Raw genomic sequence first — 51,500 nt, forward strand, 5'->3', positions numbered from 1 at the left:
CGAAAGCGGTGGCTCAGCCGAAATGGATAGTGGCTGACACACCGTCTTCGCGAGCAAGCCCGCTCCCACAGGGGGGCTGTGTTTCAGGCAAAAAAAGGGGCGCATTAGATGCGCCCTTTTTCATTGCTTCAGTCGATCAGAACGCCGGCACTACCGCGCCTTTGTACTTCTCGAGAATGAAGGCTTTCACTTCCGGGCTGTGCAGGGCAGCTACCAGTTTCTTCATCGCTTCGCTGTCCTTGTCATCCGGGCGAGCCACCAGGATGTTCACGTACGGCGAGTCGCTGCCTTCGATGAACAGTGCGTCTTTGGCCGGATCAAGCTTGGCTTCCAGCGCGTAGTTGGTGTTGATCAGCGCCAGGTCGACCTGGGTCAGCACGCGCGGGATGGTCGCGGCTTCCAGTTCACGGATTTTCAGGTCCTTGGTGTTCTCGGTGATGTCCTTGACGGTCGACAGGATGTTGTTCGAATCCTTCAGCTTGATCAGCCCGGCCTTGGCCATCAGCAACAGCGCACGGCCGCCGTTGGTGGCGTCGTTCGGGATCACCACGTTGGCACCGCCAGGCAGTTCAGCGAGGGTCTTGTACTTGCTGGAGTAAGCGCCCAGGGGTTCCAGGTGTACGCCGGCCACGGAAACCAGGTTGGTGCCCTTGGCCTTGTTGAACTCATCCAGGTACGGCTGGTGCTGGAAGAAGTTGGCGTCCAGGCGCTTTTCCGCGACCTGCACGTTCGGCTGGATGTAGTCGGTGAAGACCTTGACCTTCAGGTCCACGCCTTCTTTGGCCAGGGTCGGCTTCACGAATTCGAGGATCTCGGCGTGCGGAACCGGGGTGGCCGCGACGGTCAGGGTGTCGGCCGCGTGGGCCGAGAATGCGGCAACAGCAGCGAAGGCGACGAGTAGTTTTTTCATTCAGCTAACTCCTTGTGAGGCGCCCGTTTGGCGCCTGCCAGCGAATGGCCGGCTCATGTCTTACTTACGGGAAAAGTGGACGACCAGTTTGTCGCCAACGGTTTGCAGCACCTGGACCAGTACCAGCAGCAACACCACGGTCACCACCATCACATCGGTCTGGAAGCGCTGGTAACCGAAACGGATCGCCAGGTCACCGAGACCACCGGCGCCCACCACACCGGCCATCGCCGTGTAGGACACCAGTGTAATGGCTGTCACCGTAATCGCTGCGAAGATGCCCGGACGAGCCTCCGGCAGCAAGGCATTGGTGATGATCTGTCGCGTGGTCGCGCCCATGGCCTGGGTCGCTTCGATGATGCCGCGATCGACTTCACGCAGGGCGGTTTCCACCAGGCGGGCGAAGAATGGCGTGGCACCCACCACCAGTGGCGGGATCGCACCGGCGACACCGAGGGACGTGCCGGTGATCAATACGGTGAACGGAATCATTACGATCAACAGGATGATGAACGGCAGCGAACGCAGAATGTTCACCACCAGCGACAACATCGCGTAGACGCCTTTGGCTTCCAGCAACTGGCGCGGGCTGCACAGGAACAGCAGCACGCCCAGCGGCAGGCCGAGCAGTACGGTGAACAACAGCGAACCGCCGAGCATCAGCAGGGTGTCGCCGGTGGCCAGCCAGATTTCGAACCAGTCGATGTTGGCGAAGAAACTTGTCAGGGCTTCCATTAGCGCAGCACCTCCATGTGGACGTCGGCTGCGGTGAAGCGGGCAAAGGCCGCTTCCATGTCACCACCGGTCACGGCCAGGGTCAGTTGCCCGTAAGGGATGTCTTTGATGCGGTCGATACGACCGGCCAGGATGCTGTAGTCCACACCGGTTTCGCGGGCGACAGTGCCCAGCAGAGGCGCGTAGGTCGCTTCGCCCTGGAAGGTCAGGCGCACAATGCGCCCTGGTACGTGAGCGAAGTCGTCACGCTGTTCGCTTTCGTCGATCTGCTCGTCTTCCTGCACGAAGCGTTTGGTGGTCGGGTGTTTCGGATGCAGGAACACCTCGGCCACCGAGCCTTGCTCGACGATCACGCCGGCGTCCATCACGGCGACCTGATCGCAGACCCGGCGGATCACGTCCATCTCGTGGGTGATCAACACGATGGTCAGTTTCAGCTCGCGGTTGATCTCGGCCAGCAATTGCAGCACCGATGCGGTGGTTTGCGGGTCGAGGGCGCTGGTGGCTTCATCACACAGCAGGATTTTCGGTTTGGTCGCCAGGGCGCGGGCAATGCCGACACGCTGCTTTTGCCCGCCGGACAGTTGCGCCGGGTACTTTTTCGCGTGGTCGGACAAGCCGACCCGCGCCAGCAATTCGGCCACGCGCGAGTCGATCTCGCTGCGCGACAGCTCGCCGGCCAGAGTCAGTGGCAGTGCAACGTTGTCGGCGACAGTCTTGGAGGCCAGCAGGTTGAAGTGCTGGAAAATCATCCCGACCTGCTGACGGAAGCGGCGCAGGCCATTGGCGTCGAGCGCGGTGACTTCTTCACCGTCGACGGTGATCTTGCCGCCACTGGCGTTTTCCAGGCGATTGATCAGACGCAGCAGGGTACTTTTTCCTGCGCCGGAATGACCGATCAAGCCGAAAACCTGCCCGTTCTCAATCGTCAGACTGGTCGGATGCAGGGCGGGGATTTCCTTACCGGCGACGCGGTAGGTTTTGTGGACGTTTTGAAACTCGATCACGTAGCGAACCTTGTGGGCGCGTTAGAAAAGGGTCAGCGGTTAGCCGGGCGCGCATTTTAGCCTGTCCGTATAGAGGTTCTTAGCATTTATTTCGCATTTGTCCTGTCATTTGGCAATAACGCGATCAAAGGTCAGAAAAAAGGAACGGCTGTAGAAGCTCGCCAGTCACTACTTAGGTCACTGGAATACGCCCAAGGAGTTCACGCCTGATGAGTACCAAGAAGCCTGCCGCCACCCAGAGCGCCCTGGCCGGGACCGCCACCCCGGACCGCCACAACACCAACGCCAAGCTCGAGAGCCTGGAAACATTTCGTAGCGATGCCACTGATCAGGCCTTGCGCACCAATCAGGGTGTAAAGGTGGCGGACAACCAGAACACCCTGAAGGCCGGAGCCCGTGGGCCGTCGTTGCTGGAAGATTTCATCATGCGTGAAAAGATCACGCATTTTGACCACGAGCGTATTCCCGAGCGCATCGTCCATGCTCGCGGGACTGGCGCCCATGGTTTTTTCCAGAGCTATGAAAATCACTCGGTGCTGACCAAGGCCGGTTTCCTGCAGGATCCAGCGAAGAAAACCCCGGTGTTCGTGCGTTTTTCCACGGTGCAGGGGCCGCGTGGGTCAGGCGATACCGTGCGCGACGTACGAGGGTTCGCCGTGAAGTTCTTCACCGACGAAGGCAATTTCGACCTGGTGGGCAACAACATGCCGGTGTTCTTCATCCAGGACGCCATCAAGTTTCCTGACTTCGTGCACGCGGTCAAACCCGAGCCGCATAACGAGATCCCTACCGGTGGCTCGGCCCATGACACCTTCTGGGACTTCGTCTCGCTGGTGCCGGAGTCGGCGCACATGGTGATGTGGGCGATGTCCGACCGGGCGATCCCGAAAAGCCTGCGCAGCATGCAAGGCTTCGGCGTGCACACCTTTCGGCTGATCAACGCCGAAGGAAAGTCGCGCTTCGTCAAATTCCACTGGCGGCCAACCGCCGGCACTTGCTCGCTGGTGTGGGATGAAGCGCAGAAGCTTGCGGGAAAAGATGCCGACTTCCACCGTCGTGATCTGTGGGAGTCGATTGAGATCGGCGATTACCCGGAGTGGGAGTTGGGGGTGCAGGTGATCGAAGAAGAAAACGAACATGCCTTTGATTTCGACATCCTTGACCCGACCAAGCTCATTCCAGAGGAGCTGGTACCCATCACGCCGCTGGGCAAAATGGTGCTGAATCGCAACCCGGACAACTTCTTCGCCGAAACCGAGCAGGTTGCCTTCTGCCCCGGGCATATCGTCCCCGGGATCGACTTCTCCAACGACCCCCTGCTGCAAGGTCGATTGTTTTCCTACACCGACACGCAAATCAGCCGACTCGGCGGGCCGAACTTTCACGAGATCCCGATCAACCGGCCGGTGTCACCGTTCCATAACGGTCAGCGGGATGCGCAGCACCGAACCGCTATCGACAAGGGGCGTGCGTCTTACGAGCCGAATTCCATCGATGGCGGCTGGCCACAGGAAACGCCGGCCTCTGCTCGGGATGGTGGTTTCGAGAGCTATCCGGAGCGCATCGACGCCAACAAGATTCGCCAGCGCAGCGAATCGTTCGCTGACCACTTCTCCCAGGCGCGTTTGTTTTTCCACAGCATGAGTGAGCATGAACGGGAGCACATTATCTCGGCCTACAGTTTTGAGCTGGGCAAGGTTGAACGCGAGGCGATCCGCGTCCGGGAAGTGAACGAAATACTCGCCAATATCGATCTGGAACTGGCCAGGCGTGTTGCGCAGAACCTCGGATTACCGGCGCCAGCTAGAGGAACCGTCGAGGTGCGCAAAACCTCGCCCGATCATTCGCCTGCGCTGAGCCAGGCGAATTTATTGCCGGAGAACATCAAGACGCGAAAAGTGGCGATATTGGTGGCAAACGGTGTCGATAAAGCCTCGATCGATGCCATGAAGAAAGCACTGAAAGCCGAGGGTGTCCACGCGAAGCTGTTAGGGCCTACTTCGGCGCCAGTGAAAACCGCCGATGGCAAAACCCTGGCGGTCGATGCTTCGATGGAAGGCTCGCCGTCTGTGGCCTTCGATGCGCTGTTCGTGCCCGGCGGGGCTGCGTCGGTCAAGGCGCTGAGCACTGACGGGGTGGCGCTGCACTACCTGCTGGAGGCGTACAAGCATCTGAAGGCCATCGCGTTGCAGGGCGAGGCGAAGCAGTTACTGGATGTGTTGAAGCTGGAGGTTGATGCGGGGCTGGTCGTGGGGGCGGATGCGAAGTTGATCAAGCCGTTTTTGCTGGCGATCGGGCAGCATCGGGTTTGGGCCAGGGAGGCGAAGGCCAGGGCGATTCCGGCTTGAGAGCAGGTATTGCCAGTGAGGACGCCTTCGCGAGCAAGCCCGCTCCCACATTGGATCGGTGACTGTCGCAAGCCCCCTGTGGGAGCGGGCTTGCTCGCGAAGCTTTTTAAGGTTTACGCGGACTCAAAACCATCTGCGCCGGAACACTGCGCAAAATCTGCCGATCAAGCTTCAGGTCAAACTCAGGATCGAGCTTCTTGACTCGTTTGGTCAGCAAGTTCGCCAGCCAAGGGTAATCATCGGTACGCGGAGCCTGAATGCTTACATCGCACTGAAAATTCACCACATCGGCGGCGATGGCATCCAGTTGGCGACGCAATTTGCCCATATCGTTGATGTTCAGTGCGACCGTGGTGCTTTCAGCCGTTAGATCGATGACCTTGGCTTTTGGCTTGGCTTCGGCAGCCTTGAGGGCGGCTTCGGCTTTTTCCAGCTCGGCCTTGCGCGCCTGGGCGATCGAGCCGTTGACGCCGCCGGTCAGTGCCGGAGCCTTGGGCATCAATGCGCGGGCACGACTGAGGGCGGTCGCGGCGGCATCCACGTCACCCTTTTGCAGCACGATCTGGCTGCGGCGCAGATAGGCTTCGGCCAGTTGCCGCTGGTATTGCTCAAGGGATGCATCGTTGGGCGATTCGGCTTGCAAGGCGGCCAATTGGTCTTCGGCCGTGGCCAGTTCATCGCTGGCGATGTTTTGTTCCAGTTGTACGATGGCCGTGGCCCGCGCATCGGCGGCCTCTGTGGCCGCCGGTGGCGTGCTTTGGCAGGCGCCCAGCAGCAAAGAAAATGCGACAAGGAGCAGATAACGGGAGGCGAACGACTTCATTCCTGCGACTCTCTATTTGCGCAAAAAACGAGCAAGTCTACACCCCTCGACGGGGCAGAACAAAACTCAGCAGAAACAGCGCGGCGGCTGTGACCACAATCGATGGGCCGGCGGGGGTGTCCTTGAACCAGGACAGTGCCAGCCCGCCACACACGGCGAGTATGCCCAGCAGGCTTGCGCCCAGTGCCATCTGCTCCGGCGAGCGGGCGTGACGTTGTGCCGCAGCGGCCGGGATGATCAGCAACGAAGTGATCAGCAACACACCGACGATTTTCATCGCCACGGCAATCACCACCGCGATCAACAGCATCAAGGCCAGGCGCAATCCCGCCACGGGCAGGCCTTCGACCCTGGCCAGTTCTTCATGCACCGTGATCGCCAGCAATGGGCGCCACAACGCAACCAGCAAGACCAGTACCGCAGTGCTTCCGCCAAGGATCCAGGCCAGATCGGTCGGGCTGATCGCCAGCAGGTCACCGAACAGATAGGCCATCAGGTCGATCCGCACTTCGTGCATGAAGCTTAGTACCACCAGGCCCAGAGAGAGCGTGCTGGGTGCGAGAATTCCCAAAAGCGTGTCGGATGCCAATGGCTGACGTTGTTGCAAGGTCACCAGCATCACTGCCAACAGCAAGCAGCCAACGGTGACGGCAACGGTCGGGCTGACATCCAGCAGAAAGCCCAGGGCCACGCCGAGCAATGCCGCGTGGGACAGGGTGTCGCCGAAATAGGCCATGCGCCGCCAGACCACGAAAGATCCCAGCGGGCCTGCGACAATGGCCAGGGCCAGGCCTGCAAGCAGGGCGTAGAGCAGAAAATCAGCCATGCTTGCAGCTATCTCCGTGAACATGGGGTTGGCCCGACGCGGGCGCCTTGACCACCGAGCCATGCAAGTCGTGGGCGTGGTCGTGATGGTGGTGATAAATCGCCAGGCTTTGTGCGTTCTTTCCGAACAACTCGACGAATGCCGGATCGCCGCTGACCTGCTCGGGATGGCCGGAGCAGCAGACGTGACGATTGAGGCAAACCACCTGGTCCGTGGTGCTCATCACCAGATGCAAATCGTGGGAGACCATCAGCACGCCGCAACCATGACGGTCGCGCAGGCGGGTGATCAGGCTGTACAGCTCGGCCTGGCCGGCCACGTCGACACCCTGTACCGGCTCGTCGAGCACCAGCAGCTCCGGTTCGCGCAGCAAGGCCCGGGCCAGCAACACGCGTTGCATTTCGCCGCCGGAAACACTTTGCACCGGGCTGTCGATCACCTGTTCGGCGCCGACTTCCTTGAGTGCCGACAAGGCCATCGCACGGTCCACGCCCGGCACCAGGCGCAGGAATCGCAGGACCGACAACGGCAGGGTTGGATCGACGTGGAGTTTTTGCGGCATGTAGCCGACCCGCAGTTTCGGCTTGCGCCAGACGCTGCCGCTGTCCGGTTTCAACAGGCCGAGCACGGCACGCACCAGGGTTGTCTTGCCGGCGCCGTTGGGGCCGATCAGGGTAACGATCTGCCCCGGCTCGACGCTCAGCTCGATGTTGTCCAGCACCGGTTGCCCGGCGAACGTGACGGCAACCTGCTCAAGACGGATCAGCGCATTGCTCATCAAGCCCCCTGGCAACCCGAGCAGAGACCGACCACTTCGACGGTCTGGCCTTCGACGACAAACCCGACATCCCTGGCGCTGGCGATGATCGCGTCGCTGATGGATTTTTGCTCAAGTTCAATCGCGGCGTGGCACACACGGCAGATCAGGAACTGACCCTGGTGAGCATGTTCCGGGTGATTGCAGCCGATGAAGGCGTTGAGCGAGGAGATTCGATGGACCAGGCCGTTTTCCAGCAGGAAATCCAGCGCGCGGTACACCGTCGGCGGCGCAGCGCGGCGACCGTCCTGCTCGCTGAGGACCGCGAGAATGTCGTAGGCACCCAGGGGCTTGTGGCTTTGCCACACCAGTTCCAGCACTCGCCGGCGCAATGCGGTCAGGCGCAGGCCTTGACGCGCGCACAGGGCATCGGCCTCGGACAAAGCGCTGTGAACGCAATGCGAGTGGTCGTGGGGGCGGCTGGCAATCGGTGTTTTTAGCATGAGCGGCGACGAGTTTTGTGAGAGACGTTATTATGTTACCCGTTCTCGCCTCTTCGAGTGGTCATCGTGTCCCGACTTTTTTCTATCTTTGTTGCATTTATCGCAACTTTTCTGCTGATCGGTCCGGCGCAGGCCGAAGTCAAAGTCCTTACCAGCATCAAGCCACTGCAGTTGATCGCCGCGGCGGTGCAGGATGGCGTGGCGATTCCCGAGGTCTTGCTGCCGCCGGGTGCCTCGCCACATAACTATGCGCTGCGCCCTTCCGACGTACGCAAGGTGCAATCGGTGGACCTGTTGTACTGGATTGGCCCGGACATGGAAGGTTTCCTGCCGCGCGTGCTCAATGGTCGTGCGTTGCCCAGCGTCGCCGTGCAGGATTTGCCAGGGATGAAACTGCGCCGTTTCGCCGAAGATAGCCACTCTCACGCCGAAGAAGCCGACGACCACGACCACGATCACCGTCCGGGCAGCCTGGATGCGCACCTGTGGCTGTCGCCGATCAACGCCCGGGTCATCGCCACGAAAATCGCGGCTGACCTGAGTGCCGCCGATCCTGACAATGCCACGCGCTACCAGAGCAACCTGAAAGCCTTCGACGAGCGGCTGGATGCATTGGATGCGCGCCTGAAGAAGCGCCTTGCCGATGTTCAGGGCAAGCCTTACTTCGTGTTCCACGAAGCTTTCGACTACTTCGAAGACGCCTACGGCCTCAAGCACGTGGGTGTGTTCAGCGTCGCGGCCGAAGTACAACCCGGTGCCCAGCATGTCGCGGCGATGCGTGCGCGCTTGCAGGAAGTCGGCAAGACTTGCGTGTTCAGCGAGCCACCGCTGCGTCCACGCCTGGCGGAAACCCTGGTGGCGGGTTTGCCGGTAAAACTGGCTGAGCTGGATGCGCTGGGCGGGTACACACCGGCGACTGCTCAGGGCTATGAGCAGGTGCTGGAGAAGCTGGGGAATGATCTGGCAGGGTGCCTGGAGTCTTTGTAATTGCCGCGCACGGTATTTGTAGGAGCTGGCTTGCCAGCGATGGCGTCCTGAAGAGCGTCATCGCCGGCAAGCCGGCTCCTACAAATGTGCTGCACAATTTAGAGTTAAAGGGCGAAAGGCAGCAGAGTGCTGACTGTCTGCCGCTGCGCCAGGCGCAGCTGGAACTCCATCGGATCGTGAATCAACACGTCCTGCCCGGCGAACGACTCCGCCGCGATCAAGCGTGACAACCAGAACCGTACGCAAGCCACCCGCAGCATGGTCGGCCACAACTCGGCTTCGGCGGCGGTGAACGGTCGCAAGGCCGCATAAGCGCCCAGCAAGGCCCGCGCTCGCGGTCCATCGATCACGCCATCGTCGTCCGAGCACCAGTCGTTCAAGGCAATCGCCACGTCGTAGAGCATCGGCCCGGAGCAGGCGTTGTAGAAGTCGATCAGCCCGGTCAGGTGCGTGCCTTCGAACATCGCGTTGTCGCGGAACAGATCGGCGTGAATATTCGCTCGTGGCAGTGCCAGGATTTTTTCTTTCTGCCGGGTGATTTCTTCCAGCGCCCGTTGCAGCAGGTCTTTCTGTTCGGCACCGAGGTGCGACAAAAACTGCGTGCCCTCTTCCAGCATCCAGTCCAGGCCGCGATCGGTTTTGCGCTTGATCATGTTGGCCTGGGTCGCCAGGTGCAGGTGGCCGAGCAACTCACCGACCTGCGCGCAATGTTGCGCGTTGGCTTGCTTGATGTGCTTGCCGGCCAGACGCGGTTGCAGCAACGCAGGTTTGCCCGCGAGTTCGCGCAGGGCCACGCCGTCGGTGGTGCGAATGGCGTAAGGCACCGGCAGGTCGGCGCCGTGCAGCACGTCGAGCAGTTCGATGAAGAACGGCATTTCCTGAACCGGACCGCGCTCGACCAGGGTCAGGACAAACTCGCCCTGTTCCAGGCTGATAAAGAAATTGGTGTTTTCGCTACCGGCGGCAATCCCCTGGAAATCAAGCAGGCGGCCGAGGCCATAAGGGGCAAGAAAAGCTTCCAGCTCGGGCCGAGCCAGGGGGGTGAACACAGACATGTTTAAACTGCCAATACGGGCGCCGCTGTTGAGCCAGCGCCGATTAAAGTTAGGGACGACTTACCACTTAAAAATTTCCCACGCCGGAATCAGCATATCCGGGTAGTCGGAGCGGATGAAGTTTCCCTCCGAGCCATCCGCGCGCACCAGAAAATACGGCTTGCCGCCTTTGGGCGTGACTTTGATCGCATACAGGAAGCCGTTTTGGCGGTATTCCTGAATGACCTTGTCCCCTTCCGTGTGGATCGTGACTTCCGGCTCGGGTGTCGGCGCATCGTCCGCCGCCATGACGGCCAGTGGTGTGATTGCAAACAAGCCAGCCAGCAACAGGCGATTTAGTGTGCGCATGATAACCTTGTCCCTTTGTCGTCAACGGTCCCGCTATTCTAGCGCCGGACCCGCCGAAAAGGTTGATCCTGCTCATGAGCCAAGCCCCCCTCGTCCTGGTGGACGGTTCTTCTTACCTGTATCGCGCCTTTCACGCGCTGCCGCCGCTGACCACGTCCAAAGGCCTGCCGACCGGTGCGGTCAAGGGCGTATTGAACATGCTCAAGAGCCTGCGCAAGCAATATCCGCATAGTCCGTTCGCCGTGGTGTTCGACGCCAAGGGTGGGACTTTTCGCGATGACATGTACGCCGAATACAAAGCCAACCGACCGAGCATGCCTGACGACATGCGCGTGCAGATCGAGCCGCTGCACCAGAGCGTGATCGCCCTGGGCTTCCCGCTGCTGTGCGTCGAAGGTGTCGAGGCCGATGACGTGATCGGCACCCTGGCCCGCAGCAGCGCGGCAGCGGATCGTCCGGTGATCATCTCCACCGGCGACAAGGACATGGCGCAACTGGTCGACGGTCACATTACCTTGGTCAATACCATGACCGGTAGCAGCATGGACGTGGAGGGCGTGAAGGAGAAATTCGGCGTCGCTCCGGAGCAGATCATCGATTATCTGGCGCTCATGGGCGATTCTTCCGACAACATTCCGGGCGTTCCGGGTATCGGCCCGAAGACAGCTTCTGGCCTGCTGGTCGGTGTGAACGGCGGCCTGACCGAGCTCTATGCACAGCTCGACATCGTGCCGACTTTGCCGATCCGCGGCGCCAAGACCCTGCCGGCCAAGCTCGAAGAGCACAAGGAAATGGCTTTCCTTTCCTATCAACTGGCGACCATCAAGGTCGACGTGCCGCTGGACGTTGGGCTCGACGACTTGCAAATGGGTCCTGAGGACCCGGCCAAACTCTACGAGCTGTACACCCTGCTGGAATTCAAGAGCTGGCTGAACGACCTTGATCGCGACGCCAAGCGCCTGGAACTGAGCGCTGCCGCCGAGCCTGCACCGGCCGCCGATCTGTTCAGCGAACCAGAGCCTGAAGTACCGGCCGTCGCTGCTGAAGCCGCCTATGAAACCATCCTCGATCAGGCGCGGTTCGATGCCTGGCTGGAAAAACTGAACAACGCCAAGCTGTTTGCCTTCGACACTGAAACCACCGGCATCGACGCGCAGCAAGCGCAACTGGTGGGCTTGTCATTCGCGGTTCAGGCCAATGAGGCGGCCTACATCCCATTGACCCATTCCTACATCGGCGTGCCGCAGCAACTGGATCGCGACACGGTTCTGCGTGCGCTCAAGCCAATTCTGGAAGACCCAAACAAGCTCAAGGTCGGCCAGCACGCCAAGTTCGACATGAACATCCTGGCCAACTGTGCCATCGGTGGCGATCAGGCCAACGGCATCACCGTGCGCGGCATTGCCTTCGACACCATGCTCGAGTCCTACGTGCTCAACTCCACGGCCACGCGCCATGACATGGACAGCCTGGCACAGAAGTATCTGGATCACACCACGGTGAGCTTCCAGGACATCGCCGGCAAAGGCGTGAAACAGCTGACGTTCGACCAGATCGCCCTGGAGCAGGCCGGGCCTTATGCCGCCGAAGATGCGGATATCACCTTGCGCCTGCACCAGACCCTGTTCGAAAAGCTCTCGGCTATTCCGAGCCTGGCCAGCGTGCTGACCGACATTGAAATCCCGTTGGTGCCGGTATTGGCGCGTATCGAGCGCCAGGGCGCCTTCGTCGATGCCGCCTTGCTGGGCGTGCAAAGCATCGAACTGGGCGACAAGATGGTGGCGCTGGAGCGTGAAGCCTTCGAGATTGCCGGCGAGGAGTTCAACCTCGGTTCGCCCAAGCAACTGGGCGTGATTCTTTACGAGAAGCTCGGCCTGCCGGTATTGAAGAAAACCGCCAAGGGTCAGCCATCCACCGCCGAAGAAGTGCTGGCCAAGCTGGCGGAAGACGATTATCGACTGCCGAAAGTGCTCATGGAATACCGCTCCATGAGCAAGCTGAAAAGCACCTACACCGACCGTCTGCCGGAGCAGATCAACCCGCGTACCGGGCGGATCCATACCTCGTATCACCAGGCGGTAGCGTCCACCGGGCGGCTGTCCTCCAGCGATCCGAACCTACAGAACATTCCGGTGCGCACCGCCGAAGGGCGTCGCATCCGCCAGGCCTTCGTGGCCCCGGCCGGTTACAAATTGCTGGCGGCGGACTACTCGCAGATCGAACTGCGGATCATGGCGCACCTGTCCCGGGATGAAGGGCTGATGAACGCCTTCCGCCACAATCTGGACGTACACACCGCGACCGCCGCCGAAGTGTTCAAGGTCGAACTGGCCGACGTGACCTCCAACCAGCGCCGCAGCGCCAAGGCGATCAACTTCGGCTTGATCTACGGCATGGGCGCGCAGAAGCTCGGCAAGGACATCGGCGTCGACACCAAGACTGCCAAGGCCTATATCGATACCTACTTCGCCCGATACCCCGGCGTTCGCCAGTACATGGACCGCACGCGTGCCCAGGCCGCCGAGCAAGGTTATGTCGAGACGTTCTTCGGTCGTCGCCTTTACCTGCCGGACATCAACTCCAACAAGCCGCAAGAGCGCGCCGCCGCCGAGCGAACGGCAATCAACGCGCCGATGCAAGGCACTGCTGCGGACATCATCAAGAAAGCCATGGTTGCGGTGGATAACTGGTTGACCGCCTCTGGCCTGGACGCCAAAGTCATCTTGCAGGTGCACGATGAACTGGTGCTTGAGGTGCGTGAAGATCTGGTCGACAAGGTTCGCGATGAAATTCGCGTGCACATGAGCGAGGCGGCGAAACTGGATGTTCCGTTACTGGTCGAAGTGGGTGTTGGAAATAACTGGGATGAGGCTCACTGAGCCTTCTTGTGGGAGCGAGCTTGCTCGCGATGGAGTGTCAGATACATCGATTTCGACTGATATTCCATCGCGAGCAAGCTCGCTTCTACAGAAAATTGTCGTGTTCTGCTGCGGCATAGTGCCGCGGCGGAAGGGCGCAAACAGCTTAGTCCGGAAGGCTATTATATTTATTCCAAAGCGATTTGAAAAAAATCTGAACTAATCTTGCAGCCACCACTCAGAGTAACTGAATGGCTGGTGAAGCCCTTCGATGCTCCTATGTTGTGTTAAGTGTTGGCAGATATCTGGACCCCGCCCTAGCGGTCTAGAACTTGAACCCCGGAACTTCTCCCTCCCCATATGAAGTCCGGGGTTTTTTTTGCCCGCAGAAAGCTGCCCGGGGCGTCCCAGGCAGCTTTCGCTGCTTACTGGGCTGCTACCTCGGCACCCTTGTCCGCCAGCTCCATCCAGCCTGCCAGCACGGTGTAGGCGTCTTCCAGGCCCATGCGCTTGGGGGCCGAGAACAGCTGGATCGACACGCTATCGCCCCAGCCCTTGCGGATTTCTGCCTGAACCTTGAGCAGCGTGTTCTTGGCTGCGCCATAGGTCAGCTTGTCCGCCTTGGTCAGCAGAATGTGCATCGGCATGCCGGCAGCCACGGCCCAGTCGAGCATCAGCAGGTCGAAATCGGTCATCGGATGGCGGATGTCCATCATCAGGATCAGACCTTTCAAACTCTCGCGTCCACCCAGGTACGCCTCGAGGTGACGCTGCCAGTGTTGCTTGAGCGGGATCGGTACTTTTGCATAACCGTAGCCCGGAAGGTCGACCAGACGGCGTTCATCGTCTAGCTTGAAGAAATTCAACAGTTGCGTGCGACCCGGGGTTTTCGAGGTTCGCGCCAGGCTGGCGTGGGTCAGGGTGTTCAAAGCACTCGACTTGCCGGCGTTGGAACGCCCGGCGAAGGCAACTTCGAAGCCCTCGTCATCCGGACATTGGTCGACTTTGGCGGCGCTGAGCATGAAGGTGGACTGTTGGCACAGACCGAGGATGGGATTCTTGAGTTGCATGGGATTTCCGATGTGGGCGGCGCCAGGAATGGGTGTGGCAAGCAGTGTCGCTTCCGTTTCAGTGACGCCAGTATATAATGCCGCAGATTTTGTGTGCGCTTTGTCCCAGCGTAGGATGAAGTTCACGAGAGCGACAGACCTTGATTGCGCACTAGAACGCAGCACGCTCTCAACCCTGAAAAGGTCGTTTTATGACGAAATGGCTGCTAGCTGCCGGTGTCTTGATGCCGCTTTACAGCGCTCAGGCTACACAGGATCCGGAAGCTGTGTACAACCGTGTTTGTGGTGCCTGTCATTCTGGCCAACTCCCAACGGCGCCGAAAAAGGGCGATCAGGAAGCTTGGACGCCGAGGTTGGCGAAAGGTATGGAGACGCTGGTGCAACACGTGACCCAGGGTTTCAAGGCGATGCCGCCGCGTGGTTTGTGCATGGACTGCAGTGCCGAGGATTACCAAGTCATCATCCTTTGGATGAGCGAGTAAGCCCGGTCCATAACTCTTAACCCTTAGCCGTAGTTGGATTAGCTGATGAAGAAATTGATCGTGAGTCTGCTGTTGACCGTGGGCATCTCCGGCATGGCCCATGCTGCAGGTGAGGCAGTACAACCGGGTGATGCAAAGGCCGGCCAGGCCAAAGCCGCCGTCTGTGGCGCCTGCCACGGCCCGGATGGCAACAGCATGGCGCCAAACTTTCCAAAACTGGCGGGTCAGGGTGAACGCTACCTGACCAAGCAATTGCACGACATCAAGTCGGGCAAGCGCACCGTTCTGGAAATGACCGGCCTGCTGACCAACCTGAGCGATCAGGACCTGGCGGACATCGCCGCCTACTTCGCCAGCCAGAAAGGCAGCGTCGGCGCCGCCGATCCGAAAATCGTCGCTCGCGGTGAAGCCCTGTTCCGTGGCGGTGACCTGGCCAAGGGCCTGCCATCCTGCACCGGTTGCCACTCGCCGAACGGCGCCGGCAACGCAGCCGCCGGTTTCCCGCACCTCGGGGGCCAGCACGCTCAATACGTCGCCAAGCAACTGACCGACTTCCGCAAGGAAGAAGGTGGCCGCACCAACGATGGCGATGCCAAGACTATGCAAACCATCGCCAAACGACTGAGCGACGAAGATATCGCCGCAGTGTCCAGCTACATTCAAGGGCTGCACTAAGGCCGGCGGATCGGGCGTTGAATGGGGGGCTTGTCGCCTGCAACGTTAACGCTCGATTAATCCGTTGCAACCAGTATAAAAAGGGTGGCTTTGGCCGCCCTTTTTTGTGGCCGCTGCCGTTACACTACAGAACTCAAGCCCGCCAGGACCTGTCTGATAACAGGTCGCGCGAGGCGAAAAAATTTGTCCAGGAGTGAAGCATGCGTAATCTGATCATCAGCGCCGTTTTTGCCGCTGCCAGCCTGTTCGGCATGACTGCCCAGGCCGCCGAAGCCCCAGCCGCCCCTTACGTCGAACTGAGCAACCCGGTTCCGGTCGCCGTGCCTGGCAAGATCGAAGTGGTGGAGCTGTTCTGGTACGGCTGCCCGCATTGCTATGCCTTCGAGCCAGTGATCAATCCGTGGGTCGAGAAGCTGCCTTCGGACGTGAACTTCGTGCGCATTCCAGCCATGTTCGGCGGCCCGTGGGATGCTCACGGCCAGATGTTCCTGACGCTTGAAGCCATGGGTGTCGAGCACAACGTTCACGCCGCAGTGTTCAATGCGATTCAAAAAGAACACAAGAAACTGACCGACAAGAACGACATGGCCGACTTCCTCGCTACCCAAGGCGTGGACAAGGACAAATTCCTCGCGACTTTCGACTCTTTCGCTATCAAGGGTCAGATCGTCAAGGCTCGTGAACTGGCCAAGAAGTATGAAATCTCCGGCGTTCCAACCATGATCGTCAACGGCAAATACCGCTTTGACGTGGGCTCTGCTGGCGGTGCCGAACAGGCCCTGCAACTGGCCGACAAACTGATCGACAAAGAGCGAGCGGCTAACAAGGCTGCCGCCAACTAAGGGCAGTCACTGCCATGCGCCGATGGGGTACTGAACGCATCGTTGGCCTGCATGACCCGCGGGTCAACGAGCATCATCTGGAGTCCACGGGCCTGCCCGCAGACAGTCGTCTGCGCTTGCTCAGTTTCAATATCCAGGTCGGCATCAGTACCGAGCGCTATCGGCATTACCTGACCCGGGGCTGGCAGCATCTGCTGCCGCACACCGGGCGTGCCGACAATCTGCAGAAAATCGGCAACCTGCTCGGCGACTTCGATCTGGTTGCCCTGCAGGAAGCCGATGGCGGCAGCCTGCGCTCAGGCTACGTCAATCAGGTCGAACACCTGGCCCAGCTCGGCGCCTTTCCCTACTGGTATCAACAACTCAACCGCAATCTTGGTCGCCTGGCCCAGCACAGCAATGGCGTGCTCAGCCGATTGCGTCCGTGGGCCATTGAAGATCATCCGTTGCCGGGGCCAAAGGGGCGCGGGGCCATCTTGGTACGGTTCGGCGAAGGCCCGGAAGCGTTGGTGGTGGTCATGATGCACCTGGCGCTGGGCGCTCGGGCGCGCAGCCTGCAACTGGCTTACATCCGCGAGTTGATTGGCGGTTACAAACATCAGGTGCTGATGGGCGACATGAACACCCATGCCAGTGACCTGCTGCAACACTCCCCGTTGCGTGACCTCGGCCTGCTTGCGCCGCAACTGGAAGCAACGTTCCCCAGCTGGCGCCCACAGCGCTGCCTGGACCATATCCTGCTGAGCCCGAGCCTGACCCTGGAAAAGGTCGAGGTGCTGGCGCAGCCCATTTCCGATCACCTGCCGGTCGCGGTGGAGATTCGTCTGCCGGGTTCGCTCACGGCCGATGCATTGCCCGCGTTGAGTCCTGCCCCTCGCGGATCCCATGAATGAGCGACGAAGTACAGCGCTGGAAAGAAAAATACCTCAAAAGCATTGAACAACAGGAAAAGCTCGAACGTCGCTGGGACGCGCGGCTCGACTTGCTGCGCCGTGGGCTGGTGCGCAGCACCCTGGCGGCGGAAGGGACTGACCGCGCCGTTGACCAATGCATGAAGGAAATGCGCGAGGTCGTGCGTACCGACGACATGGACGCCGGCCTGGCCGCGCTGATTCCACGCCTGGAAAAAGCCGTGCTCGACTCCGAGCAACGTCGGGAAACCCGGGTCAACCAGACCAGTGCCGCCCTATCTGCACTGGTCACTCAACTGCAAACATTGCCGCTGCCACGGGATGTGAGCCGGCCCCTCAAGAATTTCGCCAAGCAACTGGATGCGCGGGTCAGCCAGGCGCGTGAGATACCGTTGTTGCTCAGCGAGCTGAGTGGTTTGCAAGGCAAGGCCCTGAGCCAGCTGGAGACTCCGGCGGAGCCCGGTCGGCCAGGCTTGCTCCAGCGATTGTTTGGCGCTCGCGAAGCAGAGGAGGCGCTGGCAGCAACGGCTACTACCCCCGCGCCGGCTGCCCCTGTAGCCGAGAGCCGGGCGGCGATTATCGAGCCGGCCCAGGTCGTGGTTGAGCCGGTAGTCTGCGAGGCGCCTACAGTTGAGCGAGTTGAAGACAAGTCCGAGCCTGCCGTCGCATCGCCTGCTCCGGCAGTCGTGGCATTCGCACCTGCGGCTGCGGAGCCCCAACCAGCCAATGCAGCCGCCGCAGAAATCGAATCGACCGACAAGCCGGCCCTGGACACCATCGAAGCGCCTCTTGAGTCGCAAGCAAACCCCGACGAGCTGACCGCGCAAGCATCGCCGGATAGCTTGCCTGCGACTCCGACGGAGGACGTGGCCGTCGTCGACCAGCCGCAACCCGAACACGACATTCTCTATGCACTCCCGGATTCCCCCGAGCCCTCCTACAGCTCGGTGGCCAGCCACATCGAAGACACACTGCTGGGGCTGCTCGAAGACCTGACATTGCCCGAGCGTCATCGCCCGCAAGCCGAATCGATGCGCGATCGTCTGAAAAACGGTCTGAATTGGTACGAATTGCTGCCGATTCTCGACGACTTCGCCACCTTGATGCTGGCTATCACCGACAGTGGTCAGCATGAGTTCGAAGCCTATCTGCAACGACTGAACGAGCGCCTCGAATCATTCCAGAGCAACTTGCAGGCCGCTACCGCAGGGCACGCCGACAACCGCTCGGCTGCGCGGCAGATGGACACGCAGATCCGCGAACAGGTCGATGGTCTGCAAAGCAGCATGCAGGAAGCCGCGGACCTGGAAGATCTCAAGCACGTTCTGGAAAACCATCTCGAAGGTTTGCTGGGCACCATGGACCAGCACCAGAAACAGCGCGATGAGCGCGAGCAAGAGGTCGCTGCGCGCCTTTACAGCCTGGCCGAACGGGTCGCCCATATGGAGCAGGAGGCCCAGGGCTATCGCGAGCACCTTGAAGAGCAACGGCAGAAGGCATTGGTCGACCCGTTGACCGGCCTGCCCAACCGCGCGGCCTGGAGCGAGCGCCTGGATCATGAAGTCAAACAATGGCAGCAACATGGCAATACGCTGCTGCTGGCCATGCTCGACCTCGATCATTTCAAGCGCATCAACGATAACTACGGGCACCTGGCCGGCGACAAAGTGCTGAAGATCATTGCCAGCGTATTGCGCAAGCGTCTGCGCGGAACGGATTTCATTGCCCGGTTTGGCGGTGAAGAGTTTGTGCTGTTAATGCCATCCACGGTGCCGTCGGCGGGGCTGAAATTGCTGGAAAGCTTGCGTGCCTCCATTGAGGCCTGTCCGTTTCACTTCAAGGGAGAACCGGTGACCATCACCGTGTCGATCGGAATGTCTGCGTTCAGGCCGGGTGAGCACGGCGATCAAGTGCTTAAAAGAGCCGATCAGGCGTTGTACCGCGCAAAAAATGCCGGACGCAACCGGGTCGAACCGGGCTGATCGTCAATTGTTCCATTTTGTTTGAATGCAGCCAGCCCGCCAGGCATTACGTTACACTGTTGCATTACTGTCTTATGCGTACTGCTTTCGCTATGAAATATTTTGCCCTGATCGTGTCACTGATCCTGCTGGCCGGCTGCGCCAGCGGTCCGCGTTTTGACACCAGCCATCCTTCAGCCAATTACGACAGCCGTGTGCAGTTCGTGGTGGTGCATTACACCAATGCTTCGCTGGAGCGTTCGTTGCAACTGCTGACCCGCGGCGAAGTCAGCAGCCATTACCTGATCGGTGATGACAAGGGCGCCACCATCTACAAGCTGATGGATGAAAACCAGCGGGCCTGGCACGCCGGAGAGAGCGAATGGAATGGCCGGACCTGGCTGAACTCCAGTTCCATCGGTATCGAAATCGTCAACCCTGGTTTCAAGGACACTCCAGCCGGGCGCGTGTGGTATCCCTACAGCGAAGATCAGGTCCAGTCCTTGATCGTCCTGCTCAAGGACATCAGCAAGCGTCAGGGCATCAAGCCTCGCGACATCATCGGTCATAGCGATATTGCGCCGTTGCGCAAGCTGGACCCGGGGCCGCTGTTCCCCTGGAAGCGCCTGGCTGCCGAAGGCCTGGGTATCTGGCCGAACGAACAGGCGGTGGCGCGACAGCAGGTGCAGTTCGCCGAACAGTTGCCGAGCATCAGCTGGTTTCAGGCGCAATTGGCCCATCTGGGTTATGCCTCGCCACAAACCGGCGAGCTCGATGTCGCGACACGCCATGTGATAGCGGCATTCCAGATGCATTTCCGCCCGGCGCGCTTCGATGGCACTCCGGATGCACAAACTGCAGCGCTGCTTCTGGTGTTGAACCAGACAAAATAATGACGGCCGCCCGACGGTCAGGGCTTTTTTCCAATCAGCAGCTATAACTCATTGGTAATCCTTCGGATATTACGCAATGAATGCTGCTCGAGAGACCTTCCACAGTTGGTTCCATCGCCCCTGGTTCTTGGGGCTGCTGGCTGCTGTCTTGAGCGCTACGTTGTTGATGACCGGAAGTCTGTTCGTCGCCGTACACCAGGTCGAACAAAACGAAAGCGAAGAAATGAATGCCCAGGGTGAACGCTTCCTCGCCCGCCTGGAACAGCTCTTCGGGCAACTGCGTGAAAGCCTCGACGACCTTGAAGCACAACCATTGCGCGGCTGCGATGCTGAAATGATCGCAACCTTGCAACAGGTCACGTTCAATTATCGTTTCGTCTACGAAGCCGCCTACATGGATTCCTCGCGAATCTGCTCCAATCGCCCTCGCCAGGAAGGGCTGTCGCTGAGTCGATCGCCAGACATCAAAGGCCCGACTTACAGCTATTGGCTCAACACCACCACCGAACCCGATGAAAACCGCGCCGCGTTGATGCTCGGGCGCGGGAATTTCCGGGTCGCGACCTCTCGCGGGCATTTGACCGACATGGTCGACCTGTCGCCGGGCAGCAGCCTTTTGGTAGTCCTTGATCATGGTACGCGCGCGATTCCGGTGCTGGGTGCTTCTCAGATATGGCCGCCGGTCGAAGCCTGGCCACAGAGCAGCCGTGATGAGCTACAGATCACCCAGACACGCCTGATATACCGCATGCCCACCGATAACCCGGAATATCAATTGGTGTTGATCAGCCCGCGTACCGGCATGCATATCCCGGTGGTGTGGTGGTGGCTGGTGCCGGCCAGCCTCGCGCTGGGTATATGCGTTGGGTTCCTGGTGTATCTGCTGGTGTGCCAGCGGCAGTCACTGGACGCCGAATTGACCGGCGCAATTAGCCGTGGCGAGTTGCAGGTGCTGTATCAACCGATCTTCGACCTCGATAGCCGCAACTGTGTCGGGGCTGAAGCGCTGCTGCGATGGCGCAGGCCGGACGGTACCCTGACCAGTCCCGACCTGTTCATTCCGATGGCGGAGAACACCGGGCAGATTCGCCAGATGACGGACTTTGTCCTGCAACGCCTGCTCGAGCAACTCGGCCAGTTGCTGCGTGCCAACCCGCAACTGTACATCTCGGTCAATCTCGCGGCGTGCGATGTGACGGTGCCGCGAATCGGCCAGGTGATGGCGCGGCTGCTGACCCTGCACCGCGTCGCTGCGCGGCAAATTGCCTTTGAGGTCACCGAGCGCGGGCTGGTCGATGTGGTGGTGGCCAGGGAAAACCTGCAATCGCTGCGAGATGTCGGGCACCAGGTGTTGATCGATGACTTTGGCACCGGCTATTGCAGCCTCGCCTATTTGCAGACCCTGCCAGTGGATTGCCTGAAAATCGACAAGGCGTTCATTGATGCATTGGGCCATGACGCCGCCAGCAGCGGTGTGGCCCCACACATCATTCACATGGCCCAGTCGCTGCACCTGAAGGTGATTGCCGAGGGCATTGAACATGAAGCCCAGGCCGAATTCCTGAGCAGTGAAGGCGTGAAGTTCGGCCAGGGCTGGCTGTTCGCCCATGCATTGAGCGCGGTTCAGTTCATCGAATTGATAACCCGCGGGCGACGCCTGGCCGGCCGGCGCCTGGATGACGAGGCGTGAGCGCGAGCTAAACGGTCAGCGCCATGTAGAACTGAGTACCCTGCCCCGGCCGTGAATAGACGCCCATCCGCCCGCCATGTAATTGCACGATTTCCTTGCACAAGGCCAGACCGAGTCCGGCTCCGCCCTTCTTGCGTCCGACCTGGACGAACGGCTCGAAGATCCGCCCCTGCTGGCCGTAGGCAATGCCTTCGCCATTGTCCTCGACACTGATGATGACCCGATCGCCGTGGCGCCGGGCGTGCAGGCGTATCCGCCCGCCTGAACCGGTGTGACGCAAGGCGTTGTCGAGCAAGTTATCGAGTACCCGGTCCAGTTGTGGCTGGTCGGCCTGCAATCGCGGCAAAGGCCCCTGCACTTCCACCAGCAGACTGATTTCCTTCTCTTCGGCCGATGTGGCAAAGCGTGACTGAGCCTGTTCCAGCAACGCCTCGATGGAACACGGCGCCAGGGTGAGTTTCTGCAAACCGTTCTGGTAGCGCGAGAAATTCAGCAGGTCATTGATCAACTGCATCAGTCGCTGCATCTCTTCATTCACGGTATCGAGCAGGTCGGCTTCCCGGGAGTCCGGGGCGAAGTGCGCACGCTCGCGGAACAATCCGAACGCCATGTGCATGCCGGTGACTGGCGTGCGCAATTCATGGGAGGCGCGTAATACAAACTCACTGCGTACCCGTTCGAAGGCACGCTGTTCCGTGACGTCATGCAGCACCATCACGGCACCGAGGATATGGCCCTGGGTATGGCTGACCGGGGTCAGGCTATAAGTCAGCAGTCGCGACTCGCCGTCGATTTCGATGCTCAAGTCTTCCGGCGCCCGCTCCAGCGTGCCGCCGCGCAGCACCAGTTGCAGCTGCTCATCGAGTTCGGGGCGCTCCAGTGCCGTGCCCAGGCCTTGGCCCAGCCGATCGGACTCCCAGCCCAACTGACGCTGGGCCACAGGGTTAAGGTGTTCCAGTTGGCCCTGGCGGTCGATCATCAGCAGTCCGTCGTCGATGCTGTCGAGCACGGCCTGCAATCGTTGCTGGCCGGCCAGCAACTCATCGACGTTGGTGGCCTGATGTTCACGCAGCGCCTGGGCCATGATGCCGAAACGCCGGGTCAGCTGGTTCAGCTCCACCGCCGAAGAGATCGGCAGGGTGACATCGAAGTTGCCTTGGCCAATGTTGTCCGCCGCCTTGGCCAAGGCCTCGATGGGCTCGCCGAACCGCCGGGCAATGGCCTGTGCGGTCACGAAGCCGATGATCAGCACCGCCAGCCCAACCAGGCCAAGTAACCCGGCAATCAACAGGGCGCGCTCCCGGGCTTGGCGCTCGGTATCGTTGATGTTGTCCAGTGCTCGTTTGTGCTCGGCAATCAGGCCATTGCGCAGCGAATTGAATTTTTCCGTCAGGTTGTCGTTGCTGCTGAGTACCTTCGACGGGTCCGGGGACGTTTCATAAGCCTGGATAAAGCGCTCGTAGTCGGCCTTGGCTTTTCTGAAACCGTATTCGCTACCCGTTTCCGCCGGTTCCTGGGCAATGCCTTGTTCGAGCAATTCGAAGTAATGCTGCTTGGAGGCAGCGAAAGCGGCGGAGTCAGGCTTCTCACTGAGCATGATGATCAGTTGATCACCCAGGGTCTGACGCAGCTTGAGACCAAGGTCCAGAGTGACGAAGTTGCTGCGGATGAGTATTTCCTGGCTGCCGGCCATCTGCATCACGCTGACCAGCCCGAGCAAGAGCCCGAGCAATGCGACGGTGATCAGTGCGGAGATGCTCAGGAAAAGCCGGGTCCGCAGATTCATCGCCAGTTTCATCGGCCATTGCTCACAAGTTGTACTGCTTGCGCTTGCGGTACAGCGTCGAGGCGTCGATGCCCAGGGTTTTGGCCGCTTGGTCCAGCGTGTCGGCAGTGGCGAGGACCGCGCCGATATGGGCTTTTTCAAGTTCATCCAGGCTCAATGCCGCGCCGATACGCGGTGCATTGTTGACCGGGGTTTCGGCCATCCCCAGATGACTGATCTCGACCCGCTCCTGCGGACAGATGATGCTCGCGCGCTCGATCACGTTGCGCAGCTCGCGGATGTTGCCTGGCCAGCGATAGCACAGCAGCGCTTCCCGGGCTTCGTCACTGAAAGCGCGTGCCGGACGGGCGTATTCCTTGACGAAGCGCGCCAGGAAGCGATCGGCGAGGTTGAGAATATCTTCGCGGCGTTCGCGTAGCGGTGGCAGGTGCAAGGTAATGACGTTCAGGCGATAGAGCAGGTCTTCACGGAAACGACCGTCGCGGACCATGTCCTCAAGGTTGAGGTTGGTGGCCGCGAGGATGCGCACATCGGCGCGGCGGGTCACCGCATCACCGACGCGCTCATATTCCTTGTCCTGAATGAAACGCAGCAACTTCGGCTGCAAAGTCAGGGGAAAGTCGCCGATCTCGTCGAGAAATAGCGTGCCGCCATCAGCCTGGTTGACCCGCCCCAGGGTACTTTCGCTGGCACCGGTGAAGGCGCCGCGGCTGTGGCCGAAAAGCTCGCTTTCCATGAGTTCGGCGGTCAGCGACGGGCAGTTGATTGTGACGCAGGATTTTTTGGCGCGCTTGCTCCAGCCGTGGATGGCCTGGGACAGCTCGCCCTTGCCGGTACCGGACTCACCAAGAATCAGGATGTTGGCATCAGTCGTGGCAACCTGGCGGGCGGTTTCGAGTACCACTTTCATGGCCGGGCTGTGGGAGTCCAGGCCATCCTTGGGCTTGCGCACTTCACCTTCCAGGGCTTCCAGTCGCGCCGACAGTTGTCGCACTTCCAGTTGCTTGGCGGTTGCCAGGCGCAATTGATCGGGGCTGCACGGTTTGACCAGATAGTCGGCGGCACCGGCCTGAATCGCATCAACCGCCGTGTCGACAGCAGAATGCGCCGTGACGATCACCACCCGCATCCAGGGTGCCTGGATGCGCATCTGGGCCAGCACATCGAGGCCGTTGTCTTCGCCCAGGCGCAAATCGAGGAAGCACAGGTCGAAGACCTGCCGCTGCAATAGGGCTTCTGCCTGCGCGGCACTGGTGGCGGTGGCCACGCTGTAGCCTTCGTCTTCAAGGCAGTATCGGAAAGTACGCAGGATGGCTGACTCATCGTCCACCAGCAGAATGCGGCCTTGATGCTCAGTGGCTGATTCCATTTTCCTACGCTCCTTAATGAATAATCTTTATTTAGTCCCGGAGAAATCGGGCAAGTTGCATGATTGATTCTGAGCCATTCCTGTCATGGCAGGGTAGCTTTCATCCTATGTATCGGTTAGCCACCTGATTTAGCCGGCCTTTTAATAGATGGCCGGGTTCCGACAGCGGCTAGCGTGTATTTCTGACATCCGCGTCCTCCTCTCAATTCAAAAAATTTACGTCTTCCTTCAAATCAATCGTGCAATACGCACGATCGCACAAGAGGCATCGTGCAGGATGCGTGCGAAGTGATTCTTTTGATGATCATAAGTCATTGATATTCAAGTTTATTAATTCGAATAAAAGCTGGCATGCAGGCTGCAATCGTCTAGTTGACCAGGGCATTCAAAAACAAACGCCCGCTATCGAATACCGACCCGAGTGGTAGGAGCTCCAGGATGAACCGTCAACGTGCCGCCCACCTGCACCTCTCGCCTGTACATATCCAGCAAGGACTGTTTGCTGTGCTGGCGCTATTGATCACTCTGATCGGCGGCCAACAGTTTCTGCGCTGGGAGCAGAGTCAGCAGCCAGAAGCGTCAGGCCCGTTGATTTTGCATCCAACCCAAACCCATTTCAGCGCTGTCAGCAGCGGTCAGGCCGATAGCACCCCAATGCGCATGTTGGATGTCGACCAGGCCGGGCCTGTGGGTGAGACACGTCATCAAGAGCGTTGGGTGTTCTAGGCAAAAATTCCGCCGCAGCCGATGCGCCGGGAAACGCAGCACCTCTAAACAGAAGCGTAAGGAGAATCACCATGTTGAGCTGGGCAATCACATTCCTGATTATCGCCATCATCGCCGCTGTTCTGGGCTTCGGTGGTATCGCGGGCACCGCCACGGGTATCGCCAAGATTCTGTTTGTCGTGTTCCTGGTGATGTTCATTGCCTCCTTCTTCTTCGGCCGTCGCGGTCGAGGCTGACAGGAGAGGGTTTTCAAGACACTGGCAGCCGCCCTGCTGTTGGGCGGTAGTGCCAGGCATGCCGGACAGCGTTTCCCCGACAAGCCTGATCACTGTATGCAGGACTTGTTGATAGAACATTTGAATTTGTACATGAAGGAGGCCAAACCGCCTCTTTCCACCTGCGTCACCTGAGGAAGGCTGGCGCATGACCAAGGGGTCGGGACGTTCTGCCTGATTCAGGGGCGGAGTGACCTACGGGTACAGGGAGTACCTGCGTGAGGGCCGGGTCAGGAAAAGCCGCTGCGCAAGTTCGCCGGACCGCCATGGCTCGACGGGCTTGCGAAGGGCTTGATTACGCAACACATTGAAATAGAGCACTCGCCTCGGTTTCATCAGTGTTCTCGCTTCCTTACCCTTGTTATGCCGAAAAATGCTTTTCCTGGTGTTTCACCAGTGACCGTATATCGAGAAAAATCACCTTTCTTTGGCCGCTATTTTTCGCTTCGTCCTGCGCGATTTTGCTGAAAAATCAACGCTCGGCCACTGCTCAAAAAACATTCAATCTGCTCTGTGATGGCCGGTTCACGGCACTTATGCCTGCCGAAATGTCGTATTCGAACCGGTTGGGACGCGCGTTTCGCTAAAAAAACCTCATGCCGATTCGGCATAGGGTAGGCGTTTACGGCATTAGACGGCGCTTCCTTGCATCGGAATAGTTGCGCCTTTTTTCGCCTGCCAGAGAGCCATAACCAAGCGCTCCGGGGCACCTTATACGGGGGCAGATGCACTAGACTTTTTCGCCATAAGCGTTCCAGTTCGCGCATCTCCCTGAGTCAAACGCAAGTAAGGGTAAAGATATGAAGAAGGCAAAGCTTAGCCTCGCCTGGCAGATCCTCATCGGTCTGGTATTGGGGATTGCAATCGGTGCGCTGCTCAACCATTTCAGTGCCGAAAAAGCCTGGTGGATCAGCAACGTCCTGCAACCGGCAGGCGATATCTTTATCCGTCTGATCAAGATGATCGTGATCCCGATCGTCATCTCCTCCCTGATCGTCGGCATTGCAGGCGTCGGTGACGCCAAGAAGCTTGGGCGCATCGGCCTCAAGACCATCATTTACTTCGAGATCGTCACCACCATCGCTATCGTGGTCGGTCTGCTGCTGGCCAACCTGTTCCATCCGGGTGCCGGCATCGACATGAGCACCCTGGGTACTGTGGACATTTCCAAGTACCAGGCCACGGCGGCCGAGGTTCAGCATGAACACGCGTTCATCGAAACCATCCTCAACCTGATCCCGTCGAACATCTTCGCGGCCATGGTTCGCGGCGAAATGCTGCCGATCATCTTCTTCTCTGTACTGTTCGGTCTCGGTTTGTCGAGCCTGCAGGCGGACCTGCGCGAACCGCTGGTGAAGATGTTCCAGGGCGTATCGGAAAGCATGTTCAAGGTCACTCACATGATCATGAACTACGCCCCGATCGGCGTGTTCGCACTGATCGCGGTGACCGTGGCCAACTTCGGCTTCGCGTCGCTGATACCGTTGGCCAAACTGGTGATCCTGGTTTACGTCGCCATCGCCTTCTTCGCTTTCGTGGTCCTGGGCCTGATCGCTCGTCTGTTCGGCTTCTCGGTGATCAAGCTGATGCGCATCTTCAAGGATGAGCTGGTACTGGCCTACTCCACCGCCAGTTCCGAAACCGTGCTGCCGCGCGTGATCGAGAAAATGGAAGCCTACGGTGCGCCGAAAGCCATTTGCAGCTTCGTGGTGCCAACCGGTTACTCGTTCAACCTCGACGGTTCGACCCTGTATCAAAGCATCGCGGCAATCTTTATTGCCCAGCTGTATGGCATCGACCTGTCGATCAGCCAGCAACTGCTGCTGGTGCTGACCCTGATGGTCACCTCCAAAGGCATCGCCGGCGTACCGGGCGTCTCCTTCGTGGTACTGCTGGCCACCCTCGGCAGCGTCGGTATTCCACTGGAAGGACTGGCGTTCATCGCCGGTGTCGACCGCGTCATGGACATGGCCCGTACCGCACTGAATGTGATCGGTAACGCCCTGGCTGTCCTGGTTATCGCTCGTTGGGAAGGCATGTACGACGACGCCAAGGGCCAGCGCTACTGGAACTCCCTGCCGCACTGGCGCAGCAAGGAAAAACTGCCGGCGGGTGAAGTTTCCAAGAGCTGATGCATTACCCCTTGTGGGAGCGGGCTTGCTCGCGAAGGCGTCATGTCAGCCGGTTCGATGCTGAATGACACACCGCATTCGCGAGCAAGCCCGCTCCCACATAGGAATTGTGCAGGCAGTAACAAACAAACCCCGGAGAAATCCGGGGTTTGTCGTTTCTGGCCACCCCGCTATCATTCGCGGATCTTTTGGGGGATTTGACTGATGCTCAATGGCCTGTGGCTTGGCTTTTTCATCGTGGCTGCCGTTTCGGCGCTGGCGCAGTGGCTGATCGGTGGTAACGCCGGGATATTCGCGGCGATGGTGGAGAGCATTTTCGCCATGGCCAAGCTGTCGGTCGAAGTCATGGTGCTGCTGTTCGGCACCCTCACCCTCTGGCTGGGTTTTCTGCGCATTGCCGAGAAAGCCGGGATCGTCGAATGGTTGGCCAAGGCCCTGGGGCCACTGTTTCTGCGCCTGATGCCAGAAGTCCCGGCGGGTCATCCGGCCATCGGCCTGATCACCCTGAACTTCGCCGCCAACGGCCTCGGTCTGGACAACGCCGCCACGCCGATCGGCCTCAAGGCCATGAAGGCGCTGCAGGAACTCAATCCCAGCGCCACCATCGCCAGCAACGCACAGATCCTGTTCCTGGTGCTCAACGCCTCTTCGCTGACCCTGCTGCCGGTGACGATCTTCATGTATCGCGCCCAGCAAGGCGCGCCGGACCCGACGCTGGTGTTCCTGCCGATCCTGCTGGCGACCAGTTGCTCGACCATTGTCGGCTTCCTGTCGGTGGCGTTCATGCAGCGCCTGCGCATCTGGGACCCCGTGGTGCTGGCCTACCTGATCCCCGGCGCCCTCGTCCTCGGTGGTTTCATGGCATTGCTGGCGACCCTTTCGGCGACCGCGCTGGCCGGGCTGTCATCGATCCTCGGCAACCTGACGCTGTTTGGCCTGATCATGCTGTTTTTACTGATCGGCGCGCTGCGCAAGGTGAAGGTCTACGAGGCCTTCGTCGAAGGCGCCAAAGAGGGTTTCGACGTCGCCAAAAATCTGCTGCCCTATCTGGTGGCGATGCTCTGCGCGGTGGGCGTTCTGCGAGCCTCCGGGGCGCTGGATTTCGGTCTGGACGGGATTCGTCATCTGGTGGCGTGGGCCGGTTGGGACACGCGCTTCGTCGATGCGCTGCCGACGGCGATGGTCAAGCCTTTCTCGGGTAGCGCCGCCCGGGCAATGCTGATTGAAACCATGAAGACCTCTGGCGTGGACAGCTTCCCGGCGCTGGTGGCGGCGACGGTCCAGGGCAGTACCGAAACGACGTTTTATGTCCTGGCGGTGTACTTCGGTGCCGTGGGCATCCAGCGCGCTCGCCATGCAGTCGGTTGTGCATTGCTGGCGGAGTTTGCCGGGGTACTGGGGGCAATCGGGGTTTGCTACTGGTTCTTTGGTTGATCGGCGCCATCAGCCAACGCTTTCAGTGCTGATTTGCGCTGGTCCATGGGTAATGCGCCAAGTTTCTCCACGGCCGCGTAAAACTGCGGCCAGTTGCCATCCATCTGCTGGAACAGCACGGAAAATGCCGGCACCCATTGATCGTACAAGCCAAACGGCAATAGCCGGGCATTGTTCATGGGGGCATGGATCCAGGCGTCGTAGCGTTTGTCTCCCGCCCACTGACGGTCGCGCATCTGCCGATAGTCGCTGCGCAAGCGCTCGAATTCGGCCACTTTGCGCTGGCGCATTTGCTCGGTTGGCAATGGCAAGGCGTAGAGCTTTTCCAGGCGGGCACGGGTTTCCAGCACCAGCTCGGTGAACTGGTCGCGCTGGCGCGCTGGCGCATTGTTATCCGGTGGCAGGTGGCGGTAGGCGCGCCATTGGCGAGTACCTTCCTGCTCGACGAAGGTGGCGAAGGATTCGTTGAACTCCGTGTCGTCCTTCACATAGAAACGCTGATGGGCCAACTCGTGAAAGATCAATGTGGCCAGTCGCTCATCCCCCCAGCCCATCATCGAACTGATGATCGGGTCGTTGAACCAGCCGAGTGTCGAATAGGCCTCGACTCCGCCAATCGACACGTCCATGCCCTGCAAGCGTTGCAATGCCGCTTCGCCGCGGGCTGCGCTCTGGCTGTAGTAACCACGGTAGGCCACGCAACCGGCAATGGGGAAGCAGTGGTTTACGGGCTTGAGGGAAAACTCTGGCGTGACGAAAACATTCCAGACCACGAAGGGGCGGCCAATGTCCGCGTACAAGCGGTAACTCTGGTTATCCGGCAGGCGCAATTGCTGGCTGGCGAACGCTCGGGCCTTTTGCGATTGCTCAAGGTGTGTGCGCAGGTTTTGGTCGCGCGTCGGGTCGGCAACCACGCTGGAAACCGGCTCCCTCGCCCGCAGCAACTGCAGTTGGCCACTGGCCAGTTGGTTGTAGTAGCTGACGCTGGCGCAACCGTTGAGCAACAAAAACAACACACCCGGAAACAAAACGCGAAAAACGCGATCAAGTAACCCAAGGCTAGGAAGCGGCCTGATCACAATAATTCTTCCTTGGAGAGTCTTTCCACAAGACTATCCCGCCAGACTGGAGCTCCGCTATGCGCACGATGATACTGACAGCAAGCCTGCTGTTGCTGACCGGCTGTGCCGGTTTCGGAATACCCCGCCATGATCCTGCGCAAGCCTGGATCGACCTGGACTCGAAGCAAGAAGATACCGCGTTGCAGGCACTGGAGGTCGATGACAAGGCCATCGACGATAAACGTTATTTCCAGGTCCAACCCGGAGGCCATGAGTTGACGGTCCGTTACCAGTTCTCGGTCCAGCCCACCAACATCGGCCCTGACGCCGAGCCGTTGTGGCGCGATTGCCAGTTGAACGTGAAATTCAACGACTTCAACGCGGGCGAGCGTTATGAGCTTCAGGCGGGGAACATCGGTTTTCGGCCTTGGGCGAAACTCTACGATCAACAGCGCAAAGTGATTGGCCAAGGCACGCCCGCGGGCTGTCAACACACCTGATCGGCGTTATGCTGGATGCACATCCCTTGGGACATCCATCATGCGCAGGTTGATGCTGTTACTCGCCGCCGGTGTTGTCGCGGGCTGCCAGAGCCCGATGCCGATACCTAATCCACAAATGGCCTGGGTCGAATTCTCTACGCCCTTCCCTAACGACAAATTGTTGATGGCCGAACGACTGGATAAACAACGCCTGCGTGACGGGCGTTTTTTCGAAGTCACGCCCGGTAGCCACGAGCTGATCGTCCGTTTCGACTTTGAAGTACCCGGTGGCGGATTGGGCATGATGAGCGGCCCCTCTGAACGGCTGTGCTACCTGACCATCAATTACGATCATTTCGAAGCCGGCCAGCGATATGTGCTCGAAGGCCGTTCCATTGCAATGGTCCCCGGTGCCCGGCTGTACAACGCCAAGCGCGAGATCCTCGCGGAAGATCGGGAATCCTACTGCCTGATGTGAGGTATCAGCGATCGTTCTTCTGGTAGATGATCTTCTTGGTGCCGTTTTCGCACGAGCCAACGACCATGTTCTGGTCGTGCACTTCGTCATTGCTGACGATTTCAAGTGTGTAGGAAGTGACGCCGCTGGCCTGGATCTTGGCTTCGATCTCGGCCTTGAGTTCTTCGCAGGGTTTTGGTGCCGCGAGGGCCGAAGTGGCCAGTGCGCAACAGATAACCGCCAGGGCAAAACGTTTCATGGTTGAAGCTCCTTTGAAGCAGCACATACAGTCATGGGTTTTCGCTGCTGTCATTTATTCGACCACAGTTTTAGCGGGCAAGTCTGTCGCGACGCAAAAAAGATCGCAGTCTTGAGAAATCTTTACCGAGTGATCCGGCAGGTTGCGCAGGGCTGCGATCTTTTGTTTTCAACGAAAATCTAGCTGACCAATGTTGCCTCCAGGCTGATCTTCGCATTCAGCACCTTGGATACCGGACAACCCTCTTTGGCCTTGTTGCTGAGTTCTTCGAACTTCGCCTGGGTTGCCCCGGGGATTTTCGCTTTCAGGATCAATTTCACTGCGGTGATCGCAAAGCCGCCGTCCACTTGATCCAGAGTGACTTCTGCCTGGGTATCGATGCTATCGGCCTTCAGGCCGGCATCACCGAGAATCATCGAAAACGCCATTGAGAAACAGCCGGCGTGGGCCGCGCCGATCAACTCTTCGGGGTTGGTGCCCCGGCCGCCTTCGAAGCGTGCCTTGAAACCGTAGGGCGCTTCCCGGAGTACGCCGGTTTCTGTGGAAATCGAGCCGATACCCGTTTTCAGATCACCTTCCCAATGGGCCGATGCTTTCTTCACGATAGCCATGCCTGTCTCCTCAAGAGCGACGCGAATCGTCGCGCCTTCGTGGTTTTTGATTGTCAGGGTTGTGAGGATAGACGGCGGGGCAAAGTTCACCTCGTCCGATCAATCTGCTTTTTTCGCGGGATTTTTTACCTGGCTATTGAATCTCGGGTATATGCCCACATTGCATGAACAGGCTTTTGGATTTGGCAGGTTTGCGTTCGCAAGAACAAACCTGCGCCCTCAATTGGAGAAGCAGGTTTATGAAACGACTGTCCGATATCAAGTTCTCGACCCTCGATCTGGTGCCTGTGCGCGAGAACGGCAGCGCGGCCCAGTCGCTGCGCAACTCGCTGGACCTGGCGCAGCACGTCGAGAAGTTCGGTTACAACCGCTTCTGGGTGGCTGAACACCACAACATGGACGGCATCGCCAGCTCCGCGACTTCTGTGCTGCTCGGTTACCTGGCCGGCGGTACGTCGACCATTCGAGTCGGTTCGGGCGGGGTGATGTTGCCCAACCACGCACCGCTGGTGATCGCCGAACAGTTCGGCACCCTGGAAAGCCTCTATCCGGGCCGGATCGACCTGGGCCTGGGACGCGCGCCCGGTTCCGATCAAATGACCGCACGTGCGTTGCGCCGTGAACGCTCCGGCAGCGCCGACGACTTCCCGGAAGATGTGGCGGAACTGGTGCGCTACCTCGGGCCACGGACCCCGGATCAACGCATCATCGCCATGCCGGGAACCGGGACCAATGTGCCGGTCTGGTTGTTGGGGTCGAGCCTGTTCAGCGCACAGCTGGCGGGCGAACGCGGTTTGCCCTACGCCTTCGCTTCGCATTTCGCGCCGCGCTTCATGCATGAAGCGATTCGGGTCTACCGCAATCACTTCAAGCCGTCAGCCGTTTTGGACAAACCCTACGTGATGCTCGGTGTGCCATTGGTGGCAGCCGATACCGATGAGCAGGCCGATTACCTGGCAACTTCGGTATTCCAGCGGATTCTCGCCCTGATGCGTGGCCAAAGCCTGGTACAGCGTCCGCCAGTGAAGACCATGGACGGCCTGTGGCTGCCCCATGAGAAAGAGGCCGTGCATGATTTTCTTGGCCTGGCCATGATCGGCAGCCCGCAGAAAATCCGCGCCAAGCTCGAGGTCCTGATCGAACAGACCCAGGCAGACGAGCTGATTTTCACCTGTGACCTGTACGAACATTCGGATCGCGTGCATTCCTACGAGCTGCTGGCGCAGGTCATGCGGGGCTGATACTTCACGGGAAACTGTAGGAGCCGGCTTGCCGGCGATGGGCTCAAGTGCGCCGCGTTTATCCAGATCATACGCGTTATCGTTAACGACCATCGCTGGCAAGCCAGCTCCTACCAGGGGTCGTGCCCGAGTCGACGATGAGGGGGCCTCCAAACCAGTGAAAGGCATAAAAAAGCCGGCGCCAGAGCGTCGGCTTTTTCATTCAGGCGAGAATCAGCCTATTTTTTATAGACGATCACTTTGGCGCCCGCTTCGCATTTACCAACGACTTTCCCGCCGGCAGCGGCACCTTTATTGACAATCTCCAGCGAATAACCGGAAACGCCCTTCGCATCAAGTTTCGCTGCGATTTCGGCTTTCAACTCTTCGCATGGCTTGCCACCCGCCAATGCGCTCCCCGCAATGCTCAACAAACCTACCGCCAACATAAACTTCTTCATCGGTTGCATTCCCTGGTCGGATCATAGGGGTAACCAGCCATCAGCCGGACGCACTCATGCAGCGTTTTGCCATTCCCTATGGCATTTGGCCGGCGTGCAAGTTCAGAAGACTAGCGCAAAGTCAGCTGCTGGCAATCCGGAATCCTACTTTCAAGGTAACTTGAAAGTGCGCAGCCTTGCCGTCCCTGATGTGCCCGCGGGTCTCGGTCACTTCAAACCATTCCATGTGCTTGATGCTTTTGCTGGCTTCGGCCAGCGCGTTGTTGATCGCATCTTCGATACTGCTGGTGGACGAGCCGATCAGCTCGACTTTCTTGTAGGTGTGATGGTCAGACATGGCGTTCTCCTTGGCGTATGAATTACAGCCTAGCAGTGATTTTTCCGATTTCTTCTGTTGGCCGTCCTCAGTGCGAAGTTCAGATTTTCTGCACTTTCTCGAACCCACGAAGTCCCAACCATCACACGCCACTCATCACTTATGCAGGAGAGCCACCATGGCCAACACTTCGTTACGCAAAGCCTCATTGCAAAGCATGGAAGCGGAGATCGAGAGTCTGCTCAAGTCTTTGGAAAACCTGAAGGACGACGCCTCGGACGAGTCGCGTAAAACCCTCAAGACCCTGAAAAGCAACGCCGAGAATGCCTTGAAGCACTCACGCCATCTGCTTGCCGATGCCTATGAAGAGGTCAAGGTGAAAACCCGCGAAACCGGGATTGCCACCCGGGACTACGCCCAGGAACACCCCTGGACAACAGCCGGTGTCGCCGTGGGCGCATTGGGCCTGCTGGCCGCTTATCTGTTGTGCAAGCGTGATTAATCCGCTCGCCGCAGCTCGTTCTTGAGCCACTGCGCCAGTTGCCGGGCGCGCCCGTCCGCGGCGCGCTTGGGTAGCCACAACGCCAGTTGTGCCGGGGTTTCACTGAAGCCCCAGGGTGCAACCAGGCGGCCAGCCTTCAAGTCTTCCGTCACCAGGGGTTCGGGCGCAATCGCCACACCCAGGCCCGCGACGGCGGCTTCGAGCAAATAATACAAATGTTCGAACCCCTGGCCGTACTTCAACGCCCTGGCGTCGAGGCCGCGAGGTTGCGCCCAGCTTGGCCAGGCTTGCGGGCGCGAGGTGGTGTGCAGCAAGGGTTCGCTCAGCAGTGCAGCGTCCGGTGCGTCCTTGAGCCGTTCATAGCCGGCGAACCGCGGGCTCAGGACCGGACCGATGCGCTCGCTGGCCAGCTCAAAAACCTGCATGTCCGCGGGCCAGGGTGGTTCGGCGAAAACCAGCAAGGCATCCAGCCCCGGCCTTCTTGGATCGAGGTCACCTTCTCCGGCTGACAGGTGCAGGCGCAAGTCCGGCAGGTCAGCGTTGAGCCTCCCCAGTCGCGGGATAAACCATCGCGCCAGCAGGCTTCCCGAACAACCGAGCACGAATGGTGCATCGGCCGTGCTTTGTGTGAGTTCGGCGCAAACGTTGCGCAGGCGCTCGAAGGCCTCGCTGCTGGCGTCACGCAGCCGCAACCCGGCATCTGTGAGTTTCAGGCCGCGCCCGTCCTTGATGAACAGGCTAACCCCCAGGTGCTCCTCCAGCACTTTCAATTGCCGGCTGACCGCGCCATGGGTGACGTGGAGCTGCTCGGCGGCCTGACTGACGCTGTTCAAGCGGGCAGTGGCTTCGAAGGCGCGAAGCGCGTTCAGCGGAGGAAGGTCATGGCTCATTTGATCTGTGAGTTTTCCTGACAGGTTGTGGCGATCTTATCGGTTTTCAGTTCGGGGCGTCAGGGGTAGAGTGAACCCCACTCTCTCTTTACGCACTACTTCATGCATTCAACTGGAGCGCCCCATGACCCAGACTAATCTGCGCAACGGCCCTGACGCCAACGGCCTGTTTGGCGCGTTCGGTGGCCGCTACGTTGCCGAAACCCTGATGCCGTTGATCCTCGACCTGGCCCGCGAATATGAACTGGCCAAGGAAGATCCTGCATTCAAGGAAGAACTGGCCTACTTCCAGCGCGACTACGTCGGACGTCCAAGCCCGCTGTACTTCGCCGAGCGTCTGACCGAGTTCTGTGGCGGCGCGAAGATCTACCTCAAGCGCGAAGAGCTGAACCACACCGGCGCGCACAAGATCAACAACTGCATCGGCCAGATCCTGCTGGCGCGGCGCATGGGCAAGAAACGCATCATCGCCGAGACTGGCGCCGGCATGCACGGTGTGGCCACGGCCACCGTCGCTGCGCGTTTCGGTCTGGATTGCGTGATCTACATGGGCACCACTGACATCGAACGTCAGCAGGCCAACGTGTTCCGCATGAAGTTGCTGGGCGCCGAGGTAATCCCGGTGGTAGCCGGCACCGGCACGCTGAAAGACGCGATGAACGAAGCCCTGCGTGACTGGGTAACCAACGTCGACAGCACCTTCTACCTGATCGGCACCGTGGCCGGTCCGCACCCTTACCCGGCGATGGTCCGCGACTTCCAGGCCGTGATCGGCAAGGAAACCCGTGAACAGCTGCAAGCCCAGGAAGGTCGTCTGCCAGACAGCCTGGTGGCGTGCATTGGCGGTGGTTCCAACGCCATGGGCCTGTTCCACCCGTTCCTCGACGACAAGAGTGTCGAGATCATCGGCGTTGAAGCCGCCGGCTACGGCATCGAGACCGGCAAGCATGCGGCCAGCCTGAATGGCGGCGTTCCAGGCGTGCTGCACGGCAACCGCACCTTCCTGCTGCAGGACGACGATGGCCAGATCATCGACGCCCACTCGATCTCCGCTGGCCTGGACTACCCGGGCATCGGCCCGGAACACGCCTGGTTGCATGACATCGGCCGTGTTCAGTACACCTCTGTGACCGACGACGAAGCCCTCGCTGCATTCCACCAGTGCTGCCGCCTGGAAGGGATCATCCCTGCCCTGGAAAGCGCCCATGCCCTGGCTGAGGTGTTCAAGCGCGCACCGAGCCTGCCAAAAGATCACTTGATGGTGGTCAACCTGTCCGGCCGTGGCGACAAAGACATGCAGACCGTGATGCACCACATGGAAAACTCTCTACAAGAGCCAGCAAAGCAGGAGAAACACTGATGAGCCGCCTGCAAACGCGTTTTGCCGAACTCAAGGAACAGAACCGCGCCGCCCTGGTGACCTTCGTGACCGCCGGTGACCCTGGCTACGACACGTCCCTGGCAATCCTCAAGGGCTTGCCGGCGGCTGGTGCCGACGTGATCGAACTGGGCATGCCCTTCACCGACCCGATGGCTGACGGCCCGGCCATCCAGCTCGCCAACATCCGTGCGCTGGGTGCCAAGCAGAACCTGGCGAAAACCCTGCAAATGGTTCGCGAGTTCCGCCAGGACAACAACGAAACGCCGCTGGTGCTGATGGGGTACTTCAACCCGATCCACATGTACGGTGTGCCGCGCTTCATCGCCGAAGCCAAGGAGGCCGGTGTTGATGGCCTGATCGTGGTCGACCTGCCGCCTGAACATAACGGCGAGCTGTGCGATCCGGCGCAGGCAGCGGGCCTGGACTTCATTCGCCTGACCACGCCAACCACCGACGACGTGCGCCTGCCAACCGTCCTCAACGGCAGCTCCGGCTTCGTCTACTACGTCTCGGTGGCCGGTGTGACCGGCGCCGGCGCCGCCACGCTGGAACACGTCGAGGAAGCGGTCGCCCGTCTGCGTCGCCATACCGACCTGCCGATCAGCATCGGTTTTGGTATCCGCACTCCGGAACAGGCGGCGTCCATCGCGCGTCTGGCCGATGGTGTTGTGGTGGGCTCGGCGTTGATCGATCACATCGCCAATGCGACCTCCCCGGAACAAGCCGTGGATGGCGTGCTGAGCCTGTGCTCGGCGTTGGCCGATGGCGTGCGTAAAGCCCGCGTCAGCTGAAGGTAAAGTTCCTGATACAGAGGAATTAGAGCCTCGCGGCACAGACTAAACAGCAAGACCGAGGGCTTCAGGACTACGTTCTGAAGCCCTTTTTGCTGTGTGTGTTGTGAGGAAAGACCAGATGAAAATGTCGAAACGCCTGATTGCCAGCGTCGGTGTGCTGCTGCTCGGAGCGACCCTGCATGCCAATGCCGATCAACACGACGATCACGGCCATTACGATAACCATGGTGACTATCACGGCGATGATCACCGGGGGCCACAGGACAACCATCGTGGCGGGCCTCCACCACGGGACTTCGCTCCTGTTCGCCAGACGATCCACGACAATCACGGTTATTTCGTCCGCGGCGCACCGCCACCGCCGGGTGTCATCGTGGTGCGTGGCAGGCCGTTGCCTCGTGGCTATTACGGCGAACGGCTGGATAACCGTGCGTTGAGCCGGTTGCCGTATTACCCGGGCTACGAATGGCGCCGTGCGGGCGCGGACGTTGTGCTGATCGCGGCGGGAACCGGGATTGTCTATGAGGTCTTGCAGGGGGTTCTGTACTGACGGGCCAGTCAGTGGGCTGAACACTGAATCCCTGTAGGAGCGGGCTTGCTCGCGAATAGGCCATCAGCTTCAACATCGATGTTGACTGATACACCGCTTTCGCGAGCAAGCCCGCTCCCACAGGTTATGGATCAGGGCAGCTCTAACCCGCCGGCTGCCTTGTGCAGTTTGCGCAGGTGCTCACCAATCTGTTTCATGTTGGCCTCGTTGGCGGCCATTTCGGCGGCACGGCTCGGATCGAGCAACGCCCTCACTTCCTTGTCCAGATCCCCGGACAGCGCCAGGAGCTGTTGCTGGCGCTGGCTGCTTTCCGCTTCCAGATGCTTCCACTCGCTCACCTGCGGCAAGCCATAACCGTTAGTGCCCAGCAGTTCCGCCGGACGGCTGAGGAAGCCACTGTTGGCGAGAATGTCCTTGAGCGTCTCGTTGGCCTTGTCCATGCCGCCATTCTTCAGCTCTCGGGCGCCCAGGTATCGCTGTTTCACTTCATCCTGAGCCAGCAGCAGCTGCCGACGGAAGCTCGCTTGTTCCAGCAGAAGCAACGCCGCACTGGTGCGCAAATCGGCCTGGTCGAACCATTGCCGACGCTCCGCGGCTTTCAAGTCGAGCCAGTCTTCAACGTTTTCCTGTTTGACCGGCAAGTGCTTTTTCAGCACTTCAAACATGGCCTGATAGCGATCGCGGAAGGAGTCGAAGCGGTAGCCCAGTCGCAGCGCTTCCTTGGGATCATCCAGCACGCTGGTATCCGCCAGGCCTCGGCCCTTGAGCACTTCCAGCAAACCGTTGGGCATGATGTTGTCGAGTCCAACCAATTGCGGGTTGTTGGTCCCGCCGCGCAGCAGTTTCAGTTCTTCCACCGCGCAGTTGTTGGACAGGAAGAAGTAGTTGCCGTCGTAACTCCAGTGCATCTCGGCGGCACGTCCCACCATCTCCTCAATCTCTGTGCGCGAGAGGTTCAGCGGTACAGAGGCGAGGCTGCGCAGCTCAGTCTTGGTGTATTCGTCGATGACCTGGGACAGCGGCAGGATAAACAGCCGAGACGGGTATTTGCCGACCAGGCCATCCCAGCTCGACAGTTGTACGTCGCCGACGAAGGCGCGGTACGACAGCACCAGGTGCTGGTCCAGGTCCAGGCGACAATCCGGGCCACGGGGACGGCCCGGTGCGCAGATCACCAGGCGCAACATGCTGTGGCCCCAGCGGCTGAACAGGTTCTGGTTGGCCTCGGCGAGCAGGTAGTCGACGGCATAGACCCGTTCCGGATCGATCTGGGCCAAAGGTGTCTTGGCGAAGTCGTTGCCGGCATTCAGGAAGGCGAAGGTCTTGCTGCAGGAGTCCTTGGCGGCGGGCGCCCAGCCGAAATGTTCCTTGTAGTAGCGGTACAGCGCAGGGCGACGGCAAGCGTAGCTCGGGTCGAGGAGGAAGTACTCCATGTTGACCGCGACGAATTCCTTTGGGCTGCTGGTCTCGTAGATATCCGGACTACGGGCAATCTGGCGATTGTGCTGTTCGCGCTCACCGCGACGGCCTACGTATTGTTGCCAGCCGGCGAGGTCGAGCAGGCGCGGATCGTCACTGAGGGTAAACCGCCGATCGGACTGGCCCCGACATTGATCGGGAATGCCCACCAGCCCCGAGCTGTTGCTGCGCCGGGTGCAGCTCTGAATCAGCTTGCGCTCGGCATCCTGCCACAGGCGCGAGCGGTCGTAGATGTGAGTCAGTTCGTGCAACACAGTGGCCAGCATTTCCCGGCGAACGGTGCCATGGGGGCGATGGGTTTTTTTGCTCGCGGCGCTGCCATCGGTGAGTCCGGCGAGCAGGTTGCGGTTCAGATCGAGCTCGGACACCAATGATGCCTGGCCGTAGGCATTGCGCGGCATGTCATCGGTCCAGCCGACGACGATACGTCGGTCCAACTGCTCGATGAAGCGTGGCGGCAGCGCCTGCATGGCTTCATCGAGCAGGGCCTGGCTGGCTTGCTGTTGCGCGGGAGTCAGGCCTTCGGTCTTGAGCTGTAATTGAAGGCCTGCGTGGGCCGTGTTGCCAAGCAGCAACAGGGCTCCGGCCAGCAGCCAGGCGCCTGGACGCCTCACAGTGCGAGGATGGCTTCGGCGAGATCCTGATCACTGGCGTCGCGGGCTTCCGGCACGCGGGTGCGCAGCAAGTCGAAAGCGGATTCCAGGTGAGCGCCACGAATGTCGCCATTGCTGGCAACGAAACTGGCGGCGTCGTCCTGAGCTTCGCGCACGATTTTCGAGTCGCGGATGGACGTGGTGGTGTCGGACGTGAAATCGAGGGTGCGCTGGGTAGCACGGATCAGAATGTTACTGGTGGCAACCAGAGTATGTGCCTGGGTCACATCAGCCAACAGCAGCAGGCCTAAGGTGGCGGCAATCAGCGGATTACGCATGGAACGACTCCAGAGAAACAGGGATAACTATTGGACGAGAATTGCTTGTGCCAGTTCAAGGTCGCTGGCATGAAGTTTTGCGTGGGTTCGGCGCAGATACCGCAGGGCCGACTCCAGCCGTGCGCCTCGCAACTGGCCGTCACTGGCAATGAATGCCGCGGCGTCATCATGGGCGGCGAGCAGTAGTTTATGGTCGAAGGGGGCGGAGGTCACGAGGCTTGTGGCGTAACCACTGGCAACGGTGCCTTGGGTGGACAGGTTGAAGGCGTCAAAAGCGTGGGCCGATCCGCAGTAACCAAGGGCGAGAAAGACTGGAGTGATCAAGAGGCTGGAAGGAAAACGCATGAGACTCGACAGTTGAAAATGAGTCCCAAGGCTAGCGCAAGGGCCGGTCTAGAGCCAGCGCTGAAACATTGGGACACGCCTGGCGTGCCCCATGTCTGTATAGCCGATTAGATCGTCAGGATCGCCTGGGCCAGCTGTGCGTCTGTTGCACTCAGTTGCGGCGCCTTGTGGCGAATGTGGTCGAGGGCGCTTTCCAGCTTCACACCGCGGATGGAGCCTTCGGTAGCGACGAAGCTGGCGGCGTCGTCACGGGCGGCGAGGACGATCTTGTCATCCTTGAACGACGACGAGACGATGTTGGTGGTCGCATCAGACGTGGCTTTGAGCGCGTTGACAACCGCATCCGTGGTCACGATGAAGCTGGTGGCTTGGGCACTGGCAGCCACGGCAAACAGGGCCGCAGCGCTAAGCAGGCGAAGTCGGGACATGGGGTAACTCCTTTGGGTAGACCAATTGAAATATGGCGCAGTGTCTGCAAAGTCAGACGCCAGGCACTCGGCGTTCGCCACGTTCTGGAGTGATATTAGGCCTGTATGTGTCAGTTCGAACAGTCCCGACCCTGCAAGCAGGAAGTCAGCGCCAGAACGGTTTGTCCAATTCATTGCTACGGTCGGCGTGGCTGATACCCAGATCCGCTAGCTGACGATCATCGAGTTGAGCCAGCAAGCGTCGCGTTCTCGCCCTTTCCAGGCCAGCGAAGAGTCCCTTCGGCAGCCCTCGAAGCCAGCGCAGGCAAGGTCTCGCTTGAGCTGAAGGAATGGAACAATCCTGTAGGTTTTTCATGGCACGGTCCCTGTCCGATAAGTGAAGAGCTCCATGCTGACACCCGCCGAATATCTGTTACAGACACACTGCAGTGATATTGTACTCATCCAGTTTGCATATTGTGCAAACTGTACTGGTATCGAGATTCCCCTACTGTAAGTGCAGAATCGACAGGCCAAAACGACAAAACCCGTCGTGGTTTCCCACGACGGGTTTTGTTTTTTCAATTCGGGTTGCTGGCGGTGGACCTTAAGGTCAGAGCCAGCGACGCTAACTTAGCGCCAGAACGGCTTGCTCAGCTCTTCGTAGCGTTGTGCTTCGCTAATCCCGGCGTCAGCCAGCAGACGCGAATCCAAGCGAGCCAATTGATGGCGGCTGGTGATGCGGCGCTGCCACAGCATCAGGTTGGCGATAACGCGCAGAGGCAGGGAAGCCTGGGTTTTTGCAGCAGTGTCTTCGAAGAACAGATCGGAACTGAGTGTACGTTCCATGGTGGTCATCCTTCCGCTTGTGGCGGGATTAGGTAGTGGTTTAACTGGTGCCCATGATCCTCTTGTTTGCCTAGCCTCTGTAGATACAGTTCATCTGTATTGTGAGAGCTCAGTTAACTGTTTATAGGGGGTGTACTGGTCGAAATTGAGGCAACTGTACTTGTCTGCACTATTTAAGTGCAAAAATGCAGTTTTGGCTCGATTTGGTGGGAGTTTCCCGTAGGAAATGACCAGTACAGCAGTACAGTTTTTTTCATATCGCGAGAAGGGCAAGAGCAAGCTGACGAAACTGTGTTTGCGCCAGCTGCTTTCTGTACCAATTACTTCTTCAGCATTTGCCCGGTTTCTTCCAGGTTTATGTGCCAGCTGAGGGCGTCACGCAGGATGTGTGGGGTGTGTCCGCCGATGGCGCATGCGGCAGTGAAGTAATCATTCAGCGCCTGGCGGTAATCCGGGTGCACGCACTTGTCGATGATGATCCGGGCGCGCTCCCGCGGCGCCAGGCCTCGCAAGTCTGCCAGGCCCACTTCGGTCACGAGGATGTCGACGTCATGTTCGGTGTGGTCAACATGGCTGACCATCGGCACCACGCTGGAGATCGCACCGCCCTTGGCGATCGACTTGGTCACGAACACGGACAGGTGCGCGTTGCGCGCGAAGTCGCCCGAGCCACCGATGCCGTTCATCATCCGCGTGCCGCAGACGTGAGTGGAGTTGACGTTGCCATAGATGTCGAACTCCAGGGCGGTGTTGATGCCGATGATGCCCAGGCGACGCACGACTTCAGGGTGGTTGGAAATCTCCTGCGGGCGCAGAACCAGCTTGTCCTTGTAGCGCTCCAGATTGCCGAACACATCGGCATTACGCCGGCTCGACAGGGTGATCGAGCTGCCGGAAGCAAAGCTCAGCTTGCCAGCGTCGATCAGGTCGAAGGTCGAGTCTTGCAGCACCTCGGAATACATCGTCAGGTCTTCGAACGGCGAGTCGATCAGGCCACACATCACCGAGTTGGCGATGGTACCGATACCGGCTTGCAGCGGGCCGAGCTTGTTGGTCATGCGCCCGGCTGCCACTTCCTGCTTGAAGAAGTCGATCAGGTGGTCGGCAATGGCCTGGGTCTCGGCGTCCGGTGCCAGCACCGTGGAGGGGGAGTCAGCCTGGTTGGTGACCACGATGGCGACGATTTTTTCCGCTGGAATCGGGATGGCGGTGCTGCCGATGCGGTCATCCACCTTGACCAATGGAATCGGGGTTCGGGTTGGACGATAGGTCGGAATGTAGATGTCGTGCAAACCTTCGAGGTTCGGGTTGTGCGCCATGTTGATCTCGACGATCACGTGCTTGGCGAAAATCGCGAAGCTGGCCGAGTTGCCTACCGAGGTGGTTGGCACGATATGCCCTTGCTCGGTGATCGCGACGGCTTCAATCACGGCAATGTCCGGCAGTTTCAATTGCTGGTTGCGCAATTGCTCCACGGTTTCCGACAAGTGCTGGTCGATGAACATGACTTCACCGGCGTTGATCGCCTTGCGCAGGGTGCTGTCGACCTGAAACGGCATGCGTCGCGACAGCACGCCAGCTTCGGTCAGCTGCTTGTCGAGGTCGTTGCCCAGGCTTGCGCCAGTCATCAGGCTGATCTTCAGCGGCGTGACCTTGGCGCGTTCGGCCAGCGCCTGGGGAACGGCCTTGGCTTCGCCAGCGCGAGTAAAACCACTCATGCCGACGGTCATGCCGTCTTCAATCATGGCGGCGGCGTCGGCAGCGCTCATCACTTTGTCCAACAACGAAGGCAGGCGAATACGGTCACGGTACATGGATTGTTATCTCGGGCAACAGGTAGCAGGACGTGCAGTCTAGTGAATTGCGCCGGCTTCTGTCCCGCTACCAAGGTCGCAATCGAGGCGTCTATTCCGGGCCTTTCAAGCAAAACACCGTTACCGGATCGGTAACAAAAGAATAGTTTGTCCGACGATTTTCGCAAACAAAAACGCCCCGACGAGTCGGGGCGTTCTGTGTGCCGCAGAGGGTTAGTCGACGGCTTTGACCATGTCCTCGATGACCTTTTTAGCGTCACCGAACACCATCATGGTTTTGTCCAGGTAGAACAGTTCGTTGTCCAGCCCGGCATAGCCGCTGGCCATCGAGCGCTTGTTGACGATGATGGTCTTGGCCTTGAACGCTTCGAGGATAGGCATGCCGGCAATCGGCGATTTCGGATCGTTCTTCGCGGCCGGGTTGACCACGTCGTTGGCACCCAACACCAGCACCACGTCGGCCTGGCCGAACTCGGAGTTGATGTCTTCCATCTCGAACACCTGGTCGTAAGGCACTTCGGCCTCGGCCAGCAATACGTTCATATGGCCCGGCATACGACCGGCCACCGGGTGGATCGCGTACTTCACGGTGACGCCGCGATGGGTCAGCTTCTCGGTCAGTTCCTTCAGCGCATGCTGCGCCCGTGCGACCGCCAGGCCATAGCCCGGAACGATGATCACGGTGTCGGCGTTGGTCAGCAGGAAGGTCGCATCGTCAGCCGAACCGGATTTCACCGGGCGGGCTTCCTTGGCGCCTGCAGGGCCTGCGTCGGCTGTATTGCCGAAACCGCCGAGCAGTACATTAAAGAAGGAGCGGTTCATCGCCTTGCACATGATGTACGAGAGGATCGCACCGCTTGAGCCTACCAGCGAACCGGCGATGATCAGCATCGAGTTGTTCAGCGAGAAGCCGATACCCGCTGCCGCCCAGCCGGAGTAGCTGTTGAGCATCGACACGACCACTGGCATGTCCGCGCCACCGATCGGGATGATGATCAGCACACCCATGATGAAGGCCAGGGCCAGCATCAAGGCGAAGGCGTTGAGGTCGCCGGTCAGCATGAAGGTGATGCCCAGCGCCAGTGTGGCCACGCCCAGCAACAGGTTCAGTTTGTGTTGGCCGGTGAACTGTACCGGTGCGCCCTGGAACAGGCGGAACTTGTACTTGCCCGACAGCTTGCCGAAGGCGATGACCGAACCGGAGAAGGTGATCGCACCAATGGCGGCACCGAGGAACAGTTCCAGGCGGTTACCGGCCGGGATCGCATCACCCAGTTGCGCAACGATACCCAGCGACTGCGGCTCGACGACCGCCGCGATGGCGATGAACACCGCGGCCAGGCCGATCATGCTGTGCATGAAGGCGACCAGTTCGGGCATCTTGGTCATTTCAACGCGTTTGGCCATGATCGAACCGGCGGTGCCGCCGATCAGCAGGCCGACGATCACGTAGACGATACCGTCGTGGGCAAGTTCGGCACCCAACTTGTAGATCAGGCCGACCGTGGTGAGAATCGCCAGGCCCATGCCGAGCATGCCGAACAGGTTGCCGCGACGCGACGTGGTGGGGTGCGAAAGGCCCTTGAGCGCCTGGATGAAGCAGACCGAGGCGATCAAATACAGGGAAGTAACCAGGTTCATGCTCATGCTTGCTGCACCTCAGCCTTGACTGCTTCGGCCTTGGCAGCCGGAGCCTTGGCAGCTTTCTTCTTGAACATTTCCAGCATGCGCCGGGTCACCAGGAAGCCACCAAACACGTTGACGGCGGCCAGGGCCACGGCCAGGGTGCCCATGGTCTTGCCCAACGGGGTCACGGTGAGGGCGGCGGCGAGCATGGCGCCGACGATCACAATGGCGGAAATGGCGTTGGTCACCGCCATCAGTGGCGTGTGCAGTGCAGGTGTCACGTTCCAGACCACGTGGTAGCCAACATAGATGGCCAGCACGAAGATGATCAGGTTGTAGATACCGTGAGAGATCAGCATGTCTTCCATTGTTTTTATCCTCAGCCGTTCTTGCGCACGATCTGGCCGTCGCGGCACATCAGGCACGCGGCGACGATGTCGTCTTCAAGGTTGATCACCAGTTGTCCTTCTTTATCGAACAACAGTTTCATGAAGTCCAGCAGGTTGCGGGCATACAGCGCCGAAGCGTCAGCCGCCACGGCGCCGGCCAGGTTGGTCGGGCCAACGATGGTAACGCCATTTTCGACGACCACCTGATCGGCCACGGTCAGCGGGCAGTTGCCGCCCTGGGCGGCCGCGAGGTCGATGACCACCGAGCCCGGCTTCATCTGGGCCACGGTTTCCGCGCTGAGCAGCGTCGGTGCCTTGCGGCCGGGAATCAGCGCGGTGGTGATGACGATGTCAGCCTGTTTGGCGCGCTCGTGCACGGCCAGGGCCTGACGCTGCATCCAACTGGCCGGCATCGGGCGGGCGTAACCGCCGACACCGACGGCGCATTCACGCTCTTCATCTGTCTCGTAAGGCACGTCGACGAACTTGGCGCCGAGGGATTCGATCTGCTCTTTTACCGCAGGACGCACGTCAGACGCTTCGATCACCGCACCCAGGCGTTTCGCCGTAGCGATGGCCTGCAAACCGGCCACGCCAGCGCCGAGAATCAGCACGCGAGCGGCCTTTACGGTACCAGCAGCGGTCATCAGCATCGGCATGAAGCGCGGGTAGTAGTGCGCGGCCAGCAACACGGCTTTATAGCCGGCGATGTTGGCTTGCGACGACAGCACGTCCAGGCTCTGCGCACGGGAAGTGCGGGGGGCGGCTTCCAGGGCGAAGGCGGTAATGCCGCACTCGGCCATTTTGGCGATGGTTTCATTGCTGAACGGGTTGAGCATCCCCACCACAACGGTGCCGCTTTTAATCAGCGCCAGCTCGCTGTCGCTGGGGGCGACCACCTTCAAAACCAGCTCTGCGCCAAACGCGTCATTGGCGCTGCCAATGGTTGCGCCTGCCGCTTCATAGGCACTGTCGACAACGCTGGCATTAATGCCGGCGCCGCTTTGTACAGTGACCTTATGGCCCTGGCCGATCAGCTTCTTGATGGTTTCCGGGGTTGCAGCAACCCGTGTTTCACCGGTCTGGGTTTCGAGAGGAACACCAATGTGCACGTCAAATCTCCTGCGTGATCTTATTGAGTAAACCCATGCACTACGGATGGTGCGGCTGGGGCGGCCGATCAGCACGATCCCGCCAAATCAGGGCGGGGCGCGGCATTTTGCAGGCGAACTTTGTGCCCTTCAAGGGATTATGACGGGTGACGGAAAATTAACTACAAGTCACCCCGTGACCGAATGTCGCAACCAACCGGCTCAATCCCTTGCGGACCGTGCTTTACAAGGATTCTGGCCGAAATTGAAGAATTTACACATCGGCCGTATGAATGATGCGGCATCGCTTCGAAATAGTGGCGCAAAGCCGCGTGGTCAGGCGCTTGTGGTACGTTTGTACGGCTTCTCGATACAGTTTGTCGCTATGCGACAAATACTTATATCTGTAGGGCTTATTTTTTGCTGACTACGAGGTCAAGTAATGGCGGTGAGCCTTTATCCCTCTAGGCTGTAGCTGTGCGCCTGATTTACCAGCCAGTCACGAAATGCCCTTAAAGACGCGGATTCAACCTTTCGCTCGGGAATCATCAGGTAATAAGCCTTGATGCTGGACAGTGCTTGCGGGTTGGCGATCACCAGGCGTTTTTCTTTGAGCTCCCTTTGAATCAGGAACGGCGGTATCAGGGCAATGCCCATGTCGTGCATGGCTGCTTGGGCGAGCATTGAGAATAGCTCGTAGCGTGGGCCTGTCATGTCTCTGGGTACGTTCAGGTGTTGGGAGTCGAACCATTGGCGCCAGGCATAAGGGCGAGTGGTTTGTTGCAGAAGGGGTAAATCGGCGATTTCACCGGGCGTCAGACTGCTCTTGTTTCCGAGCAGGTTGGGGCTGCAAACGGGCATCGGATTTTCACCCATCAGCCTGTGGGACTCTGTGCCCGACCAATCCGCATCACCGAAGTAGATGGCGGCATCAAAATCAGTGTCGGCGAACAGGAACGGGCGCGTGCGGTTGGTCAGGTTGACCGTCACTTCCGGATGCTTTTGCTGGAAGTCCTTGAGTCGCGGCAGCAGCCATTGGGTGCCGAAGGTCGGAACTACGGCCAACTCGATCACGTTGGCGCCCTGCTGGCCCATGACCGACAAGGTGTCTCGCTCGACCGCGTCGAGCTGAGTGGCGACCCGACGGCTGTAGGAAAGCCCGGCCTCCGTCAGCTTCACTCCGCGCCGCGAGCGTCGGAACAGTTCTACGCCGAGGAACTCTTCAAGGCTGGCGATCTGTCGGCATATCGCCCCTTGGGTCAGCGACAGTTCCTGGGCGGCCTTGGTAAAGCTCTCGTGGCGCGCCGCTGCCTCGAAGCTGATCAGGGCGGTGGTACTGGGTATCTTCCTGCGCATGTACGTCAACCTCACTAATACATCGCATAAAAGCTCTTCTGCGACGTTTCGGAGTGAGAAATTAGCACAACAGTATGCGAAATCCTCGTTTGCCGTAACGCCGAACCGGGCCTAGGATCAGTCCACGTTATTTGACCCGATTCGAGAGGACACACTCATGGGCGGTAAAGCTAGCTTCAACTGGATCGATCCCCTGCTGCTGGATCAACAGCTCACTGAAGAGGAGCGCATGATTCGCGACACGGCTGCGCAGTTCGCTCAGCAGAGCCTTGCGCCGCGCATTCTTGAAGCTTTCCGCCATGAGAAGACCGATCCGGCGATCTTCCGCGAAATGGGCGAAGTGGGTCTGTTGGGTGCAACCATCCCCGAGCAGTACGGTGGCAGTGGCCTGAACTACGTCAGCTACGGCCTGATTGCCCGTGAAGTCGAACGTATCGACTCCGGCTATCGCTCGATGATGAGCGTGCAGTCCTCGCTGGTAATGGTGCCAATCAATGAATTCGGCACCGAAGCGCAGAAGCAGAAGTACCTGCCGAAACTGGCCTCGGGCGAGTGGATCGGTTGCTTCGGTCTGACCGAGCCTAACCACGGTTCCGACCCAGGCGCGATGATCAGTCGTGCGCGCAAAGTCGAAGGCGGCTACAGCCTCACTGGCAGCAAGATGTGGATCACCAACAGCCCCATCGCCGATGTGTTCGTGGTCTGGGCCAAGGACGATGCCGGCGACATCCGCGGCTTCGTTCTGGAGAAAGGCTGGAAAGGCCTGAGCGCTCCGGCGATTCACGGCAAGGTTGGCCTGCGGGCATCGATCACCGGTGAAGTCGTCATGGACAACGTGTTCGTGCCGGAAGAGAACATCTTCCCGGATGTGCGCGGCCTCAAAGGTCCTTTCACTTGCCTCAACTCGGCGCGTTACGGCATCTCCTGGGGGGCGCTGGGTGCAGCCGAGTTCTGCTGGCACACCGCTCGCCAGTACGCCCTGGATCGTCAACAGTTCGGTCGTCCATTGGCCGCCACTCAGTTGATCCAGAAGAAGCTGGCCGACATGCAGACCGAAATTACCATGGCGCTGCAAGGTTGCCTGCGTCTGGGTCGTATGAAGGATGAAGGTACTGCGGCGGTCGAAATCACTTCGATGATGAAGCGCAACTCGTGCGGCAAGTCCCTGGACATCGCGCGCATGGCTCGCGATATGTTGGGCGGCAACGGCATCTCCGATGAGTTCGGTGTCGCTCGCCACCTGGTGAACCTCGAAGTGGTGAATACCTATGAAGGTACACACGACGTCCACGCACTGATCCTCGGTCGCGCGCAAACCGGCATCCAGGCGTTCTATTAATAGGAGAACGTCCATGGGCGCGCTTTCGCATCTGCGGGTACTGGATTTATCGCGGGTACTGGCCGGGCCTTGGGCCGGGCAGATCCTGGCCGATCTTGGGGCCGAAGTGATCAAGGTCGAGCGCCCCGGTAACGGCGATGACACGCGCGCCTGGGGGCCGCCGTTCCTTAAAGACGCTTATGGCGAGAACACCAGCGAGGCCGCCTACTACTTGTCGGCCAATCGCAACAAGCAGTCAGTCACCATCGACTTCACTCGCCCTGAGGGGCAGAAGCTGGTGCGTGAGCTGGCGGCCAAGTCGGACATCCTGATCGAGAACTTCAAGGTCGGCGGTCTGGCGGCTTATGGCCTGGACTACGAATCGTTGAAGGCGATCAATCCGGATCTGATCTATTGCTCGATCACCGGGTTCGGCCAGACCGGTCCATACGCCAAGCGTGCGGGTTATGACTTCATGATCCAGGGGCTGGGCGGCCTCATGAGCCTGACTGGGCGACCTGAAGGCGAAGAAGGCGCGGGGCCGGTGAAGGTTGGCGTGGCGCTGACGGACATCCTGACCGGGCTGTATTCGACGGTCGCGATCCTGGCTGCGCTTGCGCATCGGGAGCACGACGGCGGTGGTCAGCATATCGACATGGCTCTGCTGGATGTGCAGGTGGCTTGCCTGGCCAACCAGGCGATGAACTACCTGACGACAGGCAATGCGCCTAAACGCCTGGGTAATGCTCATCCGAACATCGTGCCCTATCAGGATTTTCCTACGGCGGATGGTGATTTCATCCTTACCGTCGGGAACGATGGGCAGTTCCGCAAGTTCGCGGAAGTGGCCGGGCAGCCGCACTGGGCGGACGATCCGCGTTTTGCCACCAACAAGCTGCGGGTGGCAAACAGGGCTGTACTGATTCCGCTGATCCGCCAGGCTACGGTGTTCAAGACCACTGCTGAATGGGTGGCGCAGCTGGAGCAGGCTGGCGTGCCTTGCGGGCCTATCAATGACGTGGCGCAGATGTTTGCCGATCCTCAGGTGAAGGCGCGCGGCTTGGCTATCGAGCTGCCACATGCGCTGGCTGGCATGGTGCCTCAGGTGGCGAGCCCGATTCGCCTGTCGGAGACGCCGGTGGAGTACCGTTTTGCACCTCCTCTGCTGGGTGAGCACACGCTGGAGGTTTTGCAGCGGGTGTTGGGCCTGGATGCCGGGATGGTGTCCGCATTCAAGGCTTCGGGCGTTCTCTGATAGGTCTCTTCTATATAGAGGAGTGTTTCGGCTCCTCTATATAGGCTCCCTTTGGTGTGTTTTGCTGCTTTCTGCAGCTTATTGATAGAAAACCTAAATCAGTGCTTGACGGCAGATTTCAGATCTCTATAATTCGCCCCACTTCCGGCGCAGTCGAAACGGAAAACTCCTTGGTAAACAACGAGTTACGCAGTTTTCGGCAGCAGGTTGCTTCAGTTCATCGAAGCCAAAAGGAAGTTGAAAAAGAGGTGTT

Annotated in this window: 52 protein-coding genes; 23 read left to right on the forward strand and 29 right to left on the reverse strand. The window is 59.6% G+C overall.

All coding sequences use genetic code 11. From position 1 onward, the window contains the following. Positions 1-136: 136 nt before the first annotated feature. The 3 genes from KGA88_RS21035 to KGA88_RS21045 are packed head-to-tail and all read right to left on the reverse strand — an operon-like array spanning position 137 to position 2,652. Positions 137-910 (reverse strand): MetQ/NlpA family ABC transporter substrate-binding protein, encoded by a 774-nt coding sequence (locus KGA88_RS21035; RefSeq protein ID WP_110663143.1) that lies wholly within the window; start codon positions 908-910, stop codon positions 137-139. Positions 911-970: 60 nt separating this feature from the next. Then, the gene (locus KGA88_RS21040) at positions 971-1,645 is read right to left on the reverse strand and encodes a methionine ABC transporter permease (RefSeq protein WP_008002212.1); all 675 of its coding nucleotides are present in this window, start codon (positions 1,643-1,645) and stop codon (positions 971-973) included. Then, a complete protein-coding gene (locus KGA88_RS21045; RefSeq protein WP_007969809.1) occupies positions 1,645-2,652 on the reverse strand; it encodes a methionine ABC transporter ATP-binding protein in 1,008 nt (335 codons plus the stop codon). The genes KGA88_RS21040 and KGA88_RS21045 overlap by 1 nt, the downstream gene beginning before the upstream one ends. A 209-nt stretch (positions 2,653-2,861) precedes the next feature. On the opposite strand from KGA88_RS21045, the gene katE reads away from it, so the two are divergent. Beyond that, positions 2,862-5,000, forward strand: coding sequence for a catalase HPII (katE, locus tag KGA88_RS21050; RefSeq protein ID WP_223594081.1), 2,139 nt, complete (start codon positions 2,862-2,864; stop codon positions 4,998-5,000). Positions 5,001-5,106: 106 nt separating this feature from the next. Here katE and KGA88_RS21055 read toward each other — a convergent pair whose 3' ends face one another. Genes KGA88_RS21055 through zur form a run of 4 tightly spaced genes read right to left on the reverse strand, consistent with a single transcriptional unit; the run spans position 5,107 to position 7,909 of the window. Then, on the reverse strand, positions 5,107-5,823 hold the full coding sequence (locus KGA88_RS21055) for a PA5502 family lipoprotein (protein WP_110658209.1): 717 nt from the start codon (positions 5,821-5,823) through the stop codon (positions 5,107-5,109). A gap of 37 nt (positions 5,824-5,860) precedes the next feature. After that, a complete protein-coding gene (gene znuB / locus KGA88_RS21060) occupies positions 5,861-6,649 on the reverse strand; it encodes a zinc ABC transporter permease subunit ZnuB (RefSeq protein ID WP_110658211.1) in 789 nt (262 codons plus the stop codon). Then, positions 6,642-7,427, reverse strand: a complete 786-nt coding sequence (znuC, locus tag KGA88_RS21065; RefSeq protein ID WP_110658213.1) for a zinc ABC transporter ATP-binding protein ZnuC — start codon at positions 7,425-7,427, stop codon at positions 6,642-6,644. The genes znuB and znuC overlap by 8 nt, the downstream gene beginning before the upstream one ends. Further along, entirely contained in the window at positions 7,427-7,909 is a 483-nt protein-coding gene (zur, locus tag KGA88_RS21070) for a zinc uptake transcriptional repressor Zur (protein WP_008045818.1), read from the reverse strand. Before zur ends, znuC begins: the two co-directional genes overlap by 1 nt. 66 nt (positions 7,910-7,975) lie before the next feature. Here zur and znuA point away from each other — a divergent pair, with 66 nt between their 5' ends. Next, positions 7,976-8,896, forward strand: a complete 921-nt coding sequence (gene znuA, locus KGA88_RS21075) for a zinc ABC transporter substrate-binding protein ZnuA (RefSeq protein ID WP_181431997.1) — start codon at positions 7,976-7,978, stop codon at positions 8,894-8,896. A 104-nt stretch (positions 8,897-9,000) separates the two neighbouring features. On the opposite strand, the gene KGA88_RS21080 is transcribed toward znuA, so the two are convergent. Together KGA88_RS21080 and KGA88_RS21085 are read right to left on the reverse strand one after the other, a co-directional pair. After that, the gene (locus KGA88_RS21080) at positions 9,001-9,951 is read right to left on the reverse strand and encodes a homoserine kinase (protein ID WP_110658217.1); all 951 of its coding nucleotides are present in this window, start codon (positions 9,949-9,951) and stop codon (positions 9,001-9,003) included. Between the two features lie 60 nt (positions 9,952-10,011). Next, entirely contained in the window at positions 10,012-10,299 is a 288-nt protein-coding gene (locus tag KGA88_RS21085; RefSeq protein ID WP_223594082.1) for a DUF2782 domain-containing protein, read from the reverse strand. 74 nt (positions 10,300-10,373) lie between these two features. On the opposite strand from KGA88_RS21085, the gene polA reads away from it, so the two are divergent. Beyond that, entirely contained in the window at positions 10,374-13,178 is a 2,805-nt protein-coding gene (gene polA / locus KGA88_RS21090) for a DNA polymerase I (RefSeq protein ID WP_223594085.1), read from the forward strand. A 404-nt stretch (positions 13,179-13,582) separates the two neighbouring features. Here polA and yihA read toward each other — a convergent pair whose 3' ends face one another. Next, the gene (gene yihA / locus KGA88_RS21095; RefSeq protein ID WP_110658223.1) at positions 13,583-14,227 is read right to left on the reverse strand and encodes a ribosome biogenesis GTP-binding protein YihA/YsxC; all 645 of its coding nucleotides are present in this window, start codon (positions 14,225-14,227) and stop codon (positions 13,583-13,585) included. 191 nt (positions 14,228-14,418) lie between these two features. On the opposite strand from yihA, the gene KGA88_RS21100 reads away from it, so the two are divergent. From KGA88_RS21100 to KGA88_RS21130, 7 genes are all read left to right on the forward strand, one after another. After that, positions 14,419-14,709, forward strand: coding sequence for a c-type cytochrome (locus KGA88_RS21100; protein WP_110658225.1), 291 nt, complete (start codon positions 14,419-14,421; stop codon positions 14,707-14,709). 45 nt (positions 14,710-14,754) lie between these two features. Beyond that, positions 14,755-15,384: a c-type cytochrome gene (locus KGA88_RS21105; protein WP_223594087.1), complete on the forward strand. Its 630-nt coding sequence runs from the start codon at positions 14,755-14,757 to the stop codon at positions 15,382-15,384. Positions 15,385-15,584: 200 nt separating this feature from the next. Further along, on the forward strand, positions 15,585-16,226 hold the full coding sequence (locus KGA88_RS21110; protein WP_110658229.1) for a thiol:disulfide interchange protein DsbA/DsbL: 642 nt from the start codon (positions 15,585-15,587) through the stop codon (positions 16,224-16,226). A 14-nt stretch (positions 16,227-16,240) separates the two neighbouring features. Continuing rightward, complete coding sequence (locus KGA88_RS21115) at positions 16,241-17,119, forward strand: endonuclease/exonuclease/phosphatase family protein (RefSeq protein WP_103397944.1); 879 nt, start codon at positions 16,241-16,243, stop codon at positions 17,117-17,119. Then, a complete protein-coding gene (locus tag KGA88_RS21120) occupies positions 17,116-19,119 on the forward strand; it encodes a GGDEF domain-containing protein (protein WP_223594088.1) in 2,004 nt (667 codons plus the stop codon). Before KGA88_RS21115 ends, KGA88_RS21120 begins: the two co-directional genes overlap by 4 nt. Positions 19,120-19,211: 92 nt before the next feature. Continuing rightward, positions 19,212-19,991, forward strand: a complete 780-nt coding sequence (locus KGA88_RS21125; protein WP_223594089.1) for an N-acetylmuramoyl-L-alanine amidase — start codon at positions 19,212-19,214, stop codon at positions 19,989-19,991. Between the two features lie 76 nt (positions 19,992-20,067). Next, the gene (locus KGA88_RS21130; protein ID WP_223594090.1) at positions 20,068-21,681 is read left to right on the forward strand and encodes an EAL domain-containing protein; all 1,614 of its coding nucleotides are present in this window, start codon (positions 20,068-20,070) and stop codon (positions 21,679-21,681) included. Positions 21,682-21,688: 7 nt separating this feature from the next. Here KGA88_RS21130 and KGA88_RS21135 read toward each other — a convergent pair whose 3' ends face one another. Both KGA88_RS21135 and algB read right to left on the reverse strand, forming a co-directional pair. Next, complete coding sequence (locus KGA88_RS21135; protein ID WP_223594092.1) at positions 21,689-23,479, reverse strand: KinB sensor domain-containing domain; 1,791 nt, start codon at positions 23,477-23,479, stop codon at positions 21,689-21,691. Between the two features lie 10 nt (positions 23,480-23,489). After that, complete coding sequence (algB, locus tag KGA88_RS21140; RefSeq protein WP_223594094.1) at positions 23,490-24,836, reverse strand: sigma-54-dependent response regulator transcription factor AlgB; 1,347 nt, start codon at positions 24,834-24,836, stop codon at positions 23,490-23,492. A gap of 438 nt (positions 24,837-25,274) precedes the next feature. On the opposite strand from algB, the gene KGA88_RS21145 reads away from it, so the two are divergent. The 4 genes from KGA88_RS21145 (at position 25,275) to KGA88_RS21160 (ending at position 29,403) form a co-directional block, all read left to right on the forward strand. Then, positions 25,275-25,562 carry a hypothetical protein gene (locus KGA88_RS21145; protein WP_110662244.1) on the forward strand — a complete coding sequence of 96 codons (288 nt, stop codon included), beginning with the start codon at positions 25,275-25,277 and terminating at the stop codon, positions 25,560-25,562. A gap of 71 nt (positions 25,563-25,633) precedes the next feature. After that, entirely contained in the window at positions 25,634-25,798 is a 165-nt protein-coding gene (locus KGA88_RS21150; protein WP_003177151.1) for a DUF1328 domain-containing protein, read from the forward strand. A gap of 839 nt (positions 25,799-26,637) precedes the next feature. After that, positions 26,638-27,969: a glutamate/aspartate:proton symporter GltP gene (gltP, locus tag KGA88_RS21155; RefSeq protein ID WP_110662245.1), complete on the forward strand. Its 1,332-nt coding sequence runs from the start codon at positions 26,638-26,640 to the stop codon at positions 27,967-27,969. A 204-nt stretch (positions 27,970-28,173) separates the two neighbouring features. Next, entirely contained in the window at positions 28,174-29,403 is a 1,230-nt protein-coding gene (locus tag KGA88_RS21160) for a nucleoside recognition domain-containing protein (protein ID WP_223594096.1), read from the forward strand. Here KGA88_RS21160 and KGA88_RS21165 read toward each other — a convergent pair. Further along, a complete protein-coding gene (locus KGA88_RS21165) occupies positions 29,385-30,482 on the reverse strand; it encodes an aminopeptidase (RefSeq protein WP_223594097.1) in 1,098 nt (365 codons plus the stop codon). The two genes, KGA88_RS21160 and KGA88_RS21165, sit on opposite strands and share 19 nt — an antisense overlap. Positions 30,483-30,541: 59 nt before the next feature. Here KGA88_RS21165 and KGA88_RS21170 point away from each other — a divergent pair, with 59 nt between their 5' ends. After that, entirely contained in the window at positions 30,542-30,964 is a 423-nt protein-coding gene (locus KGA88_RS21170) for a hypothetical protein (RefSeq protein WP_223594098.1), read from the forward strand. Positions 30,965-31,004: 40 nt separating this feature from the next. Next, a complete protein-coding gene (locus KGA88_RS21175) occupies positions 31,005-31,424 on the forward strand; it encodes a hypothetical protein (RefSeq protein ID WP_223594099.1) in 420 nt (139 codons plus the stop codon). 4 nt (positions 31,425-31,428) lie between these two features. Here the strand turns inward: KGA88_RS21175 and KGA88_RS21180 are convergent, their stop codons facing one another. Both KGA88_RS21180 and KGA88_RS21185 read right to left on the reverse strand, forming a co-directional pair. Beyond that, entirely contained in the window at positions 31,429-31,662 is a 234-nt protein-coding gene (locus KGA88_RS21180; RefSeq protein ID WP_223594100.1) for a DUF1161 domain-containing protein, read from the reverse strand. Positions 31,663-31,841: 179 nt separating this feature from the next. Continuing rightward, entirely contained in the window at positions 31,842-32,273 is a 432-nt protein-coding gene (locus KGA88_RS21185) for an OsmC family protein (protein WP_223594101.1), read from the reverse strand. A 239-nt stretch (positions 32,274-32,512) separates the two neighbouring features. On the opposite strand from KGA88_RS21185, the gene KGA88_RS21190 reads away from it, so the two are divergent. Continuing rightward, complete coding sequence (locus KGA88_RS21190; protein ID WP_110660971.1) at positions 32,513-33,514, forward strand: LLM class flavin-dependent oxidoreductase; 1,002 nt, start codon at positions 32,513-32,515, stop codon at positions 33,512-33,514. A 218-nt stretch (positions 33,515-33,732) separates the two neighbouring features. On the opposite strand, the gene KGA88_RS21195 is transcribed toward KGA88_RS21190, so the two are convergent. Further along, positions 33,733-33,954, reverse strand: a complete 222-nt coding sequence (locus KGA88_RS21195) for a DUF1161 domain-containing protein (protein WP_110660972.1) — start codon at positions 33,952-33,954, stop codon at positions 33,733-33,735. A gap of 121 nt (positions 33,955-34,075) precedes the next feature. After that, on the reverse strand, positions 34,076-34,291 hold the full coding sequence (locus KGA88_RS21200; protein WP_110660973.1) for a dodecin: 216 nt from the start codon (positions 34,289-34,291) through the stop codon (positions 34,076-34,078). Positions 34,292-34,448: 157 nt separating this feature from the next. Between KGA88_RS21200 and KGA88_RS21205 the strand changes: the two genes are divergently transcribed. Then, complete coding sequence (locus tag KGA88_RS21205; protein ID WP_104450433.1) at positions 34,449-34,772, forward strand: YqjD family protein; 324 nt, start codon at positions 34,449-34,451, stop codon at positions 34,770-34,772. On the opposite strand, the gene KGA88_RS21210 is transcribed toward KGA88_RS21205, so the two are convergent. Beyond that, on the reverse strand, positions 34,769-35,662 hold the full coding sequence (locus KGA88_RS21210) for a LysR family transcriptional regulator (RefSeq protein WP_110660974.1): 894 nt from the start codon (positions 35,660-35,662) through the stop codon (positions 34,769-34,771). The genes KGA88_RS21205 and KGA88_RS21210 overlap by 4 nt on opposite strands. Before the next feature lie 124 nt (positions 35,663-35,786). Between KGA88_RS21210 and trpB the strand changes: the two genes are divergently transcribed. The 3 genes from trpB to KGA88_RS21225 all read left to right on the forward strand — a co-directional run bounded on the left by trpB (position 35,787) and on the right by KGA88_RS21225 (position 38,387). After that, positions 35,787-37,022 carry a tryptophan synthase subunit beta gene (gene trpB / locus KGA88_RS21215; RefSeq protein WP_110660975.1) on the forward strand — a complete coding sequence of 412 codons (1,236 nt, stop codon included), beginning with the start codon at positions 35,787-35,789 and terminating at the stop codon, positions 37,020-37,022. Then, entirely contained in the window at positions 37,022-37,834 is an 813-nt protein-coding gene (gene trpA, locus KGA88_RS21220; RefSeq protein WP_090452353.1) for a tryptophan synthase subunit alpha, read from the forward strand. Before trpB ends, trpA begins: the two co-directional genes overlap by 1 nt. A gap of 121 nt (positions 37,835-37,955) precedes the next feature. After that, positions 37,956-38,387, forward strand: coding sequence for an anti-virulence regulator CigR family protein (locus KGA88_RS21225; protein ID WP_110660976.1), 432 nt, complete (start codon positions 37,956-37,958; stop codon positions 38,385-38,387). Positions 38,388-38,518: 131 nt separating this feature from the next. Here KGA88_RS21225 and KGA88_RS21230 read toward each other — a convergent pair whose 3' ends face one another. The 11 genes from KGA88_RS21230 to KGA88_RS21280 all read right to left on the reverse strand — a co-directional run bounded on the left by KGA88_RS21230 (position 38,519) and on the right by KGA88_RS21280 (position 48,674). Then, positions 38,519-40,480 (reverse strand): DUF4105 domain-containing protein, encoded by a 1,962-nt coding sequence (locus tag KGA88_RS21230; protein WP_223594103.1) that lies wholly within the window; start codon positions 40,478-40,480, stop codon positions 38,519-38,521. Further along, complete coding sequence (locus tag KGA88_RS21235; RefSeq protein ID WP_103397965.1) at positions 40,477-40,797, reverse strand: DUF2388 domain-containing protein; 321 nt, start codon at positions 40,795-40,797, stop codon at positions 40,477-40,479. The genes KGA88_RS21230 and KGA88_RS21235 overlap by 4 nt, the downstream gene beginning before the upstream one ends. A gap of 27 nt (positions 40,798-40,824) precedes the next feature. Further along, positions 40,825-41,142: a DUF2388 domain-containing protein gene (locus KGA88_RS21240; protein WP_223594107.1), complete on the reverse strand. Its 318-nt coding sequence runs from the start codon at positions 41,140-41,142 to the stop codon at positions 40,825-40,827. Between the two features lie 107 nt (positions 41,143-41,249). After that, positions 41,250-41,570, reverse strand: a complete 321-nt coding sequence (locus KGA88_RS21245) for a DUF2388 domain-containing protein (RefSeq protein ID WP_103397967.1) — start codon at positions 41,568-41,570, stop codon at positions 41,250-41,252. 145 nt (positions 41,571-41,715) lie between these two features. Continuing rightward, positions 41,716-41,925: a DUF1127 domain-containing protein gene (locus KGA88_RS21250; RefSeq protein WP_110659812.1), complete on the reverse strand. Its 210-nt coding sequence runs from the start codon at positions 41,923-41,925 to the stop codon at positions 41,716-41,718. 257 nt (positions 41,926-42,182) lie between these two features. Then, complete coding sequence (locus KGA88_RS21255) at positions 42,183-42,398, reverse strand: DUF1127 domain-containing protein (RefSeq protein ID WP_007969750.1); 216 nt, start codon at positions 42,396-42,398, stop codon at positions 42,183-42,185. A gap of 320 nt (positions 42,399-42,718) precedes the next feature. Further along, positions 42,719-44,212 (reverse strand): acetyl-CoA hydrolase/transferase family protein, encoded by a 1,494-nt coding sequence (locus tag KGA88_RS21260; protein WP_110659813.1) that lies wholly within the window; start codon positions 44,210-44,212, stop codon positions 42,719-42,721. Between the two features lie 213 nt (positions 44,213-44,425). Further along, the gene (locus KGA88_RS21265) at positions 44,426-45,859 is read right to left on the reverse strand and encodes an NAD(P)(+) transhydrogenase (Re/Si-specific) subunit beta (RefSeq protein ID WP_110659814.1); all 1,434 of its coding nucleotides are present in this window, start codon (positions 45,857-45,859) and stop codon (positions 44,426-44,428) included. Further along, positions 45,856-46,206 carry an NAD(P) transhydrogenase subunit alpha gene (locus KGA88_RS21270; RefSeq protein ID WP_053152987.1) on the reverse strand — a complete coding sequence of 117 codons (351 nt, stop codon included), beginning with the start codon at positions 46,204-46,206 and terminating at the stop codon, positions 45,856-45,858. The genes KGA88_RS21265 and KGA88_RS21270 overlap by 4 nt, the downstream gene beginning before the upstream one ends. A gap of 11 nt (positions 46,207-46,217) precedes the next feature. Then, the gene (locus KGA88_RS21275) at positions 46,218-47,339 is read right to left on the reverse strand and encodes a Re/Si-specific NAD(P)(+) transhydrogenase subunit alpha (RefSeq protein WP_110659815.1); all 1,122 of its coding nucleotides are present in this window, start codon (positions 47,337-47,339) and stop codon (positions 46,218-46,220) included. Positions 47,340-47,774: 435 nt separating this feature from the next. After that, entirely contained in the window at positions 47,775-48,674 is a 900-nt protein-coding gene (locus KGA88_RS21280; RefSeq protein ID WP_223594108.1) for a LysR family transcriptional regulator, read from the reverse strand. Positions 48,675-48,831: 157 nt separating this feature from the next. On the opposite strand from KGA88_RS21280, the gene KGA88_RS21285 reads away from it, so the two are divergent. Next, on the forward strand, positions 48,832-50,013 hold the full coding sequence (locus KGA88_RS21285; RefSeq protein ID WP_223594109.1) for an acyl-CoA dehydrogenase: 1,182 nt from the start codon (positions 48,832-48,834) through the stop codon (positions 50,011-50,013). Between the two features lie 13 nt (positions 50,014-50,026). Beyond that, a complete protein-coding gene (locus tag KGA88_RS21290) occupies positions 50,027-51,247 on the forward strand; it encodes a CaiB/BaiF CoA transferase family protein (RefSeq protein ID WP_110659818.1) in 1,221 nt (406 codons plus the stop codon). The last annotated feature ends 253 nt before the right edge of the window (positions 51,248-51,500 follow it).

The sequence above is a fragment of the Pseudomonas sp. A-R-19 genome (assembly GCF_019956575.1).
Lineage (GTDB): Bacteria > Pseudomonadota > Gammaproteobacteria > Pseudomonadales > Pseudomonadaceae > Aquipseudomonas.

Excerpts from the sequence above, each read along its gene's own strand:
- KGA88_RS21235 (WP_103397965.1), bottom strand. The coding sequence starts at position 40,797 with ATGCGTAATCCGCTGATTGCCGCCACCTTAGGCCTGCTGCTGTTGGCT.
- KGA88_RS21080 (WP_110658217.1), bottom strand. The coding sequence starts at position 9,951 with ATGTCTGTGTTCACCCCCCTGGCTCGGCCCGAGCTGGAAGCTTTTCTT.
- KGA88_RS21115 (WP_103397944.1), top strand. The coding sequence starts at position 16,241 with ATGCGCCGATGGGGTACTGAACGCATCGTTGGCCTGCATGACCCGCGG.
- KGA88_RS21180 (WP_223594100.1), bottom strand. The coding sequence starts at position 31,662 with ATGAAACGTTTTGCCCTGGCGGTTATCTGTTGCGCACTGGCCACTTCG.
- znuC (WP_110658213.1), bottom strand. The coding sequence starts at position 7,427 with ATGAGCAATGCGCTGATCCGTCTTGAGCAGGTTGCCGTCACGTTCGCC.
- KGA88_RS21210 (WP_110660974.1), bottom strand. The coding sequence starts at position 35,662 with ATGAGCCATGACCTTCCTCCGCTGAACGCGCTTCGCGCCTTCGAAGCC.
- KGA88_RS21125 (WP_223594089.1), top strand. The coding sequence starts at position 19,212 with ATGAAATATTTTGCCCTGATCGTGTCACTGATCCTGCTGGCCGGCTGC.
- KGA88_RS21225 (WP_110660976.1), top strand. The coding sequence starts at position 37,956 with ATGAAAATGTCGAAACGCCTGATTGCCAGCGTCGGTGTGCTGCTGCTC.
- KGA88_RS21055 (WP_110658209.1), bottom strand. The coding sequence starts at position 5,823 with ATGAAGTCGTTCGCCTCCCGTTATCTGCTCCTTGTCGCATTTTCTTTG.
- KGA88_RS21160 (WP_223594096.1), top strand. The coding sequence starts at position 28,174 with ATGCTCAATGGCCTGTGGCTTGGCTTTTTCATCGTGGCTGCCGTTTCG.
- KGA88_RS21280 (WP_223594108.1), bottom strand. The coding sequence starts at position 48,674 with ATGCGCAGGAAGATACCCAGTACCACCGCCCTGATCAGCTTCGAGGCA.
- trpB (WP_110660975.1), top strand. The coding sequence starts at position 35,787 with ATGACCCAGACTAATCTGCGCAACGGCCCTGACGCCAACGGCCTGTTT.
- KGA88_RS21150 (WP_003177151.1), top strand. The coding sequence starts at position 25,634 with ATGTTGAGCTGGGCAATCACATTCCTGATTATCGCCATCATCGCCGCT.
- KGA88_RS21110 (WP_110658229.1), top strand. The coding sequence starts at position 15,585 with ATGCGTAATCTGATCATCAGCGCCGTTTTTGCCGCTGCCAGCCTGTTC.
- KGA88_RS21085 (WP_223594082.1), bottom strand. The coding sequence starts at position 10,299 with ATGCGCACACTAAATCGCCTGTTGCTGGCTGGCTTGTTTGCAATCACA.
- KGA88_RS21290 (WP_110659818.1), top strand. The coding sequence starts at position 50,027 with ATGGGCGCGCTTTCGCATCTGCGGGTACTGGATTTATCGCGGGTACTG.
- yihA (WP_110658223.1), bottom strand. The coding sequence starts at position 14,227 with ATGCAACTCAAGAATCCCATCCTCGGTCTGTGCCAACAGTCCACCTTC.
- KGA88_RS21240 (WP_223594107.1), bottom strand. The coding sequence starts at position 41,142 with ATGCGTTTTCCTTCCAGCCTCTTGATCACTCCAGTCTTTCTCGCCCTT.
- KGA88_RS21120 (WP_223594088.1), top strand. The coding sequence starts at position 17,116 with ATGAGCGACGAAGTACAGCGCTGGAAAGAAAAATACCTCAAAAGCATT.
- KGA88_RS21170 (WP_223594098.1), top strand. The coding sequence starts at position 30,542 with ATGCGCACGATGATACTGACAGCAAGCCTGCTGTTGCTGACCGGCTGT.
- KGA88_RS21195 (WP_110660972.1), bottom strand. The coding sequence starts at position 33,954 with ATGAAGAAGTTTATGTTGGCGGTAGGTTTGTTGAGCATTGCGGGGAGC.
- trpA (WP_090452353.1), top strand. The coding sequence starts at position 37,022 with ATGAGCCGCCTGCAAACGCGTTTTGCCGAACTCAAGGAACAGAACCGC.
- KGA88_RS21245 (WP_103397967.1), bottom strand. The coding sequence starts at position 41,570 with ATGTCCCGACTTCGCCTGCTTAGCGCTGCGGCCCTGTTTGCCGTGGCT.
- KGA88_RS21035 (WP_110663143.1), bottom strand. The coding sequence starts at position 910 with ATGAAAAAACTACTCGTCGCCTTCGCTGCTGTTGCCGCATTCTCGGCC.
- KGA88_RS21135 (WP_223594092.1), bottom strand. The coding sequence starts at position 23,479 with ATGAAACTGGCGATGAATCTGCGGACCCGGCTTTTCCTGAGCATCTCC.
- KGA88_RS21130 (WP_223594090.1), top strand. The coding sequence starts at position 20,068 with ATGAATGCTGCTCGAGAGACCTTCCACAGTTGGTTCCATCGCCCCTGG.
- KGA88_RS21270 (WP_053152987.1), bottom strand. The coding sequence starts at position 46,206 with ATGGAAGACATGCTGATCTCTCACGGTATCTACAACCTGATCATCTTC.
- KGA88_RS21285 (WP_223594109.1), top strand. The coding sequence starts at position 48,832 with ATGGGCGGTAAAGCTAGCTTCAACTGGATCGATCCCCTGCTGCTGGAT.
- KGA88_RS21040 (WP_008002212.1), bottom strand. The coding sequence starts at position 1,645 with ATGGAAGCCCTGACAAGTTTCTTCGCCAACATCGACTGGTTCGAAATC.
- KGA88_RS21100 (WP_110658225.1), top strand. The coding sequence starts at position 14,419 with ATGACGAAATGGCTGCTAGCTGCCGGTGTCTTGATGCCGCTTTACAGC.
- KGA88_RS21200 (WP_110660973.1), bottom strand. The coding sequence starts at position 34,291 with ATGTCTGACCATCACACCTACAAGAAAGTCGAGCTGATCGGCTCGTCC.
- KGA88_RS21185 (WP_223594101.1), bottom strand. The coding sequence starts at position 32,273 with ATGGCTATCGTGAAGAAAGCATCGGCCCATTGGGAAGGTGATCTGAAA.
- KGA88_RS21205 (WP_104450433.1), top strand. The coding sequence starts at position 34,449 with ATGGCCAACACTTCGTTACGCAAAGCCTCATTGCAAAGCATGGAAGCG.
- KGA88_RS21190 (WP_110660971.1), top strand. The coding sequence starts at position 32,513 with ATGAAACGACTGTCCGATATCAAGTTCTCGACCCTCGATCTGGTGCCT.
- znuB (WP_110658211.1), bottom strand. The coding sequence starts at position 6,649 with ATGGCTGATTTTCTGCTCTACGCCCTGCTTGCAGGCCTGGCCCTGGCC.
- katE (WP_223594081.1), top strand. The coding sequence starts at position 2,862 with ATGAGTACCAAGAAGCCTGCCGCCACCCAGAGCGCCCTGGCCGGGACC.
- algB (WP_223594094.1), bottom strand. The coding sequence starts at position 24,836 with ATGGAATCAGCCACTGAGCATCAAGGCCGCATTCTGCTGGTGGACGAT.
- zur (WP_008045818.1), bottom strand. The coding sequence starts at position 7,909 with ATGCTAAAAACACCGATTGCCAGCCGCCCCCACGACCACTCGCATTGC.
- KGA88_RS21260 (WP_110659813.1), bottom strand. The coding sequence starts at position 44,212 with ATGTACCGTGACCGTATTCGCCTGCCTTCGTTGTTGGACAAAGTGATG.
- polA (WP_223594085.1), top strand. The coding sequence starts at position 10,374 with ATGAGCCAAGCCCCCCTCGTCCTGGTGGACGGTTCTTCTTACCTGTAT.
- KGA88_RS21175 (WP_223594099.1), top strand. The coding sequence starts at position 31,005 with ATGCGCAGGTTGATGCTGTTACTCGCCGCCGGTGTTGTCGCGGGCTGC.
- KGA88_RS21105 (WP_223594087.1), top strand. The coding sequence starts at position 14,755 with ATGAAGAAATTGATCGTGAGTCTGCTGTTGACCGTGGGCATCTCCGGC.
- gltP (WP_110662245.1), top strand. The coding sequence starts at position 26,638 with ATGAAGAAGGCAAAGCTTAGCCTCGCCTGGCAGATCCTCATCGGTCTG.
- KGA88_RS21145 (WP_110662244.1), top strand. The coding sequence starts at position 25,275 with ATGAACCGTCAACGTGCCGCCCACCTGCACCTCTCGCCTGTACATATC.
- KGA88_RS21250 (WP_110659812.1), bottom strand. The coding sequence starts at position 41,925 with ATGAAAAACCTACAGGATTGTTCCATTCCTTCAGCTCAAGCGAGACCT.
- KGA88_RS21265 (WP_110659814.1), bottom strand. The coding sequence starts at position 45,859 with ATGAGCATGAACCTGGTTACTTCCCTGTATTTGATCGCCTCGGTCTGC.
- KGA88_RS21255 (WP_007969750.1), bottom strand. The coding sequence starts at position 42,398 with ATGGAACGTACACTCAGTTCCGATCTGTTCTTCGAAGACACTGCTGCA.